At 73.4% G+C, this 56,353-nt stretch carries 51 protein-coding genes and 1 tRNA gene (2 of these 52 only partly in view); 22 read left to right on the top strand and 30 right to left on the bottom strand.

Annotated features, from left to right (window positions below):
* The 6 genes from pknB to HCC30_RS15520 form a co-directional block, all read right to left on the bottom strand.
* Positions 1-1,505, bottom strand: partial view of a Stk1 family PASTA domain-containing Ser/Thr kinase gene (gene pknB / locus HCC30_RS15545; RefSeq protein ID WP_169443106.1) — the 5' portion only. The gene continues 454 nt to the left of window position 1, outside the view; only the first 1,505 of its 1,959 coding nucleotides appear in the window; it begins with the start codon at positions 1,503-1,505; the stop codon falls past the left edge of the window.
* Between the two features lie 177 nt (positions 1,506-1,682).
* Complete coding sequence (locus tag HCC30_RS15540; protein ID WP_169443105.1) at positions 1,683-3,149, bottom strand: penicillin-binding protein 2; 1,467 nt, start codon at positions 3,147-3,149, stop codon at positions 1,683-1,685.
* Positions 3,146-4,573 carry an FtsW/RodA/SpoVE family cell cycle protein gene (locus HCC30_RS15535; protein WP_169443104.1) on the bottom strand — a complete coding sequence of 476 codons (1,428 nt, stop codon included), beginning with the start codon at positions 4,571-4,573 and terminating at the stop codon, positions 3,146-3,148. Before HCC30_RS15535 ends, HCC30_RS15540 begins: the two co-directional genes overlap by 4 nt.
* A gap of 13 nt (positions 4,574-4,586) precedes the next feature.
* The gene (locus tag HCC30_RS15530; RefSeq protein WP_206323845.1) at positions 4,587-6,305 is read right to left on the bottom strand and encodes a Stp1/IreP family PP2C-type Ser/Thr phosphatase; all 1,719 of its coding nucleotides are present in this window, start codon (positions 6,303-6,305) and stop codon (positions 4,587-4,589) included.
* 67 nt (positions 6,306-6,372) lie between these two features.
* A complete protein-coding gene (locus tag HCC30_RS15525) occupies positions 6,373-6,885 on the bottom strand; it encodes an FHA domain-containing protein (RefSeq protein ID WP_169443102.1) in 513 nt (170 codons plus the stop codon).
* 10 nt (positions 6,886-6,895) lie between these two features.
* A complete protein-coding gene (locus HCC30_RS15520) occupies positions 6,896-7,699 on the bottom strand; it encodes a DUF3662 and FHA domain-containing protein (RefSeq protein WP_169443101.1) in 804 nt (267 codons plus the stop codon).
* 462 nt (positions 7,700-8,161) lie between these two features.
* On the opposite strand from HCC30_RS15520, the gene HCC30_RS15515 reads away from it, so the two are divergent.
* The 3 genes from HCC30_RS15515 (at position 8,162) to HCC30_RS15505 (ending at position 9,753) form a co-directional block, all read left to right on the top strand.
* Positions 8,162-8,245, top strand: a tRNA-Leu gene (locus HCC30_RS15515).
* A 268-nt stretch (positions 8,246-8,513) separates the two neighbouring features.
* Positions 8,514-9,383 carry a J domain-containing protein gene (locus HCC30_RS15510; protein WP_169443142.1) on the top strand — a complete coding sequence of 290 codons (870 nt, stop codon included), beginning with the start codon at positions 8,514-8,516 and terminating at the stop codon, positions 9,381-9,383.
* 25 nt (positions 9,384-9,408) lie between these two features.
* Positions 9,409-9,753, top strand: coding sequence for a rhodanese-like domain-containing protein (locus tag HCC30_RS15505; protein ID WP_169443100.1), 345 nt, complete (start codon positions 9,409-9,411; stop codon positions 9,751-9,753).
* A gap of 2 nt (positions 9,754-9,755) precedes the next feature.
* On the opposite strand, the gene HCC30_RS15500 is transcribed toward HCC30_RS15505, so the two are convergent.
* Positions 9,756-10,883, bottom strand: coding sequence for an acyl-CoA dehydrogenase family protein (locus tag HCC30_RS15500; protein ID WP_169443099.1), 1,128 nt, complete (start codon positions 10,881-10,883; stop codon positions 9,756-9,758).
* Between the two features lie 234 nt (positions 10,884-11,117).
* Between HCC30_RS15500 and HCC30_RS15495 the strand changes: the two genes are divergently transcribed.
* From HCC30_RS15495 to HCC30_RS15485, 3 genes are read left to right on the top strand one after another with little or no spacing between them, the layout of a single operon-like run.
* Positions 11,118-11,852, top strand: coding sequence for a DUF5819 family protein (locus HCC30_RS15495; RefSeq protein ID WP_240979600.1), 735 nt, complete (start codon positions 11,118-11,120; stop codon positions 11,850-11,852).
* Positions 11,849-13,114 (top strand): HTTM domain-containing protein, encoded by a 1,266-nt coding sequence (locus tag HCC30_RS15490; RefSeq protein WP_346776642.1) that lies wholly within the window; start codon positions 11,849-11,851, stop codon positions 13,112-13,114. Before HCC30_RS15495 ends, HCC30_RS15490 begins: the two co-directional genes overlap by 4 nt.
* 35 nt (positions 13,115-13,149) lie before the next feature.
* A complete protein-coding gene (locus tag HCC30_RS15485; protein ID WP_346776641.1) occupies positions 13,150-13,893 on the top strand; it encodes a TrmH family RNA methyltransferase in 744 nt (247 codons plus the stop codon).
* A gap of 370 nt (positions 13,894-14,263) precedes the next feature.
* Here the strand turns inward: HCC30_RS15485 and HCC30_RS15480 are convergent, their stop codons facing one another.
* From HCC30_RS15480 to pdhA (HCC30_RS15440), 9 genes are all read right to left on the bottom strand, one after another.
* Positions 14,264-14,842: a bacterial proteasome activator family protein gene (locus HCC30_RS15480; protein WP_169443098.1), complete on the bottom strand. Its 579-nt coding sequence runs from the start codon at positions 14,840-14,842 to the stop codon at positions 14,264-14,266.
* A gap of 74 nt (positions 14,843-14,916) precedes the next feature.
* Positions 14,917-15,795, bottom strand: coding sequence for a hypothetical protein (locus HCC30_RS15475; protein ID WP_169443097.1), 879 nt, complete (start codon positions 15,793-15,795; stop codon positions 14,917-14,919).
* Positions 15,796-15,989: 194 nt separating this feature from the next.
* On the bottom strand, positions 15,990-16,967 hold the full coding sequence (locus HCC30_RS15470; RefSeq protein ID WP_169443096.1) for an NAD(P)H-quinone oxidoreductase: 978 nt from the start codon (positions 16,965-16,967) through the stop codon (positions 15,990-15,992).
* 42 nt (positions 16,968-17,009) lie between these two features.
* Entirely contained in the window at positions 17,010-18,086 is a 1,077-nt protein-coding gene (locus HCC30_RS15465) for a potassium channel family protein (RefSeq protein ID WP_169443095.1), read from the bottom strand.
* A 13-nt stretch (positions 18,087-18,099) separates the two neighbouring features.
* Positions 18,100-19,701: a molybdopterin molybdotransferase MoeA gene (locus tag HCC30_RS15460; RefSeq protein WP_169443094.1), complete on the bottom strand. Its 1,602-nt coding sequence runs from the start codon at positions 19,699-19,701 to the stop codon at positions 18,100-18,102.
* A complete protein-coding gene (locus HCC30_RS15455; RefSeq protein WP_169443093.1) occupies positions 19,698-20,621 on the bottom strand; it encodes an NTP transferase domain-containing protein in 924 nt (307 codons plus the stop codon). The genes HCC30_RS15460 and HCC30_RS15455 overlap by 4 nt, the downstream gene beginning before the upstream one ends.
* 2 nt (positions 20,622-20,623) lie before the next feature.
* Positions 20,624-21,934, bottom strand: coding sequence for a dihydrolipoamide acetyltransferase family protein (locus HCC30_RS15450; RefSeq protein ID WP_169443092.1), 1,311 nt, complete (start codon positions 21,932-21,934; stop codon positions 20,624-20,626).
* Positions 21,934-22,992: an alpha-ketoacid dehydrogenase subunit beta gene (locus HCC30_RS15445; protein ID WP_169443091.1), complete on the bottom strand. Its 1,059-nt coding sequence runs from the start codon at positions 22,990-22,992 to the stop codon at positions 21,934-21,936. Before HCC30_RS15445 ends, HCC30_RS15450 begins: the two co-directional genes overlap by 1 nt.
* Positions 22,989-24,152 carry a pyruvate dehydrogenase (acetyl-transferring) E1 component subunit alpha gene (pdhA, locus tag HCC30_RS15440; RefSeq protein ID WP_169443139.1) on the bottom strand — a complete coding sequence of 388 codons (1,164 nt, stop codon included), beginning with the start codon at positions 24,150-24,152 and terminating at the stop codon, positions 22,989-22,991. The genes HCC30_RS15445 and pdhA (HCC30_RS15440) overlap by 4 nt, the downstream gene beginning before the upstream one ends.
* Before the next feature lie 178 nt (positions 24,153-24,330).
* On the opposite strand from pdhA (HCC30_RS15440), the gene HCC30_RS15435 reads away from it, so the two are divergent.
* Positions 24,331-24,897, top strand: coding sequence for an Lrp/AsnC family transcriptional regulator (locus HCC30_RS15435; RefSeq protein WP_169443090.1), 567 nt, complete (start codon positions 24,331-24,333; stop codon positions 24,895-24,897).
* Between the two features lie 9 nt (positions 24,898-24,906).
* Here HCC30_RS15435 and HCC30_RS15430 read toward each other — a convergent pair whose 3' ends face one another.
* Positions 24,907-25,500 (bottom strand): TetR/AcrR family transcriptional regulator, encoded by a 594-nt coding sequence (locus tag HCC30_RS15430; protein ID WP_169443089.1) that lies wholly within the window; start codon positions 25,498-25,500, stop codon positions 24,907-24,909.
* A gap of 55 nt (positions 25,501-25,555) precedes the next feature.
* Positions 25,556-27,349 carry a protein kinase gene (locus HCC30_RS15425; protein WP_169443088.1) on the bottom strand — a complete coding sequence of 598 codons (1,794 nt, stop codon included), beginning with the start codon at positions 27,347-27,349 and terminating at the stop codon, positions 25,556-25,558.
* Positions 27,350-27,897: 548 nt separating this feature from the next.
* Here HCC30_RS15425 and HCC30_RS15420 point away from each other — a divergent pair.
* Together HCC30_RS15420 and HCC30_RS15415 are read left to right on the top strand one after the other, a co-directional pair.
* Entirely contained in the window at positions 27,898-29,517 is a 1,620-nt protein-coding gene (locus HCC30_RS15420) for a protein kinase (protein WP_169443087.1), read from the top strand.
* Positions 29,518-29,665: 148 nt separating this feature from the next.
* Positions 29,666-30,754, top strand: a complete 1,089-nt coding sequence (locus HCC30_RS15415) for a phosphotransferase (RefSeq protein ID WP_169443138.1) — start codon at positions 29,666-29,668, stop codon at positions 30,752-30,754.
* A gap of 49 nt (positions 30,755-30,803) precedes the next feature.
* Here the strand turns inward: HCC30_RS15415 and HCC30_RS15410 are convergent, their stop codons facing one another.
* Entirely contained in the window at positions 30,804-31,475 is a 672-nt protein-coding gene (locus HCC30_RS15410) for a response regulator transcription factor (RefSeq protein WP_169443086.1), read from the bottom strand.
* A gap of 383 nt (positions 31,476-31,858) precedes the next feature.
* Between HCC30_RS15410 and pdhA (HCC30_RS15405) the strand changes: the two genes are divergently transcribed.
* The 5 genes from pdhA (HCC30_RS15405) to HCC30_RS15385 all read left to right on the top strand — a co-directional run bounded on the left by pdhA (HCC30_RS15405) (position 31,859) and on the right by HCC30_RS15385 (position 37,798).
* Complete coding sequence (gene pdhA / locus HCC30_RS15405; RefSeq protein ID WP_169443085.1) at positions 31,859-33,193, top strand: pyruvate dehydrogenase (acetyl-transferring) E1 component subunit alpha; 1,335 nt, start codon at positions 31,859-31,861, stop codon at positions 33,191-33,193.
* A 1-nt stretch (position 33,194) separates the two neighbouring features.
* Entirely contained in the window at positions 33,195-34,199 is a 1,005-nt protein-coding gene (locus tag HCC30_RS15400) for an alpha-ketoacid dehydrogenase subunit beta (protein WP_169443084.1), read from the top strand.
* A 14-nt stretch (positions 34,200-34,213) separates the two neighbouring features.
* On the top strand, positions 34,214-35,668 hold the full coding sequence (locus HCC30_RS15395; RefSeq protein ID WP_169443083.1) for a dihydrolipoamide acetyltransferase family protein: 1,455 nt from the start codon (positions 34,214-34,216) through the stop codon (positions 35,666-35,668).
* A 100-nt stretch (positions 35,669-35,768) separates the two neighbouring features.
* Entirely contained in the window at positions 35,769-36,494 is a 726-nt protein-coding gene (locus tag HCC30_RS15390; RefSeq protein WP_169443082.1) for a GntR family transcriptional regulator, read from the top strand.
* The gene (locus HCC30_RS15385; RefSeq protein ID WP_169443081.1) at positions 36,491-37,798 is read left to right on the top strand and encodes an MFS transporter; all 1,308 of its coding nucleotides are present in this window, start codon (positions 36,491-36,493) and stop codon (positions 37,796-37,798) included. The genes HCC30_RS15390 and HCC30_RS15385 overlap by 4 nt, the downstream gene beginning before the upstream one ends.
* 191 nt (positions 37,799-37,989) lie before the next feature.
* Here HCC30_RS15385 and HCC30_RS15380 read toward each other — a convergent pair whose 3' ends face one another.
* A complete protein-coding gene (locus tag HCC30_RS15380; protein ID WP_169443080.1) occupies positions 37,990-38,820 on the bottom strand; it encodes a maleylpyruvate isomerase family mycothiol-dependent enzyme in 831 nt (276 codons plus the stop codon).
* 229 nt (positions 38,821-39,049) lie between these two features.
* Between HCC30_RS15380 and HCC30_RS15375 the strand changes: the two genes are divergently transcribed.
* On the top strand, positions 39,050-39,844 hold the full coding sequence (locus HCC30_RS15375) for a carbon-nitrogen family hydrolase (RefSeq protein WP_169443079.1): 795 nt from the start codon (positions 39,050-39,052) through the stop codon (positions 39,842-39,844).
* A gap of 280 nt (positions 39,845-40,124) precedes the next feature.
* On the opposite strand, the gene HCC30_RS15370 is transcribed toward HCC30_RS15375, so the two are convergent.
* Both HCC30_RS15370 and HCC30_RS15365 read right to left on the bottom strand, forming a co-directional pair.
* Entirely contained in the window at positions 40,125-40,658 is a 534-nt protein-coding gene (locus tag HCC30_RS15370) for an LURP-one-related family protein (protein WP_169443078.1), read from the bottom strand.
* Positions 40,659-40,775: 117 nt separating this feature from the next.
* Positions 40,776-42,338 carry an AMP-binding protein gene (locus tag HCC30_RS15365; RefSeq protein WP_169443077.1) on the bottom strand — a complete coding sequence of 521 codons (1,563 nt, stop codon included), beginning with the start codon at positions 42,336-42,338 and terminating at the stop codon, positions 40,776-40,778.
* Between the two features lie 491 nt (positions 42,339-42,829).
* Between HCC30_RS15365 and bla the strand changes: the two genes are divergently transcribed.
* Positions 42,830-43,717: a class A beta-lactamase gene (bla, locus tag HCC30_RS15360; RefSeq protein ID WP_206323843.1), complete on the top strand. Its 888-nt coding sequence runs from the start codon at positions 42,830-42,832 to the stop codon at positions 43,715-43,717.
* 819 nt (positions 43,718-44,536) lie between these two features.
* Here bla and rbsK read toward each other — a convergent pair.
* Complete coding sequence (gene rbsK, locus HCC30_RS15355; RefSeq protein ID WP_169443075.1) at positions 44,537-45,460, bottom strand: ribokinase; 924 nt, start codon at positions 45,458-45,460, stop codon at positions 44,537-44,539.
* Positions 45,457-46,587, bottom strand: a complete 1,131-nt coding sequence (locus tag HCC30_RS15350; protein ID WP_169443074.1) for a LacI family DNA-binding transcriptional regulator — start codon at positions 46,585-46,587, stop codon at positions 45,457-45,459. Before HCC30_RS15350 ends, rbsK begins: the two co-directional genes overlap by 4 nt.
* Before the next feature lie 422 nt (positions 46,588-47,009).
* Between HCC30_RS15350 and HCC30_RS15345 the strand changes: the two genes are divergently transcribed.
* Both HCC30_RS15345 and HCC30_RS15340 read left to right on the top strand, forming a co-directional pair.
* Entirely contained in the window at positions 47,010-47,975 is a 966-nt protein-coding gene (locus tag HCC30_RS15345; protein ID WP_169443073.1) for a nucleoside hydrolase, read from the top strand.
* A gap of 77 nt (positions 47,976-48,052) precedes the next feature.
* Entirely contained in the window at positions 48,053-49,426 is a 1,374-nt protein-coding gene (locus HCC30_RS15340) for an MFS transporter (RefSeq protein WP_169443137.1), read from the top strand.
* 258 nt (positions 49,427-49,684) lie between these two features.
* Here the strand turns inward: HCC30_RS15340 and HCC30_RS15335 are convergent, their stop codons facing one another.
* Positions 49,685-49,906, bottom strand: a complete 222-nt coding sequence (locus tag HCC30_RS15335; RefSeq protein WP_169443072.1) for a hypothetical protein — start codon at positions 49,904-49,906, stop codon at positions 49,685-49,687.
* A 162-nt stretch (positions 49,907-50,068) separates the two neighbouring features.
* Positions 50,069-50,827: a sigma-70 family RNA polymerase sigma factor gene (locus HCC30_RS15330; protein WP_169443071.1), complete on the bottom strand. Its 759-nt coding sequence runs from the start codon at positions 50,825-50,827 to the stop codon at positions 50,069-50,071.
* 53 nt (positions 50,828-50,880) lie between these two features.
* Here HCC30_RS15330 and HCC30_RS15325 point away from each other — a divergent pair, with 53 nt between their 5' ends.
* Positions 50,881-51,081, top strand: a complete 201-nt coding sequence (locus tag HCC30_RS15325; protein ID WP_169443070.1) for a zf-HC2 domain-containing protein — start codon at positions 50,881-50,883, stop codon at positions 51,079-51,081.
* 161 nt (positions 51,082-51,242) lie between these two features.
* On the opposite strand, the gene HCC30_RS15320 is transcribed toward HCC30_RS15325, so the two are convergent.
* Positions 51,243-51,902 carry a PE-PGRS family protein gene (locus tag HCC30_RS15320; protein ID WP_169443069.1) on the bottom strand — a complete coding sequence of 220 codons (660 nt, stop codon included), beginning with the start codon at positions 51,900-51,902 and terminating at the stop codon, positions 51,243-51,245.
* Between the two features lie 81 nt (positions 51,903-51,983).
* On the bottom strand, positions 51,984-52,466 hold the full coding sequence (locus tag HCC30_RS15315) for a GNAT family N-acetyltransferase (RefSeq protein WP_169443136.1): 483 nt from the start codon (positions 52,464-52,466) through the stop codon (positions 51,984-51,986).
* A gap of 540 nt (positions 52,467-53,006) precedes the next feature.
* Between HCC30_RS15315 and HCC30_RS15310 the strand changes: the two genes are divergently transcribed.
* The 3 genes from HCC30_RS15310 to HCC30_RS15300 all read left to right on the top strand — a co-directional run bounded on the left by HCC30_RS15310 (position 53,007) and on the right by HCC30_RS15300 (position 55,386).
* Positions 53,007-54,533: an MFS transporter gene (locus tag HCC30_RS15310; RefSeq protein WP_169443068.1), complete on the top strand. Its 1,527-nt coding sequence runs from the start codon at positions 53,007-53,009 to the stop codon at positions 54,531-54,533.
* A gap of 212 nt (positions 54,534-54,745) precedes the next feature.
* Positions 54,746-55,051: a hypothetical protein gene (locus HCC30_RS15305; protein WP_169443067.1), complete on the top strand. Its 306-nt coding sequence runs from the start codon at positions 54,746-54,748 to the stop codon at positions 55,049-55,051.
* A gap of 86 nt (positions 55,052-55,137) precedes the next feature.
* Positions 55,138-55,386, top strand: coding sequence for an SCO4226 family nickel-binding protein (locus HCC30_RS15300; protein ID WP_169443066.1), 249 nt, complete (start codon positions 55,138-55,140; stop codon positions 55,384-55,386).
* A gap of 15 nt (positions 55,387-55,401) precedes the next feature.
* Here the strand turns inward: HCC30_RS15300 and HCC30_RS15295 are convergent, their stop codons facing one another.
* Together HCC30_RS15295 and HCC30_RS15290 are read right to left on the bottom strand one after the other, a co-directional pair.
* Positions 55,402-55,905 (bottom strand): hypothetical protein, encoded by a 504-nt coding sequence (locus HCC30_RS15295; protein WP_206323881.1) that lies wholly within the window; start codon positions 55,903-55,905, stop codon positions 55,402-55,404.
* Positions 55,906-56,039: 134 nt separating this feature from the next.
* Positions 56,040-56,353, bottom strand: the final stretch of a protein-coding gene (locus HCC30_RS15290; RefSeq protein ID WP_169443065.1) for an MAB_1171c family putative transporter. Its footprint extends 934 nt past the window's final position; the window shows 314 of its 1,248 coding nt (coding positions 935-1,248); its start codon lies off the right edge, out of view; it ends in the stop codon at positions 56,040-56,042.

Genomic DNA, 56,353 nt, shown 5'->3' with positions numbered 1-56,353 from the left:
GTGGTCGACTGCTTGGCGATGGTCAGGTTGATGACCGAGTCCTTCTGCGCCTTCTGACCGCCGCCCGGGCTCTGGTTGATGACCGTGCCCGGGTCCTGGTCGGACTCGGCCTGCTGGGTCTTGAACCGGAAGCCCGCGTTGGTGAGCTCCTCCTGGGCCTTCTCCACCGGCTTGCCCTTGACGTCGGGGACGTCGACGGGCGCCGGGCCCTTGGAGAGGTTGAGCTCGACCGTCGAGTCGCGCTCGACCTTGGAGCCCTTGGGCGGATCGGTGGAGCAGACCTTGCCCTTGGGCTGCTCGCAGAACTCCCGGCCGCCCTTGGTGACCTTGAACCCGCCGTTCTTGGCGAGGACTTCGGCCTGGTCGAAGCTCTGCCCGGCCAGCTGCGGCACCTCGACGGTGTCCGAGGCGCTCTGCCCGAAGAGGGCCTTGCCGACGAAGACGGCCCCGACGAGGACCAGCACCGCCGCGAGGGCGAGCAGGATCGTCGAGGTGTTGCTGCGCCGGCGTCCGCGTCCGCGTCCGTCGTCGTAGGCGCCGCCGTCGTCGACGGGCGGCATCATCGACGTCTGCGCGCTCTGCGCGCGCAGCGCCGTGGTGGGCTGGTCCTCCGGGTGGCCGCCGCCGTAGCCGACGGCGCCGAGCGCGGTGGTCGCCTGCACGGGCTGGCCGTCGAGGCACGCCTCGATGTCGGCGCGCATCTCGTCGGCGCTCTGGTACCGGTAGTCGGGGTCCTTGACCAGGGCCTTGAGGACGATGGCGTCCATCTCGGGCGTGATCTCGGGGTCGAAGGAGCTCGGCGCCTGCGGCTCCTCCCGCACGTGCTGGTACGCGACCGCCACCGGGGAGTCGCCGACGAACGGCGGCCGGTTGGTGAGCAGTTCGTAGATCAGGCAGCCCGTGGAGTACAGGTCGGAGCGCGCGTCGACGGTCTCGCCCTTGGCCTGCTCGGGGGAGAGGTACTGCGCGGTGCCGATCACGGCAGCGGTCTGCGTCATCGTCATGCCGGAGTCGCCCATCGCCCGCGCGATGCCGAAGTCCATGACCTTCACCTGGCCGGTGCGGGTCAGCATGATGTTCGCCGGTTTGATGTCCCGGTGGACGATCTGGCTGCGGTGCGAGTACTCCAGCGCCTGCAGGATGCCGACGGTCATCTCCATCGACCGCTCGGGCAGCAGCTTCCGCCCGGAGTGCAGCAGCTCACGCAGCGTCGAACCGTCGACGTACTCCATGACGATGTACGGGATGGACACCCCGTCCACGTAGTCCTCGCCGGTGTCGTACACGGCGACGATCGCGGGGTGGTTCAGCGAGGCGGCCGACTGGGCCTCGCGCCGGAAGCGGGCCTGGAACGACGGGTCGCGGGCGAGGTCGACGCGGAGCGTCTTGACCGCGACGGTGCGGCCCAGGCGGGTGTCGTGGGCGAGGTACACCTCGGCCATGCCCCCGCGGCCGAGCACCGAGCCCAGCTCGTACCGGCCGCCTAGGCGACGCGGCTCATCCATAGTCTCCAGCCCTCTCCGTTCGTCCGGGCCGCCTTGAATCGTTCGGCACGGCGGTGTGCTGCTCGGCATACGGTACCCGCCCCTTTTGGCGGGCCCGCGGTGACCGGGGTCACCTCGTGCTGGCGTGCGGTGCTGCCCGGGGCGCGGTGAAGCGCGCTCGGCGGCCTGCTGCGTCGGTCACTGCTTGCCGCTGAGCACGGCGTTCATCACGTCCTTGGCGATCGGAGCGGCGAGCTTACTGCCGCCGATCTCGCTGCGGGCTGTGTCCGAACTCTCGATGACGACCGCCACCGCGACCGGCGACGAGCCGTCCTGGTCCTTCGCGTAGCTGATGAACCAGGCGTACGGGTTCTTGCTGTTGTTCTCGCCGTGCTGGGCCGTGCCGGTCTTGCCGCCCACCTTGACGCCGGGGATCTGCGCGGTGGTGCCGGTGCCCTTCTCGACCACGGCCTCCATGGCCTGCTGGAGCTTCTGCGCGTTCTCGGAGGAGACCGGCTCGCTCATCTCCTTGGGCTTGTGCTGCTCGACGACGTTCAGGTTCGGCGCGACGAGCTGGTCGACCATGTACGGCTGCATCAGCGTGCCGTCGTTGGCGACCGCGGAGGCGACCATGGCCATCTGGAGCGGGGTGGTGCGGTTGCTGGCCTGGCCGATGCCCGCCATCGCGTTCTGCGGGCGGTTGTCCTCGGGGTAGACGCTCTCGGCGGCGCGGACCGGGGTGTCCAGCTCCTTGTCGTTGAAGCCGAACTTCTCCGACATCTTGATCATTTCCTCGTTGCCGAGGTCGTCGCTCATCTTCGCGAACACGGTGTTGCAGGACCACTGCATCGCGGTGCGGATGCTCGCGTTCTCGCACGGCGCCTGGACGTCGTTGCCCAGGTCGGTGCTGGAGTTGGGCAGCCGGTAGGGGACCTCGCTGTCGGTCTTGGAGTCGAGGTCGTACTTGCCGCTCTCCAGGCCGGCCGCCGCGGTGACCACCTTGAAGGTGGAGCCGGGCGGATAGGTCTGCCGCAGCGCGCGGTTGAGCATCGGCTCGTCCTCGTTCTTGCCGCGCTGGAGCTTGCCCCACGCCTCCGAGTCCGCGTCGCCGTTCCCGGCGAAGGTGGACGGGTCGTAGCTGGGGAAGCTGGCGAGCGCGAGGATCGCGCCGGTCTTCGGGTTGACGGCGGCGACGGCGCCCTTCTTGCCCTCCAGGCCGTCGTAAGCGGCCTTCTGCGCCTTGGAGTTGAGCGTCGTGACGACGTTGCCGCCCTTCGGCGGCTTGCCCGTGAGCATGTCGATCGTCCGGTTGAAGAACAGCCGGTCGTCGTTGCCCGTCAGGATGCCGTCGTTCAGGGCCTCCAGCTGGTTCGCGCCGAACGCCTGCGAGGCGTAGCCCGTGACCGGGGCCCACATCGCGCCGTCCTTGTAGGTGCGCTTGTACTTGAAGTCGTTGGCCTTGGTCTCGGCCGAGCCGGTGATCGCCTTGCCGTCGACGATGATGTTGCCGCGCGGCTCCGCGTACCGGGCGATCGCCACCCGGCGGTTCTCCGGCTGGCTCTTCAGCTCGTCGGCGCGGACGAACTGGACCCAGTTGTCGCGGATCAGCAGGGCCAGGACCAGCAGGCCGCAGAAGATCGAGATCCGGCGCAGTGGCTTGTTCACGGGCGGACCACCTGAGTCATCTCAGCGTCGGGTGAGGGAGCGGGCGCCGGCGCGGGGCGCCGTGCCGTGTCGCTGATCTTCAACAGGATCGCGACCAGCGCCCAGTTGGCGACCACGGACGAACCGCCCTGCGCCATGAACGGCAGCGTCATGCCCGTCAGCGGGACGAGGCCCATGACACCGCCGGCGACGAGGAAGACCTGGAGGCCGAAGGCCGAGGCCAGGCCGACGGCGAGCAGCTTGCCGAACGGGTCGCGCGCGGCCAGCGAGGTGCGGATGCCGCGCTGGATGAGCAGGCCGTACAGCAGCAGGATCGCCATGGCACCGGCCAGGCCGAGTTCCTCGCCGACGGTGCCGAAGATGTAGTCGCTCTTGGCGGCGAAGCCGATCAGCCGCGAGTAGCCCTGGCCGAGCCCGGAGCCGAGGGTGCCGCCGGAGCCGAAGGCCCACAGCGCCTGCATGGCCTGCTCCGAGTAACCGAGCATGCCCTGCTGGCTCTTGACGTAGGTGCCCATCGGGTCGAGCCAGGCGGTGATGCGCTGCTGCACGTGCGGCTCGAACGTGGCCACCGCGACGGCGCCGCCGACGGACAGCAGCAGACCGAAGACGATCCAGCTCGTCCGCTCCGTCGCGACGTACAGCATCACGACGAAGAGGCCGAAGAACAGCAGCGAGGTGCCCAGGTCGGTCTCGAAGACCAGGATCATCAGGCTGATCGCCCAGATGACGAGGATCGGGCCCAGGTCACGGCCGCGCGGGAGGTACATGCCCATGAAGCGGCGGGAGGCGAGTGCGAGCGCATCCCGCTTCACCATGAGATATCCGGCGAAGAAGACCGCGATGATGATCTTCGCGAACTCGGCGGGCTGGAGCGAACCCAGACCCGGGATCGTGATCCAGATCTTGGCGCCGTTCTTCGCCGGGAAGAACATCGGCAGCGCCAGCAGGATCAGCGCCACCGCCATCGAGATGTAGGTGTACCGCTGGAGAATCCGGTGGTCCTTCAGGAAGACCATGACCAGCGCGAACAGCGCGATCGCCAGCGTCGACCACATCAGCTGGCTGGGCGCCGCCGGCCCGCCCGTCTGCGGGGTGGTGATGGACGGTTCCAGGTCCAGCCGCCAGATGAAGACCAGACCCATGCCGTTCAGCAGCGTGGCGATGGGCAGCATCAGCGGGTCCGCGTACGGGGCCCAGCGGCGTACGACGAGGTGCGCGACCCCGGCCAGCAGGCCGAGGCCGAGACCGTAGCCGATCATTCCCGTCGGCACGGTGCCGTCCTTGGCCAGGCCGACGTTGGCGTACGCGAAGACGGGGATGAGCACGGCGAAGATGAGCATCGCCAGCTCGGTGTTGCGGCGGCTGGGCAGACCCCCGGGCGAGACCGTGGTGTTGCTGCCGGTGTTGCTGATGTTGCTGCTCATGCTGTGCGGCCCCCTACGGCGTGGTGCACTGCTTGGCGAGCTCCTGCTGTTCCTCCGTGAGCCGGGGGCCGGGGGTCGGAGAGGGGGAGCTCTTGCCAGTGCTGTCGGTGCGGTCGGTGCGGTCGTGATCAGCGGTGAAGGCGATCGGCAGCGCCAGCGGCGCGGCGGCCGCCTGGGTGCCGCCACCGGTGACGGTCTGGTCGGCCGAGCCGCCGGTGCCGCCGGTGGTGGTGTCCGTGCTGCCGGACCCGCTCGTCGACCCCGCGGTTCCGCCCGGCGCGGTCTGCTGCTGGTCCTGGTCGCCGCCCTTGGCCGGGTCGGTCTTCGCGTCGCCCTTGCCCTTGTCCTTCTCGGAACCGGCGGGCGGGTTCGCCTTCTCCTCGGCGACGATCCGGCAGACCTCGGCCTGCCGGCCCAGCTCGTTCACCTTGTCCTCGGCCTCGGAGAGGCTGCCCGTCGCGATCGTCTCCTTGACCTGGTTCCGCTGGTACACCGGCAGGTACTTGAGTTCGATCTCGGGCCGGTCCTCGTGGACGCTGTGCAGGCTGATGCCCGCCAGCTCCTGGCTGATGCCCCGGTACAGCGCGACGTGTTCGCCCCCGGAGGCCGCGGCGCCCACGTAGTACTGGTTCTGCGTCCAGCGGTAGCCGCCGTACAGCGCGCCGCCGACGACCGCCAGTGCCAGCGCGCCGATCAGCGAGCGCTTGATCCACCGGCCGCGCCCGCCGGGCCGCCCGTGCTCGTCGTCCGGGTGCGCGCCGAAGGCGCCGGGCGGCGGGGCCTGGCTCAGGTCGCCGCTGCCGGGCGGGCCGAAGCCGTCGGGCGGCGGGCCGCCGGACGGGGCGCCCTGGCCCGACTGGCCCGCGCCGCGGCCGAGTTCGGCCGCGCGGGCCGCGGGGGTCTGGAGCGTCGAGGAGGTGGAGAAGGCGTCGCCGAGCTGCTGTGCCTCGGCGACGGCGCCGACCACGACGGGGGTGTCGTTCAACTGCCCGGCGACGGCGTCGTTCTCGTCGACGTCGAGGACGTCCGCGACGATGCAGGTGATGTTGTCCGGGCCGCCGCCGCGCAGCGCGAGCTGGATCAGCTCCTGCACGGTGTCCTGCGGCGCGTGGTGCCCGGCGAGGGCCTCCTCGATCGTCTGGTCGCTGACGACGGTCGGCAGACCGTCGGAGCAGACGAGATAGCGGTCGCCGGCGCGTACTTCACGGATCGAGAGGTCCGGCTCGACGTGGTCGCCGCTGCCGAGGGCGCGCATCAGCAGCGAGCGCTGCGGGTGCGTGGTCGCCTCTTCCTCGGTGATCCGGCCCTCGTCGACGAGCCGTTGCACCCAGGTGTGGTCCTGGGTGATCTGGCTGATCTGGCCGTCCCGCAGCAAGTACGCGCGGGAGTCGCCGACATGGACGAGGCCGAGCCGCTGGCCCGTCCACAGCAGGGCGGTGAGCGTGGTGCCCATGCCCTCCAGCTGCGGGTCCTCCTCGACCATGACGCGCAGCTGCTCGTTGGCGCGCTGCACGGCGTCCCCGAGCGAGGTGAGCACGTCGGAGCCGGGGATGTCCTCGTCCAGCTGGACGATGGTGGAGATCACCTCGGAGCTGGCGACCTCACCGGCGGCCTGGCCGCCCATGCCGTCGGCCACCGCGAGCAGCCGCGGTCCGGCGTATCCGGAGTCCTCGTTGTGCTCGCGGATCATGCCGTCGTGTGATCCGGCGGCGAAGCGCAGCGACAGACTCATGCGCACCTCGCCCGACGGCTCCGGGTACATCCGCACGGTGCCCACCCTCCGGTCGTCATGTCTGTCACTACTTCCGCAGCTCGATGACCGTCTTGCCGATGCGGATCGGCGATCCGGGCTGGATCGGTGTCGGTGTGGTCAGCCGGCTCCGGCCGAGGTACGTGCCGTTGGTGGACCCGAGGTCCTCGACGATCCACTGGCCGTCACGGTCCGGGTAGATCCTGGCATGCCGGCTGGAGGCGTAGTCGTCGTCCAGCACGATCGTGGAGTCGTGGGCCCGGCCGAGGCTGATCGTCTGGCCCTGGAGCGCGACCGTGGTGCCCGCCAACGAGCCCTCGGAGACGACGAGTTTGGTCGGCGCGTTCCGCCCGCCGCGGTTGCGGCGCCCGCCCCCGGAGGTGCGCCCGCTCTGCGACTGCTGCCGCTGCTGCGGACGCTGGTTCTCCGCGCGGCGCGCGGCCCGCTGGGTCACCCGCGTACCGAACAGGTCGCTGCGGATGACCTGTACGGCCACGATGACGAACAGCCACAGTACGGCGAGAAAGCCCAACCGCATGACCGTCAGGGTCAGCTCTGACATTGCCCCCGCTTCACCCTTCGGCTTGCCGGTAAATGATCGTGGTGCTGCCCACGACGATGCGTGAGCCGTCGCGGAGATTAGCGCGCGTGGTGTGCTGCCCGTCCACCACGATGCCGTTCGTCGACCCCATGTCCTGGACGGTGGAGGGGTTTCCCGTCCGGATCTCGCAGTGGCGGCGCGAGACGCCCGGGTCGTCGATGCGGACATCGGCCTCGGTGCTGCGACCGAGGACGAGGTTGGGCTTGGAGATCTGGTGGCGGGTGCCGTTGATCTCGATCCAGCGTCGCGTCTCCGCGTTCGGCAGCGGGCCGCCCGCACCGGGGGAGCCCGGCGGGTAACCCGGGGGCGGGGACTGCGGCATGGGCGGGGCGCCCGTGGGCCGCGGCGGTGCGCCGGCCTGCCCGGACCCGCCCGCGGAAGGGGACGCCTGCTGCGAGCTGCTGGAGGCGAGGGTGCGGCTGCGCACGCGGTACAGGCCGGTGTCGAGGTCGTCGGCCTTCTCCAGATGGACGTTGATGCTGCCCATGAAGGTGTAACGCTGCTGCTTCGCGTAGTCCCGGACCATGCCGGACAGCTCGTCGCCCAACTGACTCGAGTACGGGCTGAGACGCTCGTAGTCCGGCGCACTCAGCTCGACGATGAAGTCGTTGGGGACGACGGTCCGCTCGCGGTTCCAGATCGTCGCGTTGTTGTCGCACTCGCGCTGGAGGGCACCCGCGATCTCCACGGGTTGCACCTCGGACTTGAACACCTTCGCGAAGGTGCCGTTCACGAGACCTTCGAGTCGCTGCTCGAAGCGCTTCATAACTCCCACGGTGCACCTCCTTCCCAGATGCCCTCGGCTCTAGTGCGCCTCCCAGTGTCGCTTGGGCACACGCATGCTGCTCGCAGTACTGCTTACTGATCGTATCCACGCGCGGAGGAAACGGCTGGTTCCCCGCTGAGGCGCAGCGGCCGAGTGTCACCTCTCACATCCGTGCCGGACTCAGAAGTCGCGTCACAGCCTCGCATGGATCGTAGGGCCAGCGGGGCCAGTGTGGCCCAGGGGTGCCGTGCGGCGGGGATCGGAGCGGGCCGGGCCCGGGTAGGAGGGGCGGATTTCGGCCCGTTGTGCGGAGCGTGCCTGGTGGGGGCGTACGGGCCGGCCTCCGTGCGGGGGGAAGGGGGGTGCCGATGAGGGATGTGAATCCACCCCGGAAGCCGTGCTAGTGTTCTGGATGTCGGAAGGCGCCGCAGGGCCCCACAGGGGAACGAAGGCCCGGAAGACACACCCATTGCGCGGGTGGCGGAATAGGCAGACGCGCTGGATTCAGGTTCCAGTGTCCGAAAGGACGTGGGGGTTCAACTCCCCCCTCGCGCACAGCGATTGAGCCCCGCAGGCTTCGGCCTGCGGGGCTCTTCTCGTATGTGCGCCCTCTCTGCCGCGGCGGTGCGATCCGGGTGTACGCGGTGATGCATCCCACTGCGTGACATAACGGGCGGACGGGGTCACCCGCTTCGGTTATGACGCTGCGTGTGCGTATGGACGTGGAGCGTAACCACCGGGCGGGATCGGGGGGTTGTCGCGTCCGCCGCGCAACGGCCGCGCTGGGAGCGGGAGCTGTGCGGTACGTAGGGTGGGCCCGATGATGGCGAACCCGGAACCGGATGCCGAGCACTCCGTCCCCAGCGAGCAGAGCTCCGAGGGCGCGGGCACGCAGCGGCTGGAGCAGGCCGTGAAGGCCGCGGAGACCGCGCTGATCGAGTACGAGATCGCCGTCGAGACCTTCCGGATCGAGGTCGAGAACTTCTCCCGGCTGCACCACCAGCGCCTCGGCCCGCTCTACGCGCGGCTCGACGAGCTGGACGCCCTCGTCGCCGAGACCGTCGCCGCGCGCACCGGGGACCCCGAGGACGAGCGGGTGGCCCGCGAGAAGCGGGCCGCCGTGCTGCCGATGCCGGGGGTCGACGAGCTGTTCCAGGGCTGGATCGACTCCGAGGGGCTCTCGCCCGAGGCCACGGCCATGCTGAACGAACAGCCGGTGCGGCCTCCGGGGCGGGTGCGTCCCAGCGAGGAGGCGCGCAAGGCGTACCGCGAGCTCGTCCGCAAGGCCCACCCGGACCTGGCGCAGGACGACGCGGAGCGGGAGCGGCGCGAGGCGTTCGTGATCCGCGTCAACCGCGCGTACGGCGAGGGGGACGCGGAGGCGCTGCGGGCGCTGGCCGAGGAGTGGGACGCGGGCCCGCGCGAGCCGGAGCCGGGTCCGAGCCGGGCCGAGGAGCTGTACGCGCGGCTGGAGTGGCTGGCGCGGCGCAAGGAGCGGCTGTCGGAGATGGCGGCCGAGCTGAGCGAGAGCGCGATCGGCGCGATGCTGAAGATGGCGCCGGACGACCCGGACCGGCTGCTGGAGGAGATCGCCGAGCAGCTGCTGTCCCAAGTCGAGGAGCGCGAGGCGGAGTTGACCCGTCTGCGGGCTCAGGACGAGGGCGGCGCACAGGAACCGGGCCCGCAGGGCTGAGGAAGAGCAAGAGAGGCTGTACGTCATGCAGTTCGGTCAGGTCCCGCAGGTGGACGTCGCGTCGGTGCCCGGGGACGGGCTGCTGCTGGACGTCCGGGAGGACGACGAGTGGGCCGCGGGGCACGCCGAGGGCGCGCTGCACATCCCCATGAGCGACTTCGTCGCCCGCTTCGGTGAGCTGACCGAGCGGGTCGGCGACGAGGGCGCGCGGGTCTACGTCCTGTGCCGGGTCGGCGGGCGGTCCGCGCAGGTCACGCAGTACCTGGTGCAGCACGGCGTGGACGCGGTGAACGTCGACGGCGGGATGCTCGCCTGGGAGGCGGCCGGGCGTCCCCTCACCGCCGGTGAGGGTGCTCCGCACATCGTCTGAGCTCAGGCGGGGGCCGTCTCCGCTTCGTCCGTGGCGAGCAGTGCGGCGAGTTCGGCCTCGTGGGCCGGGGCCGGGCCGTGGGCGAGTTCGAGCTGCTTGGCCCAGGCGTGGAAGCGGTGCAGCGGGTAGGTGGTGTCGGTGCCGAAGCCGCCGTGCAGGTGCTGCGCGGTCTGGACGACGCGGCGGACGCCCTCGGCCGCCCAGATCTTGGCGACGGCGACGTCCCGCGGTTCGAGCCGCCAGGCCGCCTGCCAGAGCGTGGCCGCCATGGCCCGCAGGTCGATGAACCGGTCGGCGGTCTGCACCGCGACGGCCTGGAACGTGGCGACGGGGTGCCCGAACTGCTCGCGCCTGCCGGTGTATTCGGCCGTCATCTCCAGCACCTTCTCGCCCAGGCCGAGGGCCAGCGCGCAGGTGCCGGTGGCCAGCAGCCGGCGCAGCGCTTCCACCGCACCGTCCGCGACGATCACGTCCCTGTCGGGGACGCGCACCTCGCGCAGCTCCAGCTCGGCGTACGCCTCACCGTTGGTCGACACCTGCCCGTGCGCGGTCACGCCCTCGGCGGCCGGGTCGACCAGGGCCAGGACGTCCTCCCCCGCCGCGGTGCGGGCCGGGACGAGGACGAGCGCCGCCGTCGCGCCCCAGGGGACGGCCGTCTGCACGCCGTCCAGCAGCCAGTCGCCGTCCTCGCGGGACGGGCGGGCGGCGTCGACGGCGAGCTGCGGTGCCTCGTGGCCGGTGCGGCCGTGCGCCGCGACCGTGACGGGCAGCTCGCCGCGGGCGATCGCGGGGAGGCGGGCGGCGCGGAGCGCTTCGGAGCCGTAGGTCCGGAGGGTCCAGGCGGCCGCGCTCGTCTCCAGCAGCGGCACCCGGGCCAGCGCGCGGCCCGCCTCGCGCAGTACGAGGCAGAGCGCGACGGGGTCGAGGCCGGAGCCGCCGTGGCCGGGGCCGGCGAGCAGGCCGAGCAGGTCCGCGTCGGCGAGGGTGCGCCACAGGCCGCGGTCGAAGTCGCCGTCGACGGCGCCGGGGGACTCCTGGGGACTGGGGACGCCGTCGGGTGCGGTGCCGGCGAGGACGGTACGGGCGGCCTCGGCCGCCGCCTGCTGCTCCTCGGTGAAGGTGAAGTCCACTGCGGTTCCCTCCCGTTGGTGCGCTCCGTGGTGCCGCCGCCCCGCGTCTGACGGGACGTCAGGTTAGGGGTGTGCCCCGGGGAAGTCCACAGCGCGTACGGGCCCGCGCTGCCGGTGGCGGCCGGTCGCGGCCGGTAATGCGGAACGGGCGGCCCACAGGGCGGCGTGCCTCGCATAACCTCTGATGCGTACGGGCGGCAGAAGGACGATATGACCAAGGGGAGCAGGGAGGGCATGGAGCCAGCGGAGCGCGAGGGGCCTGCGGGCGCCTCGGCCGGTACGTCCACGGAGCCGGGCGGCACCTCCTCCGGGGGAGCCGAGGGCGCCGGGCGCGGGGTCGCGGGGCTGTCGCTGCCCGCGCGGATCGTCGTCGCGGTGGCCGTGGCGGGCGTCGCGGTGGCCGCGGCCGTGCACCTGGGGATGGTCTTCCTGCACGTCGCGCCCAAGAACGCGGTGTCCAAGGAGCACTCCGAGACGATCGACGCCTACGTCTACCCCGAGTTCGAGCAGAACTGGAAGCTCTTCGCGCCCAACCCGCTCCAGGTGAACGTGGCCATGCAGGCCCGCGCCCGGATCGCGAAGCCGGACGGCAGCACGGAGACCACCGGCTGGTTCGACCTCTCGGCGATGGACGGCGAGGGCATCCGGCACAACATCGCCCCCAGCCACACCCAGCAGAACGAACTGCGCCGCGCCTGGGAGCTGTTCCGCAACTACCACGACGACGAGGGCCGGCCCGTCGGGCTGCGCGGCGACCTGTCGCAGACGTACATCAAGCGCATCGCCGTCGACCGCCTCGGCGGCGAGCTGGACGGCGGCACCGTCGAGCATCTTCAGGTCCGCTCCGCCGACACCCCGGTCGCGCCGCCCGCCTGGAGCGAGGAGAAGAAGGACACCAAGACCGAGTACCGGCTCTACCCCTGGTGGCCGGTCGGCAGCGAGGACGTGCGCGGGGGCGGCCAGCAGTGAGCGATCAGCAGCAGCACACCACCGGCGGCTCCGTCCGGAGCCGGGCCGGCGCCGCGCGGGCCGGGGCCGAACGGCTCCTCGCCCGGGTCACCGGCAGCGCGCTCGGCCCGTACCAGACGGCCGTCCTCCGGATCGGCTTCGCCGCCACCTGGCTCCTCTTCCTGCTCCGCGAGTGGCCGCACCGGCACCAGCTGTACGGGCCGGACAGCACCTGGAGCTGGGAGCTGGGGCGGCGGCTGGTCGAGGACAACCACGCGTTCACGATCCTGCTCTGGTCGGACAGCAACGGCTGGTTCGAGTTCGTCTACCACCTGGCCATCGCGGCGAGCGTCGCGCTGCTGCTGGGCTGGCGTACGCGAACCGCCTCCGTGGTCTTCATGATCGGCGTCCTCGGGCTCCAGAACCGCAGCGTGTTCATGGGGGACGGCGGCGACAACGTCATCCACCTGATGTCGATGTACCTCGTCCTCACCCGCTGCGGGCAGGTCTGGTCGCTGGACGCGCGCCGCAGGCGGAGGGAGACCGCGCGGGCGGGGGCGCCGGACGCCTCCGACCCGAACGGGGTGCTGCTCTGGTCGCTGACGGGCGCGGTGATGGCCGGTGCCACCTTCGTCGGCGGCTTCAGCCTCGGCTGGGGCCTGCTGTTCTGGGGGCTGTGGGCGGTGTACGGGCTGTGGTGGCTGCTCGGCCGCCTGGCGCCGCGCGGTGAGGCGCGCGCGGTCTGCGACGTCGTCGCCAACCTGGTGCACAACGGCGCGCTGCTGGTGATCATCGTCGAGGTCTGCCTGATCTACGCCACGGCCGGCTGGTACAAGATCCAGGGCTCGCGCTGGCAGGACGGCACGGCCTCGTACTACCCGTTCCAGCTGGACTACTTCTCGCCCTGGCCGGCGCTGGGCGACCTCTTCGCGAGCAGCTCGCTGCTCATCCTGATCGCGACGTACGGCACCGTGATGGTCCAGGTCGCCTTCCCGTTCACGCTGTTCAACCGGCGGGTGAAGAACGTGCTGCTCGCGGCGATGATCGTGGAGCACCTCAGCATCGCGGTGCTGCTCGGGCTGCCGTTCTTCTCGCTCGCGATGATCGCCGCCGACCTGGTGTTCCTGCCGACGGCCCTGCTCCTGTGGACCGACGCCCGGGCCGCGCGGCTGGGCGCCCGGCTGCGGGGGCGCCGGGACGCCGGGGGGACGGCCGGTGCGGTGCCGGCGCCCGCTTCCGGAACCGGAGAACAGGCCGAGGAGCGGCCCGTACCGGCTCCGTGACCCGCGGGGATCTCGCGCCGCCGTAGGGTGGTGGCGTGGATGCGGAAGCGGATGTGGTGCGACGGTGGCGGGAGTTGGCCGCGGACAGCGTGCTGCTGGACGGGTTCCACGCCCTGAAGCACGCGCTCCGCTTCGGCGCCGAGGTGCCGCTCGCGCTGACCGCCGACCGGGACGCCGTACTGGCCCTCGCCGAGGACCTCGCGCCCGACCTCACCGCCCGCCTCGACGCGTTGCTGCGCCCCGTCGACGCGGGCACGCTCCCCGCGCTCCTGCCCCGCCCGCACCCCACGGGCGTCGCCGCACTCGCCGTACGGGGCAGCGGCGGCAGCGGGGCCGTGCCGGAGGCGGAGCGGAGCGCGCCGTACGTCGTCCTCGACAACCCGCGTCACCTGGGCAACATCGGTGCCGTGATCCGGGTCGCCGCGGGCGCGGGCGCGGCCGGGGTGCTCACGACGGGCACCGTCGACCCGTGGCACCCGAACGTCGTACGGGCCAGCGCCGGGCTGCACTTCGCCACCGCCGTCGCGCACCGCGAGCCGGGGGAACTGCCGCCGGGGCCGGTGTACGCGCTCGACCCCGAGGGCCGGGACATCCGCGGCCTGGAGCTACCCGACGACGCGCTGATCGCCTTCGGCTCGGAGCGGCACGGCCTCTCCCCCGCCCTCCGCACCCGCGCCGACCACCTCCTCGCCCTCCCCATGCGCCCCCAGGTCTCCAGCTACAACCTCGCCACGAGCGTCGCGATGACCCTCTACCACTGGATGGCGGGGCGCCCTTAAGGGACGCGGGGAACGGCGCCTTCCAAGGGGCGCGGGGAACGGCGCCCTTCAAGGGGCGCGGGGAACTGCGCGAACAGCCCACGACGGGGCGGTGGTCGGCGACGGTGCGACGGGGGCAGCACGGCGTCCTTCAAGGGGGCGCGGGGAACTGCGCGAACAGCCCACGACGGCGCGGTGGTCGGCGACGGTGCGACGGGGGCAGCACGGCGCCCTTCGAGGGGGCGCGGGGAACTGCGCGAACAGCTACGACGGCGCGGTGGTCGGCGACGGGCCGACCGGGGGCAGCACCGCACCCCAAAAAGCCCCCCGCCGGGGCCCGCGCTTGCCGGCCCTGCCCCTCCGCGCAGACCTCCCAAGCGCGGGCGCAAGGTCAGAGGTAGGGCCCACCCGTGCGCGCCTGCGGGGAGTGGGGGCCGCCCTCCGGGACGCCCTCTTCGGGCACCATGCCGGGCGGCAGCGCGCGCCGCATCTGTTCGAGCTGGGCCCGTGCGGCCATCTGCTGGGCGAAGAGCGCCGTCTGGATGCCGTGGAAGAGGCCCTCCAGCCAGCCCACCAACTGGGCCTGGGCGATGCGCAGTTCGGCGTCGGTCGGGGTGTTGTCGTCGGTGAAGGGCAGCGAGAGCCGCTCCAGCTCCTCGATGAGCTCGGGCGCCAGACCGTCCTCCAGCTCCTTGATGGAACTGGTGTGGATCTCCTTCAGCCGGACGCGGCTCGCCTCGTCCAGCGGGGCCGCCTTCACTTCCTCCAGCAGCTGCTTGATCATGCTGCCGATCCGCATGACCTTCGCGGGCTGCTCGACCATCTCGGTAACGGGGACCTCAGCCTGCTCCTCGCCCTCGCCCCCACCTGTGGACCCGGCGCTGCCGAGGGCCATGCCGTCCGGTCCGACGACCAGGACCTGCTGCGGGTTCTCCTGCGACTGCGAACGTTCGTTGCTCGGCTGTGTCATACCCCCATTCTGCAACGACGGGTACCCCGCGTGCCGCCGGAGTCCCTCGTGGTGACGGATCCGGCCGCGGCCGCTCAGCGGCGGCGGAGGCGGAGGGCGAGGAAGGCGAGGCCGAGGCCGATCGACGCCATCCCGGCGCCCAGCGGCAGCACGGGCAGGATCTGTCCGGCCGGGCGGGTGGCCGCGTGGGTGCTGCCGCTCGGGCCGGGCGAGGGGGTGTCCGACTCGTACAGGTCGTGGCTGCCGACGGCCTGTTCGCCGGGGCTGCCGGACGGTCCGGTGCGCTCCGGTGCGGTGGGCTCGGGGTCGCCGGGGCGGCCGCCGTCCCAGATGCGGCCGGTGCCGTCACCGGCGCCGTCCCGCCGCGGGCTGAGCGGCGGGACGGCCGCACCGCTCTCGCTCTCCGCGCCGTGCTCGTGCCGCGCGGTGGCGGACGCGGACGGCTCCTCGTCCTGACCGGCGGAGCCTTCCCCGGTGACGCCCTCCTCGTCCGCGTGACCGGTCGCGTCCGCGCCGTCCTCGCCGCTGTGGTCACCGTCGGACGCGGAGTCCCCGTCGGACGGTTCCTGCTCGTGCGGGTCCGCAGACCCGGCCTCCTCGCCCGCGGTCTCACCGGAGGACTCCGACGGCTCGCCCGCGCTCTCCTCCGGAGTCCCCTCGGCGGAGTGCGCGTCCTCCTCGTCCGGGGCGGTGGGGAAGCCGACGTCGGGTGGTGCGGGCGGGGCCGGGGGCTCGGTGAAGGACGGGGGTGCGATGCCGGGGTCGGCGGGCTCGGACTCGTCCGAACTCGCGGAGTTGCCCGAGCTGTCCGTGGTCCCGGACCCGCCCGCGTAGGTGTCGGCGCGGACGACGGGGTGGGCGGGGGCGGCCGTGGCGGCGACGGGGGCCGAGAGTGCCACGGCGGTGCAGGTGAGGAGGGTGATGCCGCGGAGTCCGCGCTGAGTGTGCCGCACCTTCCGGCCCTCCAGAGGGGGCACCCCCAGCGGTGGCCGGGGGAGGATCGTCCAAGGACTCCATCAGAGTCACACAGTGGGACGATTCCGGCATTCCGGGTGAGCGGCGGTGCGGGGACGCGACCCGGAAGAGGGAGCGGAGGCCCGCCGTGCGGCCCGCCGCTCCCCCTGCGCTCACGCCGTGCGGACGTCTGTCACGTCGTCAGCAGGATCTTGCCGATGTGCTTGCTCGCCTCCAGCGCGCGGTGCGCGTCCGCCGCGCGGGCCATCGGCACCGTGCTGTCGACGACGGGGCGGACGCGCCCGTCCGCGAGCAGCGGCCACACGTGCTCGCGCACCGCGGCGATGATCGCGGTCTTCTCCTCGGCCGGGCGCCCGCGCAGCGAGGTCGCCGTCACCGCCGCCCGCTTGGTGAGCAGGGCGCCCAGGTTCAGTTCGGCCTTGGCGCCGCCCTGGAGGCCGATGATCGCGAGGCGGCCGTTGACGGCCAGCGCCGAGACGTTCCGCTCCAGGTACTTGGCGCCCATGATGTCGAGGATGACGTCGGCGCCCGCGCCGCCGGTCGCCGCGCGCACCTCCTCCACGAAGTCCTGCTCGCGGTAGTCGATGAGCACGTCGGCGCCCAACTCGGCGCAGCGCGCCAGCTTTTCGGGCCCGCCCGCCGTCACCGCGACCCGCGCGCCGACGGCCTTCGCCAGCTGGATCGCCATCGTGCCGATGCCGCTGGAGCCGCCGTGCACCAGCAGCGTCTCGCCCGGCCGCAGGTGGGCGACCATGAACACGTTCGACCAGACCGTCGCCGTCACCTCGGGCAGCGCGGCCGCCGCGGTCACGTCGAGGCCCTCCGGCACCGGCAGCAACTGCCCGACGGGGACGGCCACTTGCTCCGCGTAACCGCCGCCGCCGAGCAGCGCGCACACCTCGTCGCCGACGGACCAGCCGGTGACGCCGGGACCGAGCGCCGAGATCCGGCCCGCGCACTCCAGGCCCGGGTACGGGGAGGCGCCGGGCGGCGGGTCGTAGAAGCCCTGCCGCTGGAGCAGGTCGGCGCGGTTGACGGCGCTCGCCGTGACGTCGACGAGGACCTCGCCCGCGGCGGGTTCGGGGGCCGGTACCTCGGCCCAGACCAGTGCGTCGGGGCCGCCGGGCTCGGGAATCGTGATCGCATGCATGCCCCCGACGCTACTCCCGGCCCGTGCGGCGCGGCGCGCGCCTCACTCCGGCAGCGGCCGGTCCGGGCGCGGCTTGAGCGGGTCGGGGGTGCCGACGGTGCCGCCGGGGTGCGGGCTCGGGGAGCGGTGGATGACGACGATGCGGTCGGTGCTCTTCAGCGGGCCCGCCTCGGGGTCGTCGTAGCCGAGCAGCCGGTGCCCGCGGACGACGGTGACGACGAGGTCCTCCACGTCGCGGGGCTGGCGGCCCACCTCGGCCTTGGTGACCGGGCGTTCGTTGAGGCTGAGGCCGGTGCCCTGCTGGATCAGGTCCTCCATCACCGAACTCGCGTTGGGGCTCAGCACGGAGAGGCCGAGGAGGCGTCCGGCGGCGCTCGCGCTGGTGATCACCGAGTCGGCGCCGGACTGCCGCAGCAGCTGCGCGTTCTCCTCCTCGCGCACCGCCACCACGATCTTCAGCCGCGGGTTGAGCTGACGCGCGGTCAGCGAGACCAGGACGGCGGTGTCGTCGCGCTGGGTGGCGATCACGATCTGCTTGGCCCGGCCCACCTCGGCCCGCGAGAGCACGTCGCTGCGGGTCGCGTCGCCCATGACGGCGGCGAAGCCCTCGCGCTTGGCCGCCTCGGTGACGTAGTGGTTCGGGTCGACGACGACGAGCCGGTCCCGGCTGACGCCGGTCGACTGCAGCGTGCGCGCGGCGGAGCGGCCCTTCGTGCCGAAACCGACGACGACGGTGTGGTCGCGCAACTGAGACCTCCAGCGGGAGAGGCGCCACTGTTCGCGGGTGCGGTCGGTGAGCGCTTCCAGGGTGGTGCCGATGAGGATGATGAGGAACAGCACCCGCAGCGGCGTGATGAGCAGGATGTTGATGAGCCTGGCGGTGTCGCTCACCGGGGCGATGTCACCGTAGCCGGTCGTGGAGAGCGTGACCGTCGTGTAGTAGACGGCGTCGAGGAACGAGACGTGCCCGTCGGCGTTGTCGTTGTACTCGTCGCGGTCCAGGTAGACCAGCAGCACGGTCAGCACGAGGACGGCGCTCGCCGCCAGGATCCGCCGCACGACCTGCCGCAGCGGGCTGACCTCGGAGCGGGGCAGCAGGACTTGGTACTGGTTGTTCACGTCGGCTCGGACCTCACCAGGGCAGCGTCAGAAGCTGGACGTCTCCGTCCGGCGCGGAACCGCCGGGCGGGACGACGGCCAGGGCGGTGGCCGTCGCGATGCCGCGGAGCATGGCGGGACCTGTGTAGTGCAGCGGACGGGCCAGGGACTCCGCGGGAGAGTACGCGACGGGCACCAGCCGGGTGTCGCGGGGGTGCGGCTGCACGTGCCCGTCCAGCCGGGCCCACGGCTCGTCGGCCGCCGGCCGGTGTGCGAGCGCGTGCAGCAGCGGAGCGGCGAGCGTGACCAGCCCGGACAGCGCGGCCAGCGGATTCCCCGGCAGGCCCACCAGGTGCGCGGGGCGCGGCGGTTCGGCCTCGCGGACCGTCCGCTTCCGGCCGCGGCCCTTCCCCGGGGGCGCCGTCACCGGGAGTTCGGCCAGCAGCATCGGGTGGCCGGGGCGTACCCGGACGCCGTCGACGAGCAGCCGGGCGCCGATCCGCTCCAGCGTCGGGTGCAGGTGGTCGACGGGGCCCGAGGCGGTGCCGCCGGTGGTGACGACGAGGTCGGCCTCGGTGCCGGTGACGGCCTCGTGCAGGGCCTCGGCGTCGTCGCCGAGCCGGCGGGTGCTGAGCACCTGCGCCCCGAGCGCCTCCAGCCACGGGCCGACCATGGGGCCCAGCGCGTCCCGGATGCGGCCCTCGCGGGGCAGGCCCTGGTGCAGCAACTCGTCGCCCAGCACCAGGACTTCGACGCGCGGCCGGCGGACGGCCGTGATCTCGTCGTACCCGGCGGCCGCGGCCAGCCCCAGTGCGGCCGGGGTGAGCGGGCTGCCCTCGGGGAGCAGCAGGTCGCCGGTGCGGCACTCCTGGCCGCGCTGCCTGATGTCGGTGCCGGGCTGCGGCGGACGGTGCGTGTGCAGCCGCCCGTGCCGCAGCGAGGCGGCCTCGGAGCGCAGCACGGCGCTGGTGCCCGGAGGGGTGCGCGCGCCGGTGGCGATCCGTACGGCCTGGCCGTCGGAGAGCGGGCCGGGCTCGCGCCGGTCGCCCGCGAGGATGCCGGGCGCCTCCTCGTCCTCCGTCAGCTCCCAGGGGCCGGGTCCTGAGACGGCCCAGCCGTCCATCGCGGAGGTGTCGAAGGAGGGGAGGTCGGTGAGGGCTTCGAGCGGCTCGGCGAGCGTGTGCCGCAGGGCCTGGTCGAGCGGCAGGGTGACGGACGGGAGCGGGGAGACGGCGTGCGCCGCGGTGGCGTGCGCCTGGTCCCAGGTGCGGGCCCCGGGGTCGTCCGCGCCGGCGTCCGGGCTCTCCCGAACCGGCTGCGGCGGCTCGGGGTACGGGTGCGCGCCGGTGGACGGTGCGGTGAGCCAGGCGGGCGCGTCCAGTTCGTCCTCGGGCGTGCGCGGCGTCTCCGCCGAACTCCCGCGCGCGGTACGGCCCTTCGCCCGGCCGGCGGCCGGTTCGTCGAGGCGGAGGGCGGCGTCGACCGGGTCGCCGGGGCGGGGGCGCGCGGGGCGGTCCGCGGGGCGCGCCGGGGCCGGGCTCGCGGGGGTGCGGGACGCGGCGGGGCCGTAACCCGGGCCCGCGCGGTGGCTGTTGGCGAGGGCGATGGCCTCGTCGAGTTCGTCGGCCCCGCTCATGCGCCCTGGTCCCCTCCGGCCGGACGGCCGTCGTCCGGCGCCGAACCGGTTCTCTCCTCGGCGGCCCAGCGCTCGGCCAGCCGGGCGGCCTCGCGGACGGCGGCCGCCACGTCGTCGGGGGAGCCGCCCCGGCGGGCGGCGGCGTAGCCGACCAGGAACGTGGTCAACGGGGCGGCCGGGCGGGCCACTCCGTGCGCGGCGTCCCGCGCGAGGTCGAGAAGGGCGGCGGTGTCGACGTCGAGGTCGATCCCGAGTTCCGCCTTGGCCGCGGCAATCCATTCGTCCAGCACGGTGCCATGCTCCCTGATCCTGGAGCGCGCCGTGCCGATGTCCTCCCAGGTGTCGCAGTCCAGCAGCCGCTCCGAGCCGGCCGGCGCGGGGACGCGGCGCAGCCGGAGCGCGGGCAGCAGCAGCCGCAGCGGCAGGCCCGCGAGGTAGCCGTACTCGGTGCGCAGCAGGGCGAGTTCGCGGCGCAGCGCCTCCGCCTCGTACGCGGCGACCAGCGGCTGGTCCCGCCCGTCGTCCAGCACCGCGCCCTCGGCGGACTCCGTGCCCGGGCCCGCGAGCGCGTCCAGCAGGGACGTGACCGTGTCCGGGGTGAGGAAGGGCAGGTCGGCGGAGAGGACGAGGACGGTGTCCGCCGTCGTGTGCCGCAGGCCCGCGTCGAGCGCGGGCAGCGGGCCGCCGCCCGGCGGGTCCTCGCGGGCCCAGGCGACGGCCCGGGCCGTGGGGCGGCGCGGGCCGACGACGACGGTGGTCGCGGCACCGGCGCAGGCGGTGAGCACCCGGTCGAGCAGGGTGCGGCCGCCGACCGTCACGGCCGGTTTGTCGGTGCCGCCGAGCCGCCGCGCGCCGCCGCCCGCGAGGACGACGGCGTCGTGGTGGCGTTGCCGGGGTGCGTACGGGGGCTGGGTCGTCACCCCTAGAGCGTACGGAGCAGCACCGCAGGTGACTCCACGCAGTCGGCGACGTAGCGCAGGAAACCGCCGGCCGTGCCGCCGTCGCACACCCGGTGGTCGAAGGTGAGGGACAGGTTCACCACCTTGCGGACGGCCAGTTCGCCGCCGACGGCCCACGGCTTGTCCGCGATCCGGCCGACGCCGAGCATCGCCGCCTCGGGGTGGTTGATGATCGGGGTCGAGCCGTCCACGCCGAACACCCCGTAGTTGTTCAGGGTGAAGGTGCCGCCGGTCAGTTCGGCCGGGGTCAGCCCGCCCGTACGCGCCGACTCGGTGAGCCGGGCGATCTCCTCGCTGAGCCCCGTCGCGTCCCTGGCGTGCGCGTCCCGTACGACGGGGACGACGAGGCCGCGGTCGGTCTGCGCGGCGAAGCCGAGGTGCACGCCGGGCAGCCGCACGATCTCGCGGGAGGCGGTGTCGACGGTGGAGTTCAGCTCGGGGTGGCGGGCCAGGGCCGCCGTGCAGATCCGGGCGAGCAGCGCCAGCAGGGAGATCTTCGGGCCGCCGTGCGCGTTCATCGCGGCCCGCGCGGCGAGCAGTTCGGTGGCGTCCGCGTCGACCCAGCAGGTGGCGTCCGGGATTTCGGAGCGGCTGCGGGACAGCTTCTCGGCGACCGCGCCGCGCACCCCGGTCAGCGGCAGCCGCCGCTCGCCCTCCTGCGCCACGGCGGTGGGCCCGGGCGCGGGCTCCGGTTCCGCGGCGCGGGACGCGGCCTCGACGTCGGCGCGCAGGATCAGCCCGTCGGGGCCCGAACCGGCCACCCGCGTCAGGTCCACCCCGCGCTCCCTGGCCAGCCGCCGGACCAGCGGCGAGATCACGGGGACGGTGCGCGTGCCCCCGTTCGCCGTCCCGTTCGCCTCGGCGGGCCGCGCGGGGGCGCCGTCCGCCGGGCGGACGCGGCGGCGCCGGCCCGTCGCCGTCCGGGTGCCGTAGCCGACCAGGACGTTCCCCGAGCCCTCCGCCTCCTCGGCCGGAGCGGCCTCGTCCGCCTCCGGGCCCGCGTCGGGGGCCGCCTGCGCCTTGGCCTCCGCGCCCGTGGCGACCGTGACGAGCGGGGTGCCCACCGGGATCTCCGCGCCGACGTCCCCGTACCGCGCGGTGACCACACCGCCGTACGGGCACGGCACGTCGACCAGCGCCTTCGCCGTCTCGACCTCGACGACCGGCTCGTCCACCCGTACCGCGTCCCCGACGTCGACGAGCCAGCGGACGATCGTCGCCTCCGTCAGCCCCTCCCCCAGATCGGGCAGGGCGAATTCGCGGACTTCCGCCATCAGCGAGTCCCTCCAGAACCCTCGGACGCGTACGAGCTCTCCCACTGGAGCCTGCTCACAGTGTCCAGCACCCGGTCCACACCCGGCAGATGGTGCCGCTCCAGCATCGGCGGCGGGTACGGGACGTCGAAGCCCGTGACGCGCAGCACCGGCGCCTCCAGGTGGTGGAAGCAGCGCTCGGTGACCCGGGCGGCGATCTCGGCGCCCGGACCGGCGAAGCCGGCGGCCTCGTGCACCACCACGGCCCGGCCGGTGCGCCGCACCGACTCGGTGACCGTCCGCTCGTCGAAGGGCACCAGCGAGCGCAGGTCCACCACCTCCAGGTCCCAGCCCTCCTCGCGGCCCGCCTCGGCGGCCTCCAGGCACACCGGCAGCGAGGGGCCGTAGGTGATCAGCGTCGCCGAGCGGCCCGGGCGCCGGACCACCGCGCTCCCGATGCCCGGCACCTCGGCCGGCGCCTCGGGGGACCAGTCGTCCTTGCCCCAGTACAGCCGCTTCGGCTCCAGGAAGACGACCGGGTCGTCACTGGCGATCGCCGCGCGCAGCAGCCCGTACGCGTCCGCGACGGTGGCCGGGGTGACGACCTGGAGCCCGGGCGTGGCCGCGTAGTACGCCTCGGAGGAGTCGCTGTGGTGCTCGACGCCGCCGATGCCGCCGCCGTACGGCACCCGGATGGTGAGGGGCATGGGCAGCGCGCCGCGGGTGCGGTTCCGCATCCGCGAGACGTGCGAGATGAGCTGCTCGAACGCCGGGTAGGCGAAGGCGTCGAACTGCATCTCCACCACCGGGCGCAGCCCGTACATGGCCATCCCGACGGCGGTGCCGAGGATGCCCGCCTCGGCCAGCGGGGTGTCCGTGCAGCGCCGGTCGCCGAACTCGGCGGCCAGCCCGTCCGTCACCCGGAACACCCCGCCGAGGGTGCCGATGTCCTCGCCGAGCAGGTGCACCGCCGGGTCCTCGGCCAGCGCGTCCCGGAGCGCCCGGTTGAGGGCCTGCGCCATCGTCGCCGGTTTGCGGGCCGCGGGCCTGGCCCCCGGCGCCTCGACCGCCGTGCTCATCGCTGTGCCCCTCCCGCCGTTCCGTCGGATTCCGCCTCGGCCCGCAGCTCGGCCCGCAACTGCTGCTCCTGCTGCCGCAGTTGCTGGGTGGGCTCCGCGTAGACCTCGGCGAACAGGTCCGTGGGCGCGAGTTCCGGTTCGCGGTTCATCCGGTCCCGCAGGCCGGCCGCCATCCGGTCGGCGTCCTCCCGCGCCTCGCGCACGCCCGCGTCGTCCAGCAGCTTCCGGGCCCGCAGTTCGCGCTCCACCAGCAGCAGCGGGTCGTGCGCCCGCCACGCCTCGACCTCCTCGGCCGAGCGGTAGCGGGTGGCGTCGTCGGCGTTGGTGTGCGCCTCCAGCCGGTACGTCACGGCCTCGACCAGCGTCGGGCCGCCGCCCGCGCGGGCCCGCTCCACCGCCTCGGCCAGCACCTCGCGCACGGCCGCCACGTCGTTGCCGTCCACCAGCCGTCCCGGCATTCCGTAGCCGACGGCCTTGTGCGCCAGCGAGGGCGCGGCCGTCTGCTTCTCCAGCGGGACCGAGATCGCGAAGCCGTTGTTCTGGACGAGGAAGACGGCCGGGGCCTGCCACACGGCCGCGAAGTTCAGCGCCTCGTGGAAGTCGCCCTCGCTGGTGCCGCCGTCGCCGACCATGGCCAGCGCGACCGTGTCCTCCCCGCGCAGCCGCGCCGCGTGCGCCAGTCCGACGGCGTGCGGCAGCTGCGTCGCCAGCGGGGTGCACAGCGGGGCGACGTGGGTGGTGCGCGGGTCGTAGCCGTTGTGCCAGTCGCCGCGCAGCAGGGACAGCACCTCGACGGGGTCGAGGCCGCGGGTGACGGCGGCCAGGGTGTCCCGGTAGCTGGGGAAGAGCCAGTCCCGCTCCTCCAGCACGTCACCGGCCGCGACCTGGGCCGCCTCCTGCCCGGTGGACGAGGGGTAGACGGCGAGCCTGCCCTGCTTCGTCAGCGCCGTGGCCTGCTCGTTGTACCGGCGCCCGCGCACCAGCAGCCCGTACAGCCGCCGCAGCAGCTCGCCGTCCGGCGCGTCGCTCCCGGAGGAGCCTCCGACGCCGAGCAGCCGGTGGGGACGCTCGTCCGGCAGCAGCGGGGCCGGGTCGAGCCGGGGGCGCCAGGCAGCGGGCGGGGCAAGGCGATGGGCGCCTGGCTGCTCCAGGACCGTCATCACGGACACCTCCTCGTGGGGGGCGAAGCACATCGGGGGATCGAGCGGGGTGGGCTCTCACCTACCGATTGTTCGGTCGACGGTGCACTTTGGCTACAGGCGGCGTCGGCCTGTGGACAAACGGACCGTGCGCCCGTTCGATGACTGCAACACGTCCAGGGAGGGGAGGCCACACGGCATGGCAGAAGGACAGATGGCCCAGCCGTGCGGGACGCCGGGGGAGGCCGCTCCCGCGGGGGCGACGGGCGAGGCGCACATACCGGAGCAGTCCCGTCCGCCGGAGCCGCCCCGTCCGCCCGCGCGGCCGCTGGACGACGTCGACCGCGGCATCCTGCGGCTGCTCCGCGCCGACGGGCGGGCCTCGGTCCGGTCCGTCGCCGAGCGCGTCCACGTCTCCAGGGCCAACGCCTACGCGCGCATCAACCGGCTGATCGACGACGGGGTGCTGCGCGGGTTCAGCGCCAGGATCGACCACGAACGGGCAGGTCAGGGGGCCTCCGCCTACATCACGCTGAAGATCGTGCAGGACTCCTGGCGGAGCGTGCGGGAACGGCTGCTGGAGCTGCCGGGCGCGACCCACATGGCGCTGGTCAGCGGCGACTTCGACGTCCTGCTGCTGGTGCACACCGAGGACAACCAGGCCCTGCGCGACCTCGTCCTCACCCGCATCCAGTCCATCCCGGGCGTGATCAGCACGCGCACGCTGCTGGTCTTCGAGGAGACGGACGTCGAGCCGGACCTGTGAGCCGGACGGTCAGGTCCGCAGCCCGGCGAAGGCGGTGCGGACGACGGCGTCGGCGACCTGGGCGCTGCTCGGGGCGCCGTCGTGTCCGGCGCGGCCGGGCCGGTACCACTCGACGATCGAGTTGATCATCCCGAACAGGAGCCGGGTCGCGAGCCGCGCGTCCACGTCGTCCCGCAGATCGCCCTCGGCCGCCGCCTGCTTCAGCAGGTCCGTGACCCGCTGGTCGAACTCGCGCCTGCGGGCCAGCGCCCACCGCTCGGTCTCCGTGTTGCCGCGCACCCGCAACAGCAGCGTGACGTACGGCAGTTCGGCCATCAGGACCTCGGCCGTGCGGCGGGTGACGTGCTCCAGCCGGTCCACGGCGCGGCCCTCGCCGGCCGGTTCCTCGTCGAGGATGGCGAACAGCTGGTCCAGGGCCCGGCTGGTGGCCCTGCGCAGCAGTTCCTCCTTGCCGCGCACGTGGTGGTAGATGGAGGACTTGGATATCCCCGCCGCCCTGGACAGGTGCTCCATCGAGGTGCCGTCGTAGCCGCGCTCGTTGAACACCTTCACGGCGACGGACAGCAGCGATTCCGGGGTGTAGGTGTCACGTCCAGGCGGCATGCGGCGATGCTATCCAGGCGTGCGAGAGGGCCCGCCGCGGGTCGGCGGCGGGGGCCTACTCCGGCTTGCCGCTGGAGACGGTCAGGTCGACCTTGTCGGTCTTCGGGTTGAAGCTGTCGATGCTGTCGGGCGACTGGTCCAGGACGGCGTTCTTGCCCCAGACGTTCTCGTCCTCCGTGGAGACGTCGCCGAGCTTCCAGCCCGCCGCGCGCAGGCACGTCTTGACCGAGTGGAGGTTCTTGGTGGTGAAGTCCGGCATGAGGACCTCGCCCGGCTCGGAGTAACTCTCCGTCGCCTCCGTGCACTTGGAGGTGTCGATCGTCTTCGACCTGTCCTCCGCCTTGAAGCCGTCGACGTTCTCCTCCTCGGCGTCCGAGCCGGTCTCGCTCTCGGTGTCCGCACCGGAACCGGAATCCGAGCCGCCGCCCGAACCGGAACCGGCCTCGACCGAGCTCGTCCCGCCCGACCGCGGCTCCTCCTCGCCCCCGCCGCTGCTGGCGATCACGAAGACCAGCGTCAGCACCACGATCGCCGCGATCGCGACGCCTGCGATCAGCGGCGCGTTGCTCTTGTTCCCGGAGGACCCCGGGCCGCCCGGCGGCGGCGTGAGGTGGTACGGCGGCGGGGTCGCGGGCGCGGGCTGCCCGAACGGCGCGGGCGCCGGGTACCCGGGCCCCATCGGACCGCCGGGGCCGGGGCCCATCGGCCCGCCGGGCCCGCCCGGCCCGACCGGACTTCCCTGGACGCCTGGCCCCATCGGCCCCGGACCGGGCACCGGGCCGGGCGGCGGGGTGGACGGGCCGAAGCCGAAGCCCTGCTGCGGCTGGTACGGCATGCCCTGCGGCGGTATGCCGGGCGGCGGCGTCACGTCGCCCACCGGCGGGAACACGGCCTGGCCGACGCCGGCGCCGCTGTTGGCCGGCGGGCCGCCGCTGATGATGATCGGCGCCGCGCCCGCGGCCGCGCCCGAACCGCTGATCCGGGCGCACTCGGTCTGCATCGTCTCGGCCGTGCCGAACCGCTCGTCCGGGTTCTTCCGCAGCGAGCGCCCCACGAGCGCGTCGACGGCCTGCGGCACCGACTGGTTGATCGACGACGGGAGGGGCGGTTCCTCCTGGACGTGCGCGTAGGCGATGGCCAGCGCCGAGTCCGCGTCGAAGGGGAGACGGCCGGTCAGCAGCTCGAAGAGCATGATGCCGACGGAGTAGATGTCCGAGCGGGCGTCGACGCCGCGGCCCAGCGCCTGCTCCGGCGAGAGGTACTGCGGGGTGCCGACGACCATGCCCGTCTGCGTCATCGACGTCACGCCGGACTGCATGGCGCGGGCGATGCCGAAGTCCATCACCTTGACCACGCCGCGCTTGGTGACCATGACGTTGCCCGGCTTGATGTCCCGGTGCACCAGGCCCAGTTCGTGGCTGGCCTCCAGCGCGGCGAGCACGTCACCGGTGATCTTGAGGGCCTTCTCGGTGGGCATCGCGCCGTGCTGCGCCACGTCCTCGTCGAGCACCGCGCGCAGCGGCTTGCCCTCGACGTACTCCATGACGATGTACGGCACCGTCGCGCCGTTGATCTCGTCCTCGCCGGAGTCGAAGACGGAGACGATGTTGGTGTGTGTGAGCTTGGCGACAGCCTGTGCCTCGCGGCGGAACCGCTCGCGGAAGGACTGCTCGCGCCCGAGGTCGGAGTGCAGGGTCTTGACGGCGACCTGGCGGTCGAGGACCGAGTCGTAGGCGAGGAAGACCGAGGCCATGCCGCCGACGCCGAGCAGGCTCCGCAGCTCGAACCGCCCCCGGCCCACGGTCTGGCCGAGATACTCAGCGGCTGCGCGTGCGCCCTCGTCGCTCATCTGACTGCTTCCCCCTCGGCGACGGCCCGAGGGCCCCTCGCCAGGTCTGTCGCAGGGCGTCTCCGGCTCCGGTGACCCACTGATCCGCTGCCCTATTGATCCACTGATCCCGATACTCGCCCAAGTCTGCCGGAGGGCTCCCCTACGTCAAGCGCGTTGCCCGTTCCGTAACCGATGCCCAGCCTGTGCCGGGGGAGTTCGCGGGCGGCCGGAAAGCGACCCCGGGCCCGTGCGTACCGTCGAGAATCCGGAGGGCTGTGCTCCGGAGGAAGGGGCCGGGTGCGGAGCTCGTGAACGCTCCGTGTTCCTGACGTGCGCATGCGGTGACGGGTGCCGACTCCCCGTGAGGGGAGAGGGGGAGAAAGGGCGCCGGAACGGAGAAGAAGACCGCGGAATGTAGCACTGAGTGAACTTGCCAGCCGGGTGTCGCAGCCGATTGGATGTCTCCTCCGTCCAAATCCACGTGCCCCCGGTGAGCCTGTAGCCTCCGAACGGGGGAGCATGACGAGCCGCGCGAGATCGCGGAACCGAATCGACGGCGAGGACTGATGGCACAGACGCAGGCCGGCGGGGACCCTACGGACCCCGAGGCGACGGGCGGCACGACGCCTGACTCGCCGGAGCTGTGGGGTAACAACGGCCTCGTCGGAGACGGCCGTTACCGCCTCACCCACCGTCTGGGCCGGGGCGGCATGGCAGAGGTCTTCGGCGCGGAGGACCTGCGGCTCGGCCGCACGGTCGCCGTCAAGCTGCTCCGCTCCGACCTCGCGGAGGACCCGGTCTCCAAGGCGCGGTTCACGCGCGAGGCCCAGTCCGTCGCGGGGCTCAACCACCACTCCGTCGTCGCGGTCTACGACTCCGGCGAGGAGATCATCGGCGGCAACGTCACGCCGTACATGGTCATGGAGCTGGTCGAGGGCAACACGATCCGCGATCTGCTGCTCAACGCGGACGCGCCGCCCGCCGACCAGGCGCTGATCATCGTCTCCGGGGTGCTGGAGGCGCTGGCGTACAGCCACCAGCACGGCATCGTCCACCGGGACATCAAGCCGGCGAACGTCATCATCACGCAGGCCGGCGCGGTCAAGGTGATGGACTTCGGCATCGCCCGCGCCATGCACGGCGCGTCCAACACCATGACCCAGACCGGCATGGTCATGGGCACCCCGCAGTACCTCTCGCCCGAGCAGGCCCTCGGCAAGACCGTCGACACCCGCTCCGACCTGTACGCCACGGGCTGCCTGCTCTACGAACTCCTCACGCTGCGCCCGCCGTTCACCGGCGAGACACCGCTCTCGGTCGTCTACCAGCACGTGCAGGACGACCCGACGCTGCCGTCCCTGGCCTCCGACGCCGTCCCGCCCGAGCTGGACGGCCTCGTGATGCGCTCGCTGGCGAAGGACCCGGACGACCGGTTCCAGACCGCCGAGGAGATGCGGGCGCTCACCCAGTACGCGCTCCAGATGCTCCAGGAGCAGGGCGGCCACACCGGCGGCATGTGGGACACCGGCCCCGCCGGCCACACCGGCGCCTCCACCCCCGCCATGGGCGTGACCGGCGCCAACGCCCGCCAGCACCCGCAGCACGGCGACACCTCCCAGCTCGGCCCGCCCCTGCTGATGGGCCGCCCGGACCGGGACGACGGCGGCTTCGAGGGCGGCGCGCACGAGGCCGGCCGCAAGAAGGGCGGCGGCGTCAAGTACGCGCTGATCGCCTTCCTGGCCGTCATCGCCATCGCCGCCGGCGTCTTCTTCGCCGCCAACTCCGGTGCGGACAAGGGCGGGGAGGACGTCAAGCCCGACACCTCCTCGTCCCAGCCGGAGGACGACGAGACCACCTCCGAGCCCGAGGTCACGCCCACCGAGCAGGACCAGGACCAGGACACGGGCACCAGCACGGGCGACACCGGCGAGTGGACCCCGAGCGAGACCCCCTCGGAGGAGACGCCCAGCGAGACGGACGACGGCACGCCCACCGACGGCCCGACCGACACCCCGAGCGAGACCGCCTCGGGCGGCGAGACCGGCGGCGAGTCCGACGGCGCCATCGGCGGCAACGAGCCGACCGAGCCGACGACGGAGCCGACCGAGACCGGCGAGGGCGGCATCACCGGCGGCGAGGGCCCCGGCCCGGCCGACCCGATCGGCGGCAACGAGCCGACGGGCTGAGCACCGGACACTTCACGCCGAAAGGGCGGCGGCCTGCTGCGGAAGCAGCAAGGCCGCCGCCCTTTCAGGTTCTACGATGCGGCTCGTGCAGCTCACGCAGCCGGTCCGGCACCGCCGCCCGCTCCCGCCCCCGGACACCGTCCGGACCCTGATCCGGCAGTACGGAGCCGGGGAGCCGCTGTCCTGCGACCCCCTCTCGACCGGGCTGCTCAACCACGGCTACCGGCTCGTCACCACCCGGGGCCACTACTTCCTCAAGAACCACCTCGCCGACACGGACAGCGGACCGCGCCCCGCCCCGGCCGCCGCCCCCGCCGGACCCACGGCCGAGGACACGGCGCCCGCGCTCGGCACGATCGTGCGGCAGCACCGGGCCACCGCGCGGCTCGCGGCGCTCGGCCTCCCCGTCGTACCGCCGCTCGCCGACGCCGGCGGCCGCACCGTCGTCGTCCTCGACGGGCGCGCGTACGCGCTGCACCCGTGGATCGAGGGCCGGCACCGGGACGGCGCCCAGCTCACCACCGAACAGTCCCGGCGTCTGGGCACCCTCCTCGGCCAGGTCCACACCTGCCTGGCCCGGGTCATGGGGACGGGCGGGCGCGGCGAGCACCCCACGGGCTTAGCCGGACCGGGCGCTCCGGGCCGGGTGCCCGGCGGGCCCTTCGCCCCGGCCGATCCGGCCGACACCAAGGAGCTGATCGCCGAGCTGCTGGTCCGCATCCGCGCACGGACCAGGCCCGACGCCTTCGACCGGCTCGCCGAGCACCGCCTCGTCGAGCGCCGCGCCCTGCTGCGCCGGTACGCGGACCGCCGCCCCGCCGCCGGTTCGGCGCCGCCCGAGGGCTGGGTGCACGGCGACTTCCACCCGCTGAACCTGCTGTACCGCGAGGCCGACCCCGTCGCCATCGTCGACTGGGACCGGCTCGCGGTGCGGCCCTGCGCCGAGGAGACCGTACGGGGCGCCGCGATCTTCTTCGTCCGGCCCGACGGCAGCCTGGACCTGCCCAAGGTGCGGGCCTACGCGCGCGCCTACCGGCAGGCGGCGCGCGCCTCGGCGGACGAACTGTGCGCCGCCGTGCACCGGGTGTGGTGGGAGCGGCTGAACGACTTCTGGACGCTGCGCTGGCGCTACCAGCTCCGCGACACCCGCGCCGACCCGCTCTTCCCCGCCCTCTCGGCCCTCGCCGTGTGGTGGACCCGGCACTACGAGGAGGTCCGCACGGCGTTTTCCCGCTGAGGCGTCCCTGCTGAGGCGTCCCTGCTGAGCCGTCCCCGCTGAGCGGCGCTCACGGCCGGGAGCGGTCGCGCGTGGCCTGGCGGCGGGCCACGTACGCGGCGGCCTGCGAGCGGCGCTCCATGCCCAGCTTGGACAGCACGCTGGAGACGTAGTTCTTGATGGTCTTCTCGGCCAGGTGCAGCCGCTCGCCGATGGCCCGGTTGGTGAGCCCCTCGCCGATCAGGTCGAGGATGCGCTGCTCCTGCTCGGTGAGCGAGGCGGCCGGGTCGTCCTCGGGGGCGCCGCGTCCGGTGCGGAGCCGTTCCAGGACGCGCTGGGTGGCGACCGGGTCCAGCAGCGACCTGCCCGCGGCGACGTCCCGGACGGCGGTGAGCAGCTCCTGGCCCCGGATGGCCTTGAGGACGTAGCCGGAGGCGCCCGCGACGATCGCGTCGAACAGGGCCTCGTCGTCGGAGAACGAGGTCAGCATCAGGCACTTGACGCCGCTGTCCCGGGAGCGGATCTCGCGGCAGACCTCGACGCCGCTGCCGTCCGGCAGCCGTACGTCGAGCACGGCGACGTCCGGGCGGGTGGCGGGGATGCGGACCAGCGCGTCGGCCGCCGTCCCGGCCTCGCCGACGACCTCGATGTCGTTCTCCATCGCGAGCATCTCGTGCACCCCGCGGCGCACGACCTCGTGATCGTCGAGCAGGAATACCGTGATTTTTCCGTTTTCGCTCACCTGTTCAGTCTCACATACTGGTCCCTTCAGTGCTCTTCCCGTGCTCGCGGGGGCCGGGATAACGTCTGGGGGTCCGCAGGGTCCACCGCGTTCGCAAGGCCGTGACCAGTGATGTCCCTGATCGGCGGCGTTGATCGGAAATCCGGGCAGTTTCCTTGGATTTCCGAACAAAGTTGCAGGTCAGGGCAGCTTCGTGCGTGTATGGAGGTCTGGGAAATGGCTTCAGCGGGCCGACGACCGGGACAGCAGTCACCGCTCGGTCCTGTCCGCGACGCACCCACCCCGTGCGCCGTGCGGGACCGGGCAAGCCTCCCCCCTCCCCTCGGTGGGGGACCCTCGAGGCCGCCGGCGACCCCGGAGGCCCGACAGACAGAGGAGCACACGTGACCGTGGAGAGCACTGCCGCGCGCAGCACGACGCGCCGCAGCGGCACCGGAGGAAAGCGCGCCACGACGAAGAACGCCGCCGGGAACGCCGCCGAGGACGCGACCGCCCCCGCCGAGAAGTCACCGTCCTCCGGGACATCCGGCGCCAGGAAGACCTCGGGAACGAGGAAGACCGCGAAGAAGCCCGCGGGCAGGACGGCGGCGAAGTCCGCCGCGAAGAAGCCCGCGAAGTCCGCGAAGCCGGCCGAGGGGGAGACGCAGCTCGTCCAGCTGCTGACCCCGGAGGGCGAGCGGGTGGAACACCCGGAGTACTCCGTCGACCTCTCCGCCGAGGAACTCCGCGGCCTGTACCGCGACATGGTGCTCACCCGCCGCTTCGACGCCGAGGCCACCTCCCTCCAGCGGCAGGGCGAACTGGGCCTGTGGGCCTCGCTGTTGGGCCAGGAGGCCGCGCAGATCGGCTCCGGGCGGGCGCTGCGCGACGACGACTACGTCTTCCCCACCTACCGCGAGCACGGCGTCGCCTGGTGCCGCGGGGTGGACCCGACGAACCTGCTCGGCATGTTCCGGGGCGTCAACCACGGCGGCTGGGACCCGAAGAGCAACAACTTCCACCTGTACACGATCGTCATCGGCTCCCAGGTGCTGCACGCCACCGGCTACGCGATGGGCGTGACGATGGACGACGCGGACTCCGCCGTCGTCGCGTACTTCGGTGACGGTGCCTCCAGCCAGGGCGACGTCGCGGAGGCGTTCACCTTCGCCGCGGTCTACAACTCGCCCGTCGTCTTCTTCTGCCAGAACAACCAGTGGGCCATCTCCGAGCCCGCCGAGCGCCAGTCGCGGGTGCCGATCTACCAGCGGGCGCGGGGCTTCGGCTTCCCGGGCGTCCGGGTCGACGGCAACGACGTGCTGGCCTGCCTCGCCGTCACCCGCGCCGCCGTCGAGCGGGCGCGCAACGGCGAGGGCCCGATGCTCGTCGAGGCGTTCACCTACCGGATGGGCGCGCACACCACCTCCGACGACCCGACCCGCTACCGGTGCGAGGAGGAGCGCGCCGAGTGGGAGGCGAAGGACCCGATCCACCGGCTCCGTGTCCACCTGGAGAAGGAGGGCCTGGCCGACGCGGAGTTCCTCGCCGGGATCGAGGAGGAGAGCGACGCGATGGGCAAACACGTGAGGGAAGCGATCCGCTCCATGCCGGACCCCGACACCATGGCGATCTTCGAGAACGTCTACGCCGACGGGCACGCGCTCGTCGACGAGGAGCGCGCGCAGTTCGCCGAGTACCTCGCCGGTTTCGCCGAGGGCGCCGCAGAGGAGGGCCGCTGACATGGCAGCCGACACCGCCACCGCGCGCGGAAGCAAGAAGCTCCCGCTCTCCAAGGCGCTGAACGAGGCCCTCCGGGTCTCCATGGAGCAGGACCCGAAGGTCCTCGTCATGGGGGAGGACGTCGGCAAGCTCGGCGGCGTCTTCCGGATCACCGACGGGCTGCAGAAGGACTTCGGCGAGAAGCGGGTCATCGACACCCCGCTGGCCGAGTCCGGCATCGTCGGCACCGCGATCGGCCTCGCGCTGCGCGGCTACCGCCCCGTGGTGGAGATCCAGTTCGACGGCTTCGTCTTCCCCGCGTACGACCAGATCGTCACGCAGCTCGCGAAGATGCACGCGCGGGCGCTGGGCAAGGTGAAGCTCCCCGTCGTCATCCGCATCCCGTACGCGGGCGGCATCGGCGCCGTCGAGCACCACAGCGAGTCGCCCGAGGCGCTGTTCGCGCACGTGCCGGGCCTCAAGTGCGTCTCGCCGTCGAACTCCGAGGACGCGTACTGGATGATGCGGCAGGCCATCGAGTGCGACGACCCGGTCGTCTTCTTCGAGCCGAAGCGCCGCTACTGGGACAAGTCCGAGGTCGACTTCGACGCGGTGCCCGAGGGCCTGCACACGGCCCGGGTCGCCCGCGAGGGCACCGATCTCACGCTCGCGGCCTACGGGCCGATGGTGAAGACCTGCCTCGGCGCGGCCACGGCCGCCGAGGAGGAGGGCACCTCGCTGGAGGTCGTCGACCTGCGCTCGATGTCGCCGATCGACTTCGACACCCTCCAGGCTTCCGTCGAGAAGACCGGCAGGCTGGTCGTCGTGCACGAGGCTCCGGTATTCCTGGGTACGGGTTCCGAGGTCGCCGCCAGGATCACGGAACGCTGCTTCTACCACCTGGAGGCGCCGGTCCTGCGGGTCGGCGGTTTCCACGCGCCGTATCCTCCGGCCCGGCTGGAGGACGAGTACCTTCCGGGCCTGGACCGGGTGCTCGATGCCGTCGACCGCGCGCTGGCGTACTGAGGAGAGCCGTGACGATGACCGAAAGCGCGACACGGATCCGCGAGTTCCGCATGCCCGACGTGGGCGAGGGGCTGACGGAGGCCGAGATCCTCAAGTGGTACGTCCAGCCCGGTGACACCGTCACGGACGGGCAGGTCGTCTGCGAGGTGGAGACGGCCAAGGCCGCGGTCGAACTGCCCATCCCCTTCGACGGCGCGGTGCACGAGCTCCGCTTCGAGGAGGGCACGACGGTCGACGTCGGCACCCCGATCATCACCGTCGACACCGAGCCGGGCGCGGGCCCGGCGCCGGAGGCCGCCCCGGCCGCGGAGGCCCCGGCCGCCGAGGCTCCGGCCGCCGAGTCCGGTGACTCCGGTGAGCAGGGCGGCAAGCGCGAGCCCGTGCTCGTCGGGTACGGCGTGGCCGAGGCCCCGACGAAGCGCCGCCCCCGCAAGGGCGCGGCCACCGGCGAGGGCCGGCCGGCGCAGCCCGCGCCGGAGCTGAACGGGCACGGCGCCGCGCCGCCCGCGGCCCCGGCGGCTCCCGTGACCGAAGTCCCCGGCCAGGAGCGGCCGTTGGCGAAGCCGCCGGTGCGGAAGCTCGCCAAGGACCTGGGCATAGATCTCACCACCGTCGTGCCCTCGGGCCCCGAGGGCGTCATCACCCGGGACGACGTGCACGCAGCGGCCCGCGCGGCCCAGGCGCCCGCCGCCCCCGCGCCCGAGGCGCCCGCTCCGGCTCCGGCCCCGGCTCCGGCGGAGTCCGCGCAGGCCGGGCCGCGCGGCGCCGCGGGCGAGACGCGGGTGCCGATCCGGGGCGTCCGCAAGGCGACCGCCCAGGCGATGGTGAACAGCGCGTTCACCGCGCCGCACGTCACCGAGTTCGTGACCGTCGACGTCACGAAGACGATGAAGCTGGTGCGGGAGCTGAAGGAGGACCCGGACATGGCCGGCGTGCGGGTCAACCCGCTGCTGCTGGTCGCCCGCGCCTTCCTCGTCGCGCTGCGCCGCCACCCGGAGGCCAACGCGGCCTGGGACGAGGCGAACCAGGAGATCGTCCGCAAGGACTACGTGAACCTGGGCATCGCCGCGGCCACCCCGCGAGGCCTGGTCGTGCCGAACATCAAGGACGCGCACGCCAAGAGCCTGACCGAACTGGCCGCCGCGCTCGCCGAGTTGGTGACCACGGCCCGCGAGGGCCGGACGTCGCTGGAGGAGATGCAGGGCGGGACGGTCACGATCACGAACGTCGGCGTCTTCGGCGTCGACACCGGTACGCCGATCCTCAACCCGGGCGAGTCCGCGATCCTGGCCTTCGGCCAGGTGCGCAAGCAGCCCTGGGTGCACAAGGGGAAGGTCAAGCCGCGTGACGTCACCACCCTGGCGCTCTCCTTCGACCACCGGCTGATCGACGGCGAGCTCGGCTCCAGGCTGCTCGCCGACGTCGCGGCCGTCCTGGAGAAGCCGAAGCGCCTGATGACCTGGCTCTGACCGGGGCTTCGGGCCCCGGCTTCCGGGCTCCCGCACGAGGCGCCGTCCGCATCGCGGACGGCGCTTCTGTGGGTATCCCTGTTGTATCTATGCTGTGCACATGCCCGCACCACCCTCCAGCGCACCCGTCCGGCCCGCTGCCTCCCCGAAGAAGAACCCGCCCGCCGCCGAGCGGGTCTACCACCACGTCAAGCAGGCCGTGCTGGAACGCCGTTACGAGGGCGGCATGCTGCTCACCGAGGGCGAGCTGGCCGAGGCCGTCGGCGTCTCCCGCACGCCGGTCCGCGAGGGCCTGCTGCGCCTGGAGGTCGAGGGGCTGATCAAGCTGTACCCGAAGAAGGGCGCCATGGTGCTGCCCGTCTCGGCGCAGGAGATCACCGACGTCGTCGAGACCCGGCTGCTCGTCGAGGAGCACGCCGTCCGCAAGTGCGCGCAGGCCGCCGGGCCCGCGCTGCTGACGCGGCTGGAGCAGCTGCTGGAGGAGCAGCACGCGCACCGCGCGGACGGTGATCTCGCCGCGCTCGCCGTCAGCGACCGCGCCTTCCACGCGGAGATCGTCAAGGCCACCGGGAACGAGATCCTCGTCCGGCTCTACGACCAGCTCCGCGACCGCCAGCTGCGGATGGGCGTCGCCGTGATGCACGCGCACCCGCAGCGGATCGCCAAGAACATCACGGAGCACACCGAGATCGTGGCGGCGCTGCGCGCGGCCGACCCGGACGCCGCCGCTGCCGCCGTCCACCACCACGTCAGCTGGGTCCGCAACCTGGCGCACGGCGAGGACGCCCCGGCCACCGACCGCGCCGAGCAGGGCGGTGCCCGGTGAGCGCCGCCTCCGCACCGGCCACCGCCCCGCTGGGGGACCCGCCCGGAGGACGGCGTGCCGTCGCCGTCTGGGGGCTCGGCGTCGCCGTCTACTTCATCGCGATCACCTACCGCACCAGCCTCGGCGTCGCCGGACTCGACGCCACCGAGCGCTTCGACATCAACGCCTCCGCGCTCTCCACCTTCTCCATCCTCCAACTGCTCGTGTACGCGGGCATGCAGATACCCGTCGGCCTGCTCGTCGACCGCTGGGGCACCAAGAAGGTGCTGACGCTCGGCGTCGTCCTCTTCACCATCGGCCAGTTCGGCTTCGCCCTCTCCGGGAGCTACGCGGCGGCGCTGGCCTGCCGCGCGCTGCTGGGCTGCGGCGACGCCATGACCTTCATCGCCGTGCTGCGGCTGGGCAGCCGCTGGTTCCCGGCGCGGCGCGGGCCGCTCGTCGCGCAGATCGCCGCGCTGATCGGGATGGCGGGCAACCTCGTCACCACCCTCGTCCTCGCCCGGTTCCTCGGCTCCTTCGGCTGGACGCCGACCTTCGCGGGCAGCGCCGTCGGCGGCGTGGTGATCCTGGTGCTGGTCCTGCTCTTCCTCAAGGACCACCCCGAGGGGTACGCGCCGGCCACCGCACCGCCGTCCGGCGGCGGGTACGTCCGCAGCCAGATCGCCGACTCGTGGCGCGAGCCGGGCACCCGGCTGGGCATGTGGGTGCACTTCACCACCCAGTTCCCCGGCATGGTCTTCCTGCTGCTGTGGGGGCTGCCCTTCCTCGTCGAGGGGCAGGGCCTCGACCGCTCCACCGCGGGCGAACTGCTCACCCTCGTCGTGCTGTCCAACATGGTCATCGGGCTCGTGTACGGGCAGGTCATCGCCCGCCACCACGCGGCCAGGGCGCCGATCGCGCTGGGCACCGTCGCGGTCACGGCCGCGGCCTGGGCCACGGCCGTCTTCTGGCCCGGGCACGCGCCGATGGCGGTGCTGGTGATGCTCTGCGTCGTGCTGGGGGCCTGCGGTCCCGCCTCGATGGTCGGCTTCGACTTCGCCCGGCCGGCGAACCCGGCCGAGCGGCAGGGCACCGCCTCCGGCATCGTCAACATGGGCGGCTTCACGGCCTCCATGACGACGCTGCTCGCGGTCGGCGTGCTGCTGGATCTCACCGGCGACAACTTCCGGATCGCCTTCGCCAGCGTCTTCGTGCTGGAGGCGCTGGGCGTCGTCCAGATCCTCCGCCTCCGCCCCCGCGCCCACCGCCGCGAACGCGAACGCATCGTCGCCAGCCGCGTCGAGGCCGTCCACGTCCCGGCCTAGCGCCCCTCCTGGGGGCGCGGGGAACTGCGCGAACGGCCACGTCGTACGGGGTGGTCCGGCGACGGCGTTGGGCACCCCGCGAAAAAGGGGCGCGGGGAACTGCGCAAACCCCGGGCCACGACGCACCCGCACCCCGTGACGTACAAGCAGGGGCACACCCCGTGACGCAACAGCGCCCCGCGAGCGCAGCCCTACGGCGTGACCGCGAAGTGGTTGAGGATGGCCGTCGCGAGCGGCCCGTCGCCCTCGACCTTGATCTGGTCCGCGACCGCCTCGTACCGCACGCGCCCGCAGGCGAGCCGCAGATACGTCTCCCAGTCCAGGGAGATCGTCGCGGCGGGCCCGAGCGAGGGCGTCCCGTCCACCGTGCCGTGCCCGTCCGCGTCGACCCGTACCGTGCGCAGGAACTCGACGGGCCCGCCGACGTCGAAGACCACCGCCGAATGCGCGGGCGCCGAGGCCCGCTTGGCGACGACGGCGGGGAGCGCGGCGGTGAGGACGTCCCGGGCGATGTAGGCGCCGCCGGAGTCGAGATGGCCCGGCTTGCCGAGGACGCGGCGCAGGTCCTGCTCGTGCACCCAGACGTCGAAGGCCCGCATCCGCAGCAGCTCTTCGAGGGTGATCCGGCCCTGGCCGGGGAGGACGTGCGGCACCTGCGTCTCCGGGCCGCGGGTCTCGTTCCGCAGCTGCCGGGACCGGCGGATGATCGTGTACTCCAGTTCGCTCGTCATCTCGGGCCCGGTGTGATGACGGCGGACGTCGACCTGCACCTCCATGTGACGGCTGGCGTCGTCCGTCACGTGGTACAGGTCGCGGGGGAGGGTGTGGATCGGACGCGGGTCGCCGAGCAGTTCGCACTCGATGCCGATGACGTGCGAGACGACGTCCCGTACGGACCACCCGGGGCAGGGCGTCCGCCTGTTCCACTCGCCCTCGGCGAGCGGCTGCACCAGCTCGGATATCGCTTCGATGGACTCGGTCCAGGCGTCGACGGAAGGCTGAAGGCTTGGGTGGTCGGTCACGAGACCCCTCGGGCGGTACGGACTTGACGATCGTTCGCTGACAGTTCATGCGCGGCCCGTACGGCAGGCCGTGCACGGTGGGCGTGCTCGGTAGGCGTGTTCGGCGGGTGTGCTTTCAAGTTACGCTGCGCCGGGGCGCCGCGGCAGTGCTTTGGGAGCACAATGCCCACGATGCTAGTCCTGTCCGGCCAGACCCTCCCAAGCCTCGGATACGCATGGACGGTGGACGGTGCGCGTTTCTCTCCTCCAACTGCGAGTGGACCAGGACGAGTCGGCCGATTCCCGCCGGGAGCGGGCGGCTTCGCTCGTACGCGAACAGGCGGGGACGGCGGATCTCGTCGTGCTCCCCGAGCTGTGGACGACCGGTGCCTTCGCCTTCGACACCTTCGACGAGGAGGCCGAGCCGGTGCCCGGCGGCCCGACGGCCGAGGCCATGTCGGCGGCCGCGCGGGACGCGGGTGTGTGGCTGCACGCCGGTTCGGTCGTCGAGCGGGTCCAAGGGGACGGCGGCGAGCGGGAGTTGTTCAACACCTCGCTGGTCTTCTCCCCGGACGGCACGCTCGCGCGCACCTACCGCAAGATCCACCGCTTCGGCTTCGACCGGGGCGAGGCGACGCTGATGTCGGCAGGCCGCGAACCGGTCACCGTCCCGCATCCCGAGGCCACGCTCGGCCTCGCCACCTGCTACGACTTCCGCTTCCCCGAGCTGTTCCGGGCCCTGGTCGACCGGGGTGCGCGGGTCCTCGTCGTCCCCGCCGGCTGGCCGGAGAAGCGGGCCGCGCACTGGACGCTGTTCGCGCGCGCCCGCGCGGTCGAGGAGCAGGCGTACGTGCTGGCCTGCGGTACGGCCGGTACGCACGCCGGGGTGCCGCAGGCGGGTCTGAGCATGGTCGTGGACCCGTGGGGCGAGGTGCTGGCGGAGGCGAAGGGGAACGAGGAGCAGGTGGTGCGGGCCGAGTTCGATCCCTCGCAGGTGGATGCGGTGCGGGAGTCGTTTCCGGTGCTGAAGGATCGGGTGCTGTAGGTCTGCGATTCGCGGGGGTGCCACTGCCTGTACGTCGCTCAACTGCCGGTCGCGCTACGGTTGTTCGCGCAGTTCCCCGCGCCCCTGATCGGGCTCGCCCCGCTTCTCGGGCTCACCCCGCTTGGGAGAACTGCGCCGTAGGCGCAGGGCTGGCAAGCGCAGCGCGGTCACCCCGGCGCGGGGTGCTCAATGCCGTCACCGGACCACCCCGCCGCCGTGGCCGTTCGCGCAGTTCCCCGCGCCCCCAAGAGGCGCAGTTCCCCGCGCCCCTGACGGGGCGCTACTCGCCGCCGCCGATCATCGGGCGGCGGGAGCCGAGGCGTTCGAGGACGTCGACGCAGACGGCGACGGAGAGGAGGAGGGGGACGCCGGGGCCCTCGCGGCCCTCGATCTCCACCGCGTAGGTGTCGCGCAGCCGGAACCACTTGCGGGAGATCCGGGCCAGCGTCTCGCCGTCGGAGCGCTGGATGTCGTACTCCTTGTCGAGGACGTTCCCGCGGACGGTCAGCTCGGTGCCCAGGCCCGTGGTGACGTCGGTGACGGAGACGGTGAAGCGGTCGCCGAAGAGCGGCAGCCGCTTCTTCCGCACCGTCGCCAGCACCGCTCCCCCGTGCTCGACGGTCATCGTCGGCCGCCAGCCGAAGATCCTGCGGCGGATGACGGTCACGGTCTCACCCGTCGCGTCCTTCAGGTCGAAGGTCTGGCGGAGGTGCAGTGCCTTGCCGTCCACGAAGAACGCCGAGGCGCCGTTCTCGTCCTCGATCCAGAAGTCGTCGCCGATCGCGAAGAGCCTCTCCCGCACCAGGTACCTCATGGCTCACGCGTACCCGTCCTGCCGCCGTTGTCACAGCGCGTTCAGGCGTCCACGGAGCGTGAGCGGGAGGTCCCCCGGGCCAGGGGGGTGGGCCCGGGGGACCGGTCGTGGGGCCGCTCAGGCGGTGCCGGTGGCCAGAGCGCGGAGGGCCTTCTTGTCGGGCTTGCCCACGTCGGTGAGCGGGAACTGCTCGGTGAAGCCCAGCTCGGCCGGTACGTACATGGCGCCGCGGGCCGCGCGGACCGCCTCCCGCAGCTCGTCCGCCGTCACGGGGCCTTCGCCGTCGGCGCGGTACTCGGGGTCGGGGACGACGACCGCGTGCACCCGCTCCATGTTGTCCTCGTCGCGGACGCCGAAGACGACGCTCTGCCGGACGCCCGGGTGCGAGTTGAGCAGGTCCTCCAGCTCGGTGGTGTACACGTGGCCGCCGACGACCACGATCATGTCCTTGATCCGGTCGACGACCGTGAGGTACCCGTCCTCGTCCAGCCGCCCGATGTCACCGGTGTGGATCCAGCCGTCGCGCAGCACCTCGGCGGTGAGCTCGGGCTGCTTCCAGTAGCCCTGCATGACGTGGCCGGTGCGGACGACGATCTCGCCGAGCTCGCCGGTGGGCACGCGGCGGCCCGACTCGTCGCGGATCTCGACCTCGGTGCCGGGGATGATCGTGCCTGCGGTGCGCAGAAGTTCGGGCCGCTCCAGGTCGTGGTCCTCGGGGCGCAGCACGCTGATGCCGCCGACCTCGTTCTGGCCGTACCCCTGCATCAGCACCTGCCCGAAGCGGCGGACCGCGTCGGCGAGGCGGGCCGGGGACGCCTGGCAGCCGCCGTACATCAGCTGGCGCAGGCTGGAGGTGTCGGTGCCGGGGCAGTCCGGGTGGTCGAGCAGCTCGTACAGCAGCGGCGGCAGCAGGAAGATGTCCGTGATCCGCTCGCGCTCGATGGCGGCGAGGACCTCACCGGCGTCGAAGTCGTCCATCAGCACGACCGTGCCCGCGGAGGCGAGGACGGTGTCGGCGCGCCAGCCCGCCGCGTGCGCGAGGGTGGTGCACACCAGCTGCCGGGCGGCTTCACCCTCGTCGAATATGTCCGACAGACCGGTCGTGTAGAGGGACTGGACGTCGCGGAAGGTGGAGTAGATCCCCTTCGGGTGGCCGGTGGTGCCGCCGGTGTGCCGGATGGTGGCGATGTCGTCCGGGGCCGCCTCGCCGGCGAGCGGCTCGGGGGAGTAGTCGGCGGCCAACTCCAGCAGGTCCTTGCCGAGTTCGGCGGGGCCGAGGGTGAGGACGGTGTCGACGGGCTGGGCCTGGAGCAGCTCGGCCGCGCGCCCGCTCAGCCGCGGGTCGACGACGAGGACGGTGGACTCGACGTCGCGCACGATCGCGGCCTGCACGTCGGCGGCCAGCTTGTTGTACAGGTGGTTGGTGCGGCAGCCGAGCAGCGCGGCGGCGTACCGCACGGCGACGGTCTCGGGCAGGTTGCCGCTGAGCAGGGTGATGCCCTGGCCGCGCCGGATGCCGAGCGCCCGCAGGGCGCGCGCGGCGCGGTGCGTCAGGTCGTGGAACTCCCCTGCGGTGATGCGGCGTTCGCCGTGCACGAAGACCTCGCGGTCGCGGACACCGCGCAGCGCGGTGAGGTTCGCTTCCGCGTAGTTCTGGAAGTCCGGTGCGGCTGCGGACATGAGTGTTCCCTCCTGCCGTCGGCACGCGAGGACGCGCGCACCGGCGGGGGTTGAGCGCATGAGGTGTGGGTGGTCGTCGTCCCCGGCATATCGTTGCCTGGGGCAATGAATTTCGAGGCTAATTCGCGGTGCTCTGACCGGTCAACTTGGCCTCTGCACACAACGACGGGATCGCGCCCCGCCCCCGGTCACCAGCCTCTCCTCCCGACATGGCCGACAGTCGTACACCGTCCGATGGCCGGGCAATCGCCGGGCAATCAGCGGCCCATCACCGGGCAATGACGTGGCAATGGCCGGGCCAACACCCGTCGTTCGCGGACCCTCCGACGGCCAGGGTGCCCCCGCCCCGCGTCCGCCCCGGCGGGTTTCGGACGGCGCGGAACCAGTGGGTCCCGTCGCGCCCTCTTCGCCTGTGACAACGGGCAACGGACGGAAAGGGCGTGAGAGCGGTGCGGCGCAGACAGATCCTCGGGGGCGCGTTCGCTGCGGCGGTGACCGGAGCGCTGGCGGGCACGGCCACAGCGGCCCCGCGCACCACGGCGGCCCCGGGCGTCACCGCCGGTCAAGCTCCGGGCGGCGTACCAGGGTTGGCCGGATTCCGGCGGCTGGAGGAGAGGTACGGCGCACGGCTCGGCGTCCTCGCCACCGAACTCGGCTCGGGCCGGACCGTCGGCCACCGCACGGGCGAACGCTTCGCCGTGTGCTCGACGTTCAAGACGTACGCGGTGGCCGGGCTGCTGCGCGAACACCCGCTCGCGAGCGGCTGGTTCGAGCGGCGGGTGCCGGTGCGGGCCGCGGACATCGTGAAGAACTCGCCAGTCACCGAGGCGGCCGTGGGCGGCACCCTCAGCGTCCGCGAACTGTGCGACGCCGCCGTCCGGCAGAGCGACAACACCGCCACCAACCTGCTGCTCCGGCTCCAGGGCGGGCCCGGCGCCGTGATCTCGCTGGCCCGCGCCATCGGCGACCCCGCCACCCGCATCGACCACTGGGAACCGCACCTCGGCGACAACGAGCCCGACGACCCGCGCGACACCACCACCCCCGCCGCACTCGCGCACGGCTACCGGGCCCTCGTCCTGGGCAGCGCCCTGCGCGCCCCGGAACGGCGGCAGTTGCGCGACTGGCTGGTACGCAGCACCACCGGCGACACCCTGCTGCGCGCCGGCCTGCCGGACACGTGGACCACGGGCGACAAGAGCGGCGCCGGCTCCTCCTACGGCCGCCGCAACGACGTCGCCGTCTCCTGGACCCCCACCGGCACCCCCCTCCTCATCACCGCCCTCTCCGACAAGCAGGACCGCGACGCGACCCACGACGACGCACTGCTGGCGGACACGGCCCGCCTGGTGGCACGCGCGCTACGCCCGCGGGAGTGAGGGGCGCCCCCTCGGGGGCGCGGGGAACTGCGCGACCGGCCGGGACGGCGGGGCGGCCGTCAACGGTGGTGCGGCCGTTGGACGTTACGGCACCCCGCGCCGTGGCGGGCCCGCGCTGCGCTTGCCAGCCCTGCGCCTGTGGCGCAGTTCTCCCAAGCGGGGTGAGCCCGCGAATTAGGGGCGCGGGGAACTGCGCGAAAACCCGAGCCACGACGGCGGGGCGGTCGTCAACGGTGGTGCGTGGGCAGCGCGTTGGACGCATCGGCACCCCGCACCGTGGCGGGCCCGCGCTGCGCTTGCCAGCCCTGCGCCTATGGCGCAGTTCTCCCAAGCGGGGTGAGCCCGCGAATAAGGGGCGCGGGGAACTGCGCGAAACCCGAGCCACGACGGCGGGGCGGTCGTCAACGGCGGTGCGGGGGCAGCGCGTTGGACGCATCGGCACCCCGCACCGTGGCGGGCCCGCGCTGCGCTTGCCAGCCCTGCGCCTATGGCGCAGACCTCCCAAGCGGGGCGGGCCCGCGAATAAGGGGCGCGGGGAACTGCGCGAAACCCGAGCCACGATGGTGCCGCGCCTGAACAACGCGGGGTGAGCCCGCGAATAAGGGGCGCGGGGAACTGCGCGAAAACCCGAGCCACGACGGTGCCGCGCCCGAACAACGCGGGGTGAGCCCGAGACAAGGGGCGCGGGGAACTGCGCAAAAACCCGGCCCCGAAGCACCCGCACCCGGCGAAGCACCCGCACCCGGCGACGCACCCGCACCCCGCACCACACAACCCCGCACAGAACAGCGGCACCCCGCGCCGCAAAGGCGCGAGCGCTCACCCCTCCCGGGAGAGCAGTTCCTCGACCTCCGCACGGTGGGCGAGGGACGGCTGGGCGCCGGCCCGCGTCGTGCTGACGGCCGCCGCCGCGCAGGCCCAGCGCGCGGCGTCGGGCAGGGCGCGGCCCTCGGCGAGGGCGACGGCGAGGGCGCCGCAGAAGGAGTCGCCGGCGGCGGTGGTGTCGACGGGCCGTACGCGGAAGGCGGGAACGTGCAGCGCCGCGCCGCCCTCCAGCAGCAGCACCCCGTCCCCGCCGAGGGTCACGACGACGGCGCCGGCCCGCTCCCCCGCACCGCCGCTCGCCCCGGTCAGCTTGCGCGCCGCCGCGGTGACCTCGTCGATCGTGCCGGGCACGGACGTGCCGGTGAGCGCGGCGAGTTCGGTGCGGTTGGGGACGAGCAGGTCGATCCGCGGCGGGAGTTCGGCGCCCTCGACGGCCGGGGCCGGGTTGTGCAGCACGATGCCGCCGGAGCGCCGCGCCGCCTCGTGGTTCGCCTCGTCCGGCACCTCCTGCTGGAGGACGGTGACCTGCGCGTCCCGCAGCAGGTCACCGGCGGCGGCGCAGTCCTCGGCGGTGAGGCGGGAGTTGGCGCCGGGGCTGACGATGATGCTGTTCTCGCCCTCGGGGTTGACGGCGATCAGCGCCCGCCCGGTCGGCGTCCCCGGGGTGCGCAGGATGTGCGTGGTGTCGACGCCCTGCTCACGGGCCGCGTCGATCATGACGTCGGCCGCCTCGTCGTCCCCGACGCGGCCGACGAACGCGGCGCGTCCGCCGAGCCGGGCCGCGGCGACGGCCTGGTTGGCGCCCTTGCCGCCCGGGTGCGAGGCGATGTCCCCGCCGAGCACGGTCTCGCCGGGCACCGGGTGGTGCGGTACGGGCGTGACGAGGTCGAGGTTGAGGCTTCCGACGACTGCAATCACTGTGCTGCTGCCTTCACGACGGGGGTCTGCTGGTGGGCTGTTCCGGAATCCGGACCGGAAGGTGGCCCGGGTTCCGGGCCGGTGGGCGAGGCGGGGCCGGGTACGGCGGCGCCCGCGGTGGACGGGCGGACGACGAGTCCGGGCGCGAGCCGCACCGCGCGCTTCGGGCCGGAAGCGGAATCCGGACCGGGGTCCCCGAGGCGGCGGTCGAGCAACCTGGCCGCCTCGGCGGCGAGTTCGCGTACCGGCTGGCGGACGGTGGTGACGGCCGGGTCGGCGAGTTCCGCCATGGGGATGTCGTCGAAGCCGGTGACGGCGACCTCGCGGGGTATGTCGGCGCCGAGCTGCCGCAGCCGCTGGAGCGCGCCGACGGCGATGAGGTCGTTGCCGCAGACCACGGCGTCGGGCCGCTGAGGCAGGTCCTGCCAGAGCCGGGTGACGGCCTCGCGGCCCCACTCGACGGAGAAGTCGCCGAGCGCGGTCCGTCCGGCGGCGTCCGGGTCGAGCGCGGCGGCGGCCCGTTCGTAGGCGGTGCGGCGTTCGACGGCGGCGGAGGAGGTGCCGGCGGCACCGATGAAGCAGGGGCGGCGGCGCCCGGCCTCGGCGAGGTGGCGCAGCACGAGGGACATCCCGGCCGCGTTGTCCACGGCCACCGAGTCGGCGACGCCGGGGCCGCAGTCGCGGTCGAGCAGCACCAGCGGGACGCGGGCGGCCGCCGCCGCGACCGCCTCCGCGCTGCGCCGCTCGTCGGCGGGCACCACGAGCAGCGCGTCCACCTGGCGGGCGAGCAGGGACTCGATCCTGGCCGCCTCGGTGACGGGGTCGTCGTCGCAGTCGGCGAGCAGGACGGCGCGGCCGTCGGCGTGCAGCGCGCGGGTCAACTCCCGTACGAGGGCCGGGTAGAAGGGGTTGGTGATCTGCGGGAGGACGAGGCCGATGGTGCCGGTGGAGCGGCTGCGCAGGGCGCGGGCGACCTGGTTGGGGCGGTAGCCGAGGCGTTCGGCGGCCTCCCGTACCCGGCGGGCCGCGTCGGCTCCGACCGGGCGGTTGCCGGTCAGGACGCGGGAGACGGTGGACACGGAACAGCCCGAGGCGCGCGCCACGTCGCGCAGCGTTGTCTCAGCCACTGGCCGCCACCGTCCTGGTTTCTTCCGACCGGATTCCGCCGCGCACGCGGGCCACGCGCTGTCCGGTACGTCCCGGATCGGCCGGTGCTGCGGGGCGGATGGCGGCAAACGTTATCACCGGCCGATTCCGGCGCCCAGGCTCCGCTGTACCCGTGTGACATATCCGGCCATTGACATCCCGCGGGGCGGTACGCAAAGTCTTCGGAGAACGTTTTCCCGCCAGGTGTTCCGGGTCCGCCCGGGCCCCGGCGGGGGTGCCGGTGCGCCGGAGCCGCGGGAGCGGTGCGGGCGTGCCTCGTGTGCGGCAGCCCCTTCGTGGCGCTCGCTCGCCTGACGACCAGCACCACAGTTCAGCCGAGCAACGAGCGAACTCCCCGCCCGCGAGCGCGCGGGGTGCGCAACAACGAGCAAAGGGGCTTGCGTTGGCCAGGAAGATCATCCTCGACTGTGACCCGGGGCACGACGACGCGATCGCGATGCTGCTCGCGCACGGCAACCCGGACGTCGAACTGGTCGCCGTCACCACCGTCGTCGGCAACCAGACCCTGGAGAAGGTCACCAGGAACGCGCTCTCGGTGGCCCGCATCGCCGGGATCACCGGCGTCCCGTTCGCCGCCGGCTGCCCGCGCCCGCTGGTCCGCACCGTCGAGACCGCGCCCGACATCCACGGCGAGTCCGGCCTGGACGGGCCCGTGCTGCCCGAGCCGACGCTGGAGCTCGACGGGCGGCACGCCGTCGACCTCATCATCGACACCGTCATGGCCCACGAGCCCGGCGAGATCACCCTCGTCCCCACCGCGGGCCTGACGAACATCGCGCTCGCCGTGCGCAAGGAGCCGCGGATCGCCGAGCGGGTCCGCGAGGTCGTGCTCATGGGCGGCGGCTTCCACCAGGGCAACTGGAGCCCGGTCGCCGAGTTCAACATCGTCATCGACCCCGAGGCCGCGCACATCGTCTTCAACGCGGGCTGGAACGTGACGATGGTCGGCCTCGACCTCACCCACCAGGCCCTGGCCACCGAGGACGTGACGAAGCGGATCGCGGCGCTGAACACCGCCCCGGCCGGCTTCGTGAACGAACTGCTGGACTTCTTCGGCGAGATGTACCTCCAGGCGCAGGGCTTCGAGGCCCCGCCGGTGCACGACCCGTGCGCCGTCGCGTACGTCATCGACCCGGACGTCATGACCGTCCGCAAGGCCCCCGTCGACATCGAGCTCGGCAACGGGCTGGCCCTCGGCATGACCGTCACCGACTTCCGCGCGCCCGCGCCCGAGGACTGCCGCACCCAGGTCGCCGTCGACCTCGACCACCAGCGCTTCTGGGACCTCGTCGTCGACGCGCTGGAGCGGATCGGCGAGGGCGGTACCGCGGACGGAGCCGGAGCGTGACCGCCGCGCAGGGCACCGCGCCCGCCGCGCCGGAGAGCACCGGACGCTTCGGCCGCCCCGTGCGCGTGGGTGTGCTGATGACGGCGCTGCTCGTCGCCTGCTTCGCCTTCCAGCTGAACGCGAGCATGCTCAGCCCCGCGCTGAGCAGCATCGAACGCAGCCTGGACGCCTCCTCCGCCGAGATCGGGCTCACCCAGACCGCGTTCTTCACCTCGGCCGCGCTGTTCTCCCTCTTCCTGCCGCGCCTCGGCGACCTCGTCGGCCGCCGCAAGGTGCTCGCCGGGATGCTCGCGCTGATGGCCGTGGGCTGCGTCGTCGCCGCCTTCGCCACCAGCGTGCCGATGCTGTTCGCCGGCCGGATCATCCAGGGCGTGTCCGGGCCGACCGTGCCGCTCTGCCTGATCATGCTGCGCGTCGAGGTCAGGGAGCCGAAGAAGTACGGGATGCTGCTCGGCGTCATCACCGCCGTCAACGGCGGCATCGCGGGCGTCGACTCCCTCGCGGGCGGCTACCTCGCCGACAACCACGGCTTCCAGTCCGTCTTCTGGGCCATGGCGATCGTCGCGGCGCTGGCCACCGCGCTCGTCGCGCTGTGCACCCCCGAGTCCCGCGCCGCGAGCACGCCGCGCATGGACTGGCCCGGCGTCGCCCTGCTCGTCGTCTCCGTCGGCGCGATGCTGATCGCGCTGAACGAGGCGGGGAAGCTGGCCGCGGCGCGCTGGGGCATGGTCGCCCTGCTCGTGGTGGTCTCCGCCGCCGCGTTCGCGCTGTTCTGGCGCACCGAGGACCGCAGCCCGCACCCGCTCGTCGCCACCCGGCACCTGCGGCAGCGCTCCACCTGGGCGACGCTGCTGACCACCGTGCTCACCATGACCGGCGTCTTCGCCGTCATGAACGGCCTGATCCCCGCCTTCGCGCAGGACGCCCGGGCCGGACTGGGCATGTCGGCCGAGCAGTCGGCCTGGTGGACGCTCACCCCGTACGCGCTCGCCGGGCTCGCCATGGGCCCCGTCGCCGGACGCCTCGCCGCCACCCACGGGTACGGGCGCATCCTGCGCGTCGGGCTGATCGGCTCCGTCGTCACCGTCGTCGGCATGGTGCTCACCCTCGACAGCCACTCGCGCGGACTGCTGCTCGCGGGCTCCGTCCTGGTCGGCGTGATGTACGCGGGCATCGGCAACATCGTGCTCAACGGGCTCGGCATCGTGCTCTCGCCGAAGGAGAACCCGGGCTTCCTGCCAGGGCTCAACGCCGGTGCGTTCAACCTCGGTTCGGGGCTGAGCTTCGCGGTGATCTACGCCGTGCAGACGGCGGCGGCGCCGGCCGACGCCTCGGGGACCTCCGGGTACACGGCGGGCATGCTGGCCGGCGTGATCCTGCTGGCGGTCGCCTTCCTGACGTCCTTCCTCATCCCCAAGCCGGTGGAGGCGGAGGCGCCGGAGGCGCCGTAAGCCTCTCTCCCGGGGCCCCTGCCGGTACGTCGCGGGGCGCGGGCGAACTGTGGCCGATCGCGCAGTTCCCCGCGCCCCTTTTTCGCGCAGTTCCCCGCGCCCCTTGTCGCGGGCTCACCCCGCTTGGGAGGTCTGCGCCATAGGCGCAGGGCTGGCAAGCGCAGCGCCTCAGCCCCGGCGCGGGGTGCTCCATGACGTCACCGGACCACCCCGTACGCCGTGGCCGTTCGCGCAGTTCCCCGCGCCCCTTTCAGGGCGCTAGCGCGTCAAGTGGTCGAGGGTGCCCTCCTTGGCCTGGGTGAGGAGGGAGGCGAACTGGTCGCTGCTCATTTCGACGCGCTGGCCGAAGTCGTCGGTCAGCTGGACGCGCCGCTCCTCGTCCGCGTCGGGAACGTAGAACAGCTGCGGGCAGCCGCAGTCGCAGTTGCCGCAGAACGTGGCGACGGGGACCGACGGGTCGGGGGACGCGTGCTGTGTCATGGCGCGCTCGCTTCTCTCGGGGTGCGGGCCCGGTGCCGTACGCACCGGCGAGGAGGGGGATGCCCACCCGGTGGGGTGGCCGAATCCCGTCGTGCCCGAGAGCGCGGGGCACACGGGCGCAGTCGGATGCGCCCGTGTGCCCCGCGTGATTCCGCGCGGTGCTCAGGCCGCGGAACCGGACAGCGCCGTCGGCCGACTACCTGGGGTTGGCCGCCCGCCCGCGTCCCGCCCGTCCCGGCCCGCGGGCCGCTCCCGCGCGGGCCCGGCGGCCGGTCCCGACGCCGGGCCGCCGTCCTCGCGTTCCGCCGCGTCGAGCAGGGCGATCAGGTCCTCGCGGGCGCGCGCGACGCGTGAACGGACCGTCCCCAGGGGGCAGTTGATGACGTCGGCGGCCTCCGCGTACGGCAGTCCGAGCTGCTGGGTGAGGACGAACGCCTCGCGGCGGCGCGGCTCCAGCCGCCCCAGCAGCTCGCCGAGGGCCACGCCCTCCTCGAAGCCGGGCAGCCCCCGGGGCTGGGCCTTCTCCACCGCCGCCTGCCAGTCCTCGGACCCGGCCTCGCGGGGGCGGCGGGCCCCGGCGCGCAGCCGGTCGGCGACGGCGCGGCGGGCGATGGCCAGCAGCCAGGTACGGGCCGAGGAACGGCCCTCGAAGCCGCGCAGCCCGCGCAGCGCCCGCAGGTAGGTGTCCTGGACGAGGTCGTCCACAGCCTGTGGGTCGCCGCTCAGGTGCGTGACGTACCGGCGTACGTCGAGCTGCGTCGCCCGGAAGAACCGCTGCGCGGCCTCCGCGTCCCCGTCCCGCGCGGCCAGCGCCCAGGCTGTCGACTCGGCGTCGGCGGCGGCCCGGTCCGGGCGTGGGCGGGACGGGCCGGACTGCCCGGCCCCGGCCGGGAGTTCACCGGCTGTGCGGTCACCGGTCATACCGGGCCCCCTCCCCGCGTCCCGGTTCCGGGGCGGTCGGGGAGGATGGGGGGATGCTCTGCTCCCGCGCCCGGACCGCGATCTCGGCGGAACTCGACGGTGAGGCGCTCCCGCCCGGCGTCTCCGCCGGCAGGCTGCGCACCCACCTCGCGGAGTGCGCCTCCTGCCGCGCCTGGCAGGCCCGCGCCGCGGCCCTCGACCGCGAGCTGACGGGCGGGAACGCGCCGGCGGAACCGGCCGAACGGGCGGGCTGAACCGGGGAGTCGGGCTCACCGGTGAGGTCCCGGTGAGGGGGCACGGACAGCGCCGGTGCCGGCCGCGTCCGCGCAGGGGTGGTCGTCATGGGGGGATTCCTTCGTGAACCGGCGCCGTGCGGGCGCCGGGTGCTGATGAGTACGGGCCGTGCCGCCCGGGGTCAGGCGGCGGGCGCGTACGGGGGACCCCGCAGCCAGATGACGTGCGTGAGGAAGAGCGCGCGCGGCCCGCGCCGGTGCGCGTCCCCGTCGGTGGGAACGCGCGGCGCGGGCGCGGGGAGTACGGGCCGTACTACGCGGCTGAGCGGCGCGAACAGCCGGGCCGAGGCGGCGCGTACGAGGCGGAAGGCGGCCCGTTCGCCGCACCACAGCCACCAGGCGCACAGCAGCGCGACGAGCAGGTGCGCGGCGAGCATCCCGGACCCGCCGTGCTGCGCCGGGTGGGCGCCGTCCGCGCCGTGGCCGCCGTGCGCCGCGTGCGTCATGGCCCGGGCCATGGAGTGCGGCATGGAGTGCGGCAGCGGATGCGCCATCACCGCGCCGGTGTGGGACGAGGCGCCCGCCTGGCCGAGGGAGAACGCGAGATGCAGGCCCGCCTGGGTGGCCAGGGTGAGGGTGCCGACGAGTACGGGGCCGCGCTCCCGTCCGGCGAGCGGCCAGGCCGCGGCGGCGGTCGCGGCGCAGGCGGGCAGCAGCACGTGCACGGGGACGGGGGCCCCGGACATCAGCGCGTGCCCGAGGGCGGCGAGCAGCACGCAGGCGGTGGCGAACACCCCGGTCCGCACCGCTCGGAGAACCCAGCCCGCACCCATCGGGCTCATCGTCGCACCCGCACCACCGCCCGCGGCACCCCGCATCCGGGGCGCCAACCGGGGGACGGCGAGGGCGGGTTCCGCGGGCGGCTACCCCGTCGGCGGGATCTCGAAGTGGACGGTGGAGACGCCGGGGCCGTGCTCGCCGGTGGTGCGCGCGTCGCACACCTGCCGGGCCATGCGCTGCCAGAACGGCTCGGCGCCCTCGATGTCCACGTTGGTGTGCAGGTAGACGGACCGGTACCCGGCCCGCTCCGCGAACCCGCGCGCCGAGCGCACCATCGCCCCCGCCAGCCCCTGCCGCCGGTGCTCGGGCCGCACGTAGACCCGGACGAGCTGCGCCGTGCTGCCGGACGGGTACCGCTCGGCGATCCAGCGCGGATGCGGCGGGTGGGCCGGTCCGCGCGAGTGCAGCGCGGTGGTGGCGACCACGGCGCCGTCCGCGCTCTCGTCCCGGGCGACGAGCAGCAGGTGGCGGGGGTCGGCGAGGTAGGTGCCGACGGGGTCGACGACGTCCTCGTGCCAGCCGGGCACGTAGCCGTAGCCGAACTCGCGGTAGAGCGTGTCGAGCATGACGCCCCGGGCCCCGGCCACGTCCTCCTCCCGTGCCGGGCCGATGACGTAGCGGCCGTGGACGTACGGCTCGACGGTGGGCGGGCCTGCGGTGACGGGGGTGGAGGGGTGCACGGCGGTCCTGTTCCTGACGCGGTGAACTGCGGGCGGTGGCGGGCCCGTCGGGGCCCGGGCGGGGCGGCGAGGGGCCGGTTTCCGCGCGTCCGGCGAGGTCAGCGGGGCGCGGGGACGGGGGTGCCCGGGTGTCCCGGGGTGGCGTCGAGCCTAGGCCAGTTGGGAATCGTTTTCAATTAGAGCCGGGTGGATGCCCCGGAATTGCCTATCTCACACCGGCCGTTCCGGAGGGCTCCGCGATTGGCCCCGGGCCGGGGATATGTCCTACGTTGCCTGTTCCCGGCCACGCGTTGGGCCGGATCTCGCGCGCGTGCGCACCGGCCTGCCCGGTCTCGTGCCCTTCCGCACCGCACCTCTCACGCGCTCCGGGTTCACCCCGCCACCCCCCCCCCGCTTTCCAGCCTGCGAGAGATCGTCATGCCCTCCATGCCGCCTGCCCACGCCCCGCCCCGGCCCCGGAACCCGGAGCCCGCCGCGTACGCCCCCGCGCCCCAAATCCCCTCCCGCGCCCGGATGGTGGGGCTGACGCTCGCGCTGGGGCTGTGTGCGACGGCCGCCTCGACGATGCAGTCGCTGGCCGTGCCGATCCTGCCGCTGGTGCAGGAGGAGCTGGGCACCTCCGCCGTCGACACCGGCTGGCTCACCACCGCGACGCTGCTGGCCGCCGCGATCAGCACCCCGCTCTTCAGCCGCCTCGGCGACCAGCACGGACGGCGGCCCGTCCTCCTCGCCGTCACGCTGCTGACCCTCGCCGGGTCGCTGCTCGCCTCCGTCAGCGACACGCTGCCCCTGCTGATCACCGGCCGTGCCCTCCAGGGCACCGCGACCGCCCTGTTCCCGCTCGCGCTCTCCGTCCTGCGCGACCAACTGCCGCCCGCCAGGCTCCCGGTCGCCTCCGGCTTCGTCTCCGGGATGCTGATGCTCGGCTACGGGAACGCGCTCGCCGTCGGCGGCCTGCTCACCCAGGGCCCCGACCCGGACTACCACCGCGTCTTCTGGCTCGCCGCCGCCCTCGCCACGGGCGCGCTCCTCGCCGTCCTGCTCGCCGTCCCGCGCTCGGCGGCCGGGACCGGCGGACGCACCGACGGGCTCGGCGCGCTCACCCTCGGCGCCGCGCTGGTGCTGCTCCTGCTGCCCGTCACCCAGGGCGGCAACTGGGGCTGGACCTCGGCGCCCACCCTCGGCTGCCTGCTGGCCGCCGCCGCGACGGCCGCGCTGTGGGTGCGGATCGAGCGGCGGGTGCCCGAACCGATGGTGGACATGCGGATGTTCGTGCTCCGGCCGGTGCTGTTCACCAACATCGCGGCGGTGCTGCTCGGGATCACGATGTTCACGCTGTTCGTCGGCTTCTCGGCGCTGGTGCGGGTCCCGCGCGAGGCCGTCGAGTCCGCCGGCGCCGACGGCTTCGGCTTCGGCGCCTCGATCGCCGGCGCCGGCGTCGGCTACCTGCTGCCCTGCACGCTCGCCGCGCTCGCCGCCGCCCAGCTCGGCGGCCTCCTCGTCCGCCGCGTCGGCCCGAGCGCGACGCTCGCCACCGGCGGCTTCTGCGGCGTCGCCGGGTACGGCTGGCTGGCCCTGGCGGGGACGTCGAGCACGGTTCCGGCGCAGGTCGTGGTGGCGGGGATGTGCGTCGGGGTGGCCATCGGCTTCGCCTTCGCCTCGCTGCCCGCCTTCATCAACAACGGGGTGCGGCCCGAGCAGAGCGGCATCGCCAACGGCATGAACTCCATATCCCGCTCCGTCGGTTCGTCCGTCGGCAGCGCGGCCGTCACCTCCCTGCTCGCCTCCCGCACGCTGACCGGGCTGCCGGAGGGCACCGGGGACGTTCCGGCGGAGGGGCAGTTCACGGCCGTCTTCGCGCTCGGCGCCCTGGCCTGCCTCGGCAGCGCCGTCGTCGCGCTCACCGGTCTGGGCCCCGGGCGCGTGCGGGCGCGGGATGAGGCAGTCTCGTAGACCAGGGCCTTGACGTGCCCCGGAAAGTCTCTTTTTGTGCAGGTATGACTTTCCGGTGGCCCGGGCAGAACCCCGGAAAGGAGTGAGAGGCGAGGCGCACGGGGCCCGCGTGGCCCGTGGAACGCGGCTCGCGGCCGCTGACGGAGACCCTCGCGGCCACTGCCGAGACCGCCGGGCCCCGACGGAGAGAGCTGGGAGAGGGCTGATGCGACATGGCCTGGGCATCGTGGACAACAGTGGGAGTGACCTCGGGCCCGGGAGGCGTCCGCACCGATGAGACGGGCGTCGTCTCGGGAGACCTGACGGTGCACTCGACGTGGGCGGAGAACCAGATGGTGGTGACGGTGCAGTACAGCGGCGCCTCCGACTGGTTCACCCTCACCGGCAGCCCCGTGAACTGCGACACCGAGCGCGAGAGCCGGGATCTGCACCAGGCCGTCGTCGAGTCCGTACGCGACGGCGGCCCGGCCACCCTGGAGACCGCCTGGAACCGCATGCGCGAGTCCCGCCCGGCCTGACCGGGGCGGGACGGCCCGCCCGTCTGGCACCCCGCCGGACGGGCGCGCACGCTGGGAGGACCAGAGCGGGCCGAGAGGTGAGGACGATGGCGACGTACATGGACGTCCACCACGGCATGAAGGGCATCACCCGGGATCAGCTCAAGGAGGCGCACGAGGCGGACCTGGCGCTTGAGGCCGACGAGAACGTGCACTTCAAGCAGGCCTGGGCCGACCCCGACTCGGGCACCGTCTACTGCCTGTCCGAGGCCCCGTCCAAGGACGCGGTGCAGCGGGTGCACGAGCGGGCCGGGCACAAGGCGGATGAGGTCCACCCCGTCCCGTACACGATCTGAGCGGGTACCCCGGCCTCAGACCGCCAGGAAGCCCAGGGCGGTGGCCGCGCCGAGGGCCGCGCCCGCGGCGGTCTGCGCGACGGTGTGATAGCGCAGCGCGACCCGGGACCAGCAGACCGTCACGGTCATCGCGTAGGCGCACAGCCACCACGGCGAGTGCACGGCGGCGAGCAGGGCGACGACGGCGGAGGCGACGGCCGAGTCGACGGAGATCTTCCACACCGTGTTGACGGCCAGCAGGCCGATCGTCATCACCCACAGCGCCAGCATCGCGACGAGGATGCCGACGGGCGCGTTCCCGAGCACCATCACCAGCGAACCGGCGCCGATGGAGCCGAGGATGACGAAGAAGATCGGCGCGCGCTTGGTCCGGTCGACGACGTGCCGGTCGCCCCACGTACCGCGCTTGCGCTCCCACTCGATGTAGCCGGCCGGTATCAGCCCCGCGCACAGGGCGCCCAGCAGCCCCCACAGCAGCCCCGTCCACTCGCCCGCCGCGGCCAGCCCGATCCCGAGCATGCCGACCAGCAGCACGTTCCGGGGCTGGAGCACATCGGTGACGGTACGGGCCACCGGCCGCGTCACGGCCGGATCGTCGGCGGCCGGCGGGGCCGAAGTCCCGGGGGAATCAGGGGTGTCGGGGGTCGTGGTGCTCACGCGGTGTGCTCCATGGACTCCAGCAGGTGCCGGGCCCGGTCGTCGGGAATGGACTTGTACGCGGACGCGACCCGCACCAGCCAGGCGACCTCGCCGTCCTGGTCGGCCGCGTGCTTCGTCTCGACGGCCGCCGCCTCGCCGACGGGCGCCCCGCCGGCCTTCGCGGCGAGCGCCGCCTTGATCCAGTACGCGTCGGCGAGCGGGCCCGCCTTCGCGGGGGACGCGGTGTCCGCGGCCGCCGCCGTCCTGGCGGCGGCCAGCAGGCCGTCGGGGACGTAGTGCCGCAGCTTCTCGACCGCGTCCGCCATGT

It is taken from the genome of Streptomyces sp. HNM0574 (assembly GCF_012726235.1).
GTDB lineage: Bacteria > Actinomycetota > Actinomycetes > Streptomycetales > Streptomycetaceae > Streptomyces.
The sequence above is the reverse complement of the archived record's forward strand: the minus strand, read 5'-3'. Positions and strand labels throughout refer to the sequence as shown.

Excerpts from the sequence above, each read along its gene's own strand:
- HCC30_RS15535 (WP_169443104.1), bottom strand. The coding sequence starts at position 4,573 with ATGAGCAGCAACATCAGCAACACCGGCAGCAACACCACGGTCTCGCCC.
- HCC30_RS15530 (WP_206323845.1), bottom strand. The coding sequence starts at position 6,305 with ATGAGTCTGTCGCTGCGCTTCGCCGCCGGATCACACGACGGCATGATC.
- HCC30_RS15525 (WP_169443102.1), bottom strand. The coding sequence starts at position 6,885 with ATGTCAGAGCTGACCCTGACGGTCATGCGGTTGGGCTTTCTCGCCGTA.
- HCC30_RS15510 (WP_169443142.1), top strand. The coding sequence starts at position 8,514 with ATGGCGAACCCGGAACCGGATGCCGAGCACTCCGTCCCCAGCGAGCAG.
- HCC30_RS15505 (WP_169443100.1), top strand. The coding sequence starts at position 9,409 with ATGCAGTTCGGTCAGGTCCCGCAGGTGGACGTCGCGTCGGTGCCCGGG.
- HCC30_RS15495 (WP_240979600.1), top strand. The coding sequence starts at position 11,118 with ATGGAGCCAGCGGAGCGCGAGGGGCCTGCGGGCGCCTCGGCCGGTACG.
- HCC30_RS15480 (WP_169443098.1), bottom strand. The coding sequence starts at position 14,842 with ATGACACAGCCGAGCAACGAACGTTCGCAGTCGCAGGAGAACCCGCAG.
- HCC30_RS15470 (WP_169443096.1), bottom strand. The coding sequence starts at position 16,967 with ATGCATGCGATCACGATTCCCGAGCCCGGCGGCCCCGACGCACTGGTC.
- HCC30_RS15460 (WP_169443094.1), bottom strand. The coding sequence starts at position 19,701 with ATGAGCGGGGCCGACGAACTCGACGAGGCCATCGCCCTCGCCAACAGC.
- HCC30_RS15450 (WP_169443092.1), bottom strand. The coding sequence starts at position 21,934 with ATGGCGGAAGTCCGCGAATTCGCCCTGCCCGATCTGGGGGAGGGGCTG.
- HCC30_RS15445 (WP_169443091.1), bottom strand. The coding sequence starts at position 22,992 with ATGAGCACGGCGGTCGAGGCGCCGGGGGCCAGGCCCGCGGCCCGCAAA.
- pdhA (WP_169443139.1), bottom strand. The coding sequence starts at position 24,152 with ATGACGGTCCTGGAGCAGCCAGGCGCCCATCGCCTTGCCCCGCCCGCT.
- HCC30_RS15435 (WP_169443090.1), top strand. The coding sequence starts at position 24,331 with ATGGCAGAAGGACAGATGGCCCAGCCGTGCGGGACGCCGGGGGAGGCC.
- HCC30_RS15430 (WP_169443089.1), bottom strand. The coding sequence starts at position 25,500 with ATGCCGCCTGGACGTGACACCTACACCCCGGAATCGCTGCTGTCCGTC.
- HCC30_RS15425 (WP_169443088.1), bottom strand. The coding sequence starts at position 27,349 with ATGAGCGACGAGGGCGCACGCGCAGCCGCTGAGTATCTCGGCCAGACC.
- HCC30_RS15420 (WP_169443087.1), top strand. The coding sequence starts at position 27,898 with ATGGCACAGACGCAGGCCGGCGGGGACCCTACGGACCCCGAGGCGACG.
- HCC30_RS15400 (WP_169443084.1), top strand. The coding sequence starts at position 33,195 with ATGGCAGCCGACACCGCCACCGCGCGCGGAAGCAAGAAGCTCCCGCTC.
- HCC30_RS15395 (WP_169443083.1), top strand. The coding sequence starts at position 34,214 with ATGACCGAAAGCGCGACACGGATCCGCGAGTTCCGCATGCCCGACGTG.
- HCC30_RS15390 (WP_169443082.1), top strand. The coding sequence starts at position 35,769 with ATGCCCGCACCACCCTCCAGCGCACCCGTCCGGCCCGCTGCCTCCCCG.
- HCC30_RS15370 (WP_169443078.1), bottom strand. The coding sequence starts at position 40,658 with ATGAGGTACCTGGTGCGGGAGAGGCTCTTCGCGATCGGCGACGACTTC.
- HCC30_RS15365 (WP_169443077.1), bottom strand. The coding sequence starts at position 42,338 with ATGTCCGCAGCCGCACCGGACTTCCAGAACTACGCGGAAGCGAACCTC.
- HCC30_RS15340 (WP_169443137.1), top strand. The coding sequence starts at position 48,053 with ATGACGGCGCTGCTCGTCGCCTGCTTCGCCTTCCAGCTGAACGCGAGC.
- HCC30_RS15335 (WP_169443072.1), bottom strand. The coding sequence starts at position 49,906 with ATGACACAGCACGCGTCCCCCGACCCGTCGGTCCCCGTCGCCACGTTC.
- HCC30_RS15330 (WP_169443071.1), bottom strand. The coding sequence starts at position 50,827 with ATGACCGGTGACCGCACAGCCGGTGAACTCCCGGCCGGGGCCGGGCAG.
- HCC30_RS15325 (WP_169443070.1), top strand. The coding sequence starts at position 50,881 with ATGCTCTGCTCCCGCGCCCGGACCGCGATCTCGGCGGAACTCGACGGT.
- HCC30_RS15320 (WP_169443069.1), bottom strand. The coding sequence starts at position 51,902 with ATGAGCCCGATGGGTGCGGGCTGGGTTCTCCGAGCGGTGCGGACCGGG.
- HCC30_RS15315 (WP_169443136.1), bottom strand. The coding sequence starts at position 52,466 with ATGCTCGACACGCTCTACCGCGAGTTCGGCTACGGCTACGTGCCCGGC.
- HCC30_RS15310 (WP_169443068.1), top strand. The coding sequence starts at position 53,007 with ATGCCGCCTGCCCACGCCCCGCCCCGGCCCCGGAACCCGGAGCCCGCC.
- HCC30_RS15305 (WP_169443067.1), top strand. The coding sequence starts at position 54,746 with ATGGCCTGGGCATCGTGGACAACAGTGGGAGTGACCTCGGGCCCGGGA.
- HCC30_RS15300 (WP_169443066.1), top strand. The coding sequence starts at position 55,138 with ATGGCGACGTACATGGACGTCCACCACGGCATGAAGGGCATCACCCGG.
- HCC30_RS15295 (WP_206323881.1), bottom strand. The coding sequence starts at position 55,905 with ATGCTCGGGATCGGGCTGGCCGCGGCGGGCGAGTGGACGGGGCTGCTG.